The sequence below is a fragment of the Escherichia sp. MOD1-EC6842 genome, from assembly GCF_002965705.1.
Classification (GTDB): domain Bacteria; phylum Pseudomonadota; class Gammaproteobacteria; order Enterobacterales; family Enterobacteriaceae; genus Escherichia; species Escherichia ruysiae.
This window is the reverse complement of sequence record NZ_PTRF01000024.1, coordinates 1-41,404: the sequence shown is the minus strand read 5'-3', so window position 1 is coordinate 41,404 and position 41,404 is coordinate 1. Positions and strand designations below refer to the sequence as shown.

The following is a 41,404-nucleotide window of genomic DNA, read 5'->3' as shown; positions in this document are numbered from 1 at the left end:
GACGGTCTGCGTTTCGCAATCCGTGAAGGCGGCCGTACCGTTGGCGCGGGCGTTGTAGCTAAAGTTCTGAGCTAATTACTCGTTAATTAGTTTTGAATTGAAAAGGGCGCTTCGGCGCCCTTTTTGCATATGAAAGCTGGGACGCGAATATTCGTAATTTTATCTGTGCTAAATATCTAATTCATAAATATTACCAGATACACATATTTTTAATGCGAATATATTAAATTTAATAAAACTTTATTTATTCAGGCTTTTTTCTGATTTTTATTTCTTTGTTTTATTCTATGTTGAAGCGTTCCATTAAAAAGTAAATAATTTCATTGAAGGACTTAATGTCTTGAAGTATTTTTTAATACGTCAAAAGGGATAATAATGAAATTAAATACATTTACCAAATCAATGATTGGTATGGGGTTGATTTGCTCCTCTTTACCAGCATTTGCTTTGGAAGCATGGAATAACCAACAAGGTGGAAGTAAATATCAGGTTATTTTCGATGGTAAGGTTTATGAAAATGCCTGGTGGGTTTCTTCTACAAATTGCCCCGGTAAAGCGAAAGCAAATGATGCAACTAACCCGTGGCGTTTAAAGCGTACGGCAACGGCTGCTGAAATTAGCCAGTTTGGCAATACGCTTTCCTGCGAAAAGAGCAGTAGCTCATCTTCTTCAACTTCAAATACGCCTGCATCCAATACGCCAACTAATGGTGGTTCAACTACACCAGCACAAGGTACTGTTCCATCAAATTCATCTGTAGTTGCCTGGAATAAACAGCAGGGCGGTCAGACCTGGTATGTCGTCTTTAATGGCGCGGTATATAAAAATGCCTGGTGGGTAGCCTCTTCTAACTGTCCGGGAGATGCGAAAGGCAATGATGCCAGCAATCCATGGCGTTATGTCCGTGCCGCTACGGCAACGGAAATCACGCAAACCAGTAATCCACAGTCCTGTACTTCAGCACCACAGCCTGCACCGGATGTGAAACCAGCACCGGACGTTAAACCGGCTCCTGATGTTCAGCCAGCCCCAGCTGATAAGTCAAACGACAACTATGCTGTCGTAGCCTGGAAAGGTCAGGAAGGTTCTTCTACATGGTACGTTATCTACAACGGCGGCATTTATAAGAACGCCTGGTGGGTAGGCGCGGCAAATTGCCCAGGCGATGCGAAAGAAAACGACGCCAGCAATCCATGGCGCTATGTTCGTGCGGCAACGGCAACAGAAATCACTCAGTATGGCAATCCAGGCTCCTGCTCTGTTAAGCCGGACAATGGTGGTGCTGTGACTCCGGTTGATCCGGCGCCGGTAACACCAGATACTCCGGTTACTCCAACTCCGGATAACAACGAGCCATCAACACCAGCGGATAGCAGTAACGATTACTCATTACAGGCATGGAGTGGTCAGGAAGGTAGCGAAATTTACCATGTTATCTTCAATGGTAATGTCTATCAGAATGCCTGGTGGGTTGGTTCTAAAGATTGCCCGCGTGGCACCAGCGCTGAGAACTCCAATAACCCATGGCGTCTAGTGCGTACAGCTACCGCTGCGGAAATGAGTCAGTACGGTAACCCGACTACCTGTGAAATTGATAACGGCGGCGTTATCGTTGCAGATGGCTTCCAGGCCAGTAAAGCGTACAGTGCGAACAGCATTGTAGATTATAACGATGCGCATTATAAAACGTCAGTGGATCAGGACGCGTGGGGCTTTGTTCCTGGCGGCGATAACCCGTGGAAGAAATACGAATCGGCAAAAGCGTGGTCTGCATCGACAGTCTACGTGAAAGGCGATCGTGTGGTGGTTGATGGTCAGGCATATGAAGCCTTGTTCTGGACACAAAATGATAACCCTGCGCTGGTTGCGAACCAGAACGCCACCGGTAGCAATAGCCGCCCGTGGAAGCCATTGGGTAAAGCACAGAGCTATAGCAGCGACGAGCTGAAAAATGCGCCAGAGTTTAATCCAGCGACGCTTTATGCCAGCGATACGCTGATTCGCTTCAATGGCGTGAACTATATTTCTCAAAGTAAAGTGCAGAAGGTTTCACCATCTGACAGCAACCCGTGGCGTGTCTTTGTTGACTGGACCGGAACCAAAGAGCGCGTAGGTACGCCGAAGAAAGCGTGGCCGAAACACGTATATGCACCGTATGTCGACTTTACGCTGAATACAATCCCGGATCTGGCTGCGCTGGCTAAGAATCATAACGTCAACCACTTCACGCTGGCGTTTGTGGTGAGTAAAGATGCGAACACCTGTCTGCCGACATGGGGTACTGCTTACGGTATGCAGAATTACGCTCAGTACAGCAAAATTAAAGCTCTGCGTGAAGCAGGCGGCGATGTGATGCTGTCTATCGGTGGTGCTAATAACGCTCCGCTGGCGGCTTCCTGTAAGAACGTTGACGATCTGATGCAGCATTATTATGACATCGTTGATAACCTGAATCTCAGAGTCCTGGACTTCGATATCGAAGGCACCTGGGTTGCGGATCAGGCATCTATTGAACGTCGTAACCTTGCCGTGAAGAAGGTGCAGGATAAATGGAAGTCAGAAGGCAAAGATATTGCTATCTGGTACACCTTGCCAATTCTGCCGACTGGCTTGACGCCGGAAGGGATGAACGTCCTGAGCGATGCCAAAGCGAAAGGTGTTGAGCTGGCGGGTGTGAACGTGATGACCATGGACTACGGTAACGCAATTTGTCAGTCTGCAAATACCGAAGGCCAGAACATCCACGGTAAGTGTGCAACGTCGGCGATTGCCAACCTGCATTCACAATTGAAAGGCCTCCATCCCAACAAGAGCGATGCAGAAATTGACGCCATGATGGGCACCACGCCGATGGTTGGCGTGAACGACGTTCAGGGTGAAGTTTTCTATCTCTCTGATGCTCGTCTGGTCATGCAGGATGCGCAAACTCGCAACCTCGGCATGGTGGGTATCTGGTCAATCGCGCGTGATCTGCCGGGCGGCACTAACCTGTCTCCGGAATTCCACGGTCTGACTAAAGAACAAGCTCCGAAGTACGCATTCAGTGCGATCTTCGCGCCGTTTACTAAGCAGTAAATTTGCTGGCGATACTTTCTGGTATCGCCGCATTTTTTGTCAATGGGCTACATTTTTGTAGCCCATTATTTTTATTCATATTTCTATTTTTTGATTAAAAAAGAGTCTTTTCGTAATTGAAATAAGAACTATTTTCATTTATTTTTGAGGAAAGTATACGGGAGTCTCTATGTACGTTTGTCTTTGTAATGGTATCAGTGATAAAAAAATTCGTCAGGCTGTGCGCCAGTTTTCTCCCCACTCGTTCCAGCAATTAAAAAAATTTATTCCGGTTGGAAACCAGTGCGGTAAATGTGTCAGAGCCGCACGTGAGGTGATGGAGGATGAATTAATGCAGCTGCCGGAGTTTAAGGAGTCCGCATAAAACGGAGTGTGTTTTTTGACTTACTCGTAAGCCGTTCTACGCTTCAAAGAGTGGAAGCGAAGGAGTCAAAAAATGAAAGGTGATACTAAAGTTATAAATTATCTCAACAAACTGTTGGGAAATGAGCTTGTCGCAATCAATCAGTACTTTCTCCATGCCCGGATGTTTAAAAACTGGGGGCTCAAACGTCTCAATGATGTGGAGTACCATGAATCCATTGATGAGATGAAACACGCCGATCGTTATATAGAGCGCATTCTTTTTCTGGAAGGTCTTCCAAATTTACAGGATCTGGGAAAACTAAACATTGGTGAAGATGTTGAGGAAATGCTGCGTTCTGATCTGGCACTTGAGCTGGATGGCGCGAAGAATTTACGCGAGGCAATTGGTTATGCCGATAGCGTTCATGATTACGTCAGCCGCGATATGATGATAGAAATTCTGCGTGATGAAGAAGGCCATATTGACTGGCTGGAAACGGAACTTGATTTGATTCAGAAAATGGGCCTGCAAAATTATTTGCAAGCACAGATTCGCGAAGAAGGCTAAGCCATGTCGGGAGGGACATTCCTCCCGGTTAATAAGAGATCCAGACCAGATACGTCAGGTTTATCATACTACCGAGCGCAAGCCACGGGCCGAATGCAATTGTGGTGATGGTCTGACGCTGCCACAGTTGTGATGCGATGGCGTAAAAAATGCCTCCCAGCGAGGCAATAAGTAATATCATTGGTAGCGTTTGCCAACCACACCACGCCCCTGCTGCGGCCAGTAGCTTGAAATCACCGTAACCTAATCCCTCTTTGTGACATACAAACCACACCCCCCAGAAAACACACCACAGTACCCCATATCCAGCTACCGCGCCGTAAATTGCATCATGTAAATCAACTAATCCAGACTGCGCATTAAATAACAAGCCAAGCCAGAGCAGTGGCAGGGTGAGTTTGTCGGGCAGGAGCTGGGTACGAAAATCAATAACACTGAGCGTGAGTGCGAAGCAGAAGTAGAGAAAGAGTGCGCCAGTCACGATCGGCATGAAAGGTGCCAGGGCGCAGGCGATTGCCGCAACCACGCAAAGTGCCATAGGCAACGTGTCATGCCAGACATATTTTTTTTGCCTGAAATGAACCAAAACCTGGCGAAAAGTTAACGCCGTTTTATCCTCCAAAGGCGAGAGGTGATAGGCCACGGCATTCACCAGGTAACCAGCAATAAAGCCAGCCAGAATGAAGAGCGGCAGTAGCATTGTCATTATTGTTGCCCTCTGAAGGATAAATGCCTGAGGGTGATCTCTTCGTTTCCGGCAAGGGTAAATTGAAGATCCTCAATAACAATACCGTATGTTATCTGTGCCGTAGTCAGCCAGCGGGAGACGTTTTCGAGGGGGAATGTGGCAGGATGAATTGTCAGCGTATCGTCCGGGCCATTCTCTAGCGTAATAGCTAAATTCTCACGCTTTGCTTCCTCAAGAAGGATATTTTTGACCGGTTGCCTGAGCGTGGGATGGTCAAGTAATCCATGTGCACTCGCCTGGTCTTGCATCCATTTAATATCCTTTTTAATTTTTTGTATGCGGGATTGATGATCCGCAATGTAGTTATCAATAGGTTTTATTACCGCAAGCCAGCAGAAAACGCAGAGCGAGAGAATCGCCAGCCCTATAATAATTTGTTTTTCCGATGGGGATTTTTCAGTCCACCATAATTTAATCATTTCCCTGTGCTCCTTACTGTCCATACACCACTGACCGGATCTTTTTCTGTTTTTTCCATCGGAAGCCAGGACTGTGTTAACTCACAGAAACGATCAATATTGCCTTCGTTTTTCGAACTTATTTTCAAAATCAGTGATTTTTGCTTCTGACTGTAATTGGCTTCCATTAATTGCAGTTCAGGATGTTCCAGTAAGAGTGTTTGCAAATGATGGAGCAATGGCACCGCTTCAGGATATTGCTGGGCGAGTTGCTGCTTGAAGTAAAAACGAAAGTTGTGCGTTCGTTTGATCTGCGGGAAATATTGTTGCCAGATTTCCTGCTGTTGTTGCTGAAGCTGGTCTTCAATCCCAAGCGTCTGCCAGAGAACGATTCCCCGACTACCAGCAAAAGAGAGAATGGCAAAAATGAGACTGCTTACTGCCAGCCTGGCGAGCCATTTTCCCGATCTGCTGACAGTTTTCTGTTTGCGAAAAACACCATGCAGCATGTCGTAGTGCTGGAGAGAATGATTGGCAGAATAAAAACGTAATGCTGGAGATTCTGCATGTTGGATAAGCGAATCGACCGGCACGATATCTGGAGCCGCTGTGCCAAAACAGATGACATTTTCAGGAGAAAACTGGGTGGCAAGATGCTGTAACCAGCGTTCATCAAGCTCGTTGAAGGCATGTGCAGCACTGCGAATCAGCCAGCTCGTTTGCTGGTTAACCAGAGTCCAGGAGCCTTCTTTCCAGGGAAGGTAACAACCATCTGGCAAAACCCGCGTCACGTTTAGTCCGGCAGTGTGTAAACGGTCAAGATAACGACTGAGTTTTTCCGACTGGATACCTATCACTTCCACTCGGTCATTTTGTTTATCAACAACCGTCCAGTGCCAGTTTTGGCTGGCGTCGGGTAACGTCTCCTCCGCCAGCCACTGTAATGTTTGCGCGGTGAGTTTGTATTTGGCGTTGGGCAACGTGAGTGAACGATATAAAAGACCTTCCGGTGGGATCAGAAGATGAACATTTCCTGCACCGGGCTGATCGGCCAGCGACTCCAGCGGAAGATCGTCTGTGAGCGTATGTACTGAAGATACGCTATCTGCGGAGTATGTCATCCACTCCCATTGCTTACGTAGCGTCGAGGAAGAACGTATTACCATCAACGATTCAGGCATCACGATCCTTATGATTAATAGAGTTGCAGCGTACGCCGATAGATTTGGGCGCTCTGCTGTTTACGGTTGAAGAAAATATGGCTCTGCCATCCCTGGGATTGCTCGTCGCTGATACTTTCCGTATTCAGCGTAAAATAGCGGCTATAGGGAAAGAGATGTTCTTTCACCTGAGAAACCAAGGGCTTCACGCCGGAGAAATCCTGCTGTGCCCAGTAGAGAAATGCATCTGTGGTTAACCAGCCTTCCTTTGGTCGCTTTTGTAATAAGACCTGTGCGTCCGCGTCCGTGATATTGTTGAGAAATAATGCTCTTAATAACGGGATATCATTCTCAGTTAACATATTAAGATTAATGTTGAGTTCAGTGGTTGGGAGGACGCAGACATAAGGAATAATTCGCTGGTAGGCGTTCTCGGTTATTCCTTTTATCTGACGGAGTTCACCAGTCAGAAAAAGCATCTGATTGGCGCTATGGCGAGGTGGCATCTGGCTTTGGTAAAAGTTGTCTTCTGCGCCGTGAAAGCGTGGTGAATCATCAGCGTCGATATAGTCGGCGATAGATTGCATGATCTCATCGGTGTTTGCGCGATCGATTCCCGCGTTGATCAGCAAAGCGCCGAAAACCTGCACGGGGAAATCCGGGATTGCCAGTGGATCGTCGGAGACTTTTGCCAGGGCATTGAGATTGAAACAGTGCTGAGCATCGTGTAGCTGCCACTTCACCGTATTGCCATTGTCCAGCTGTATCTGTTGTGGCTGCGCCCAGTACTGCTGCAACGTGGTCTGTCTGTCGTTATCTTTAACATCCTGAGTGAGGCTGGCAAGAGCGAGTTTCTCCGCCAGTTCAATATCATATTGTCGTTGTAGGTGATGGTTTACCTGGCGAGTTCGCTGAAGCTGGTTGTGAAAACTCAGTGTCATATCCGCAGCCAGAGCGGACATGAGCGCCAGTAACATGAGTACGATGAGCAGCGCGACGCCACGTTGTTCAATATTCATGTTATTCGCCCCTGGCCTGGTTTTGCTGCGGAGACTCTTCTCTTGTTAATAGCTCCGGCAAAGCAAAACGACGCTGTAACGCGCCATACTGCGGGGTATTCAGATGAAGAGTGACGGAGAGGGGAAGCTCCTCGCTTTCCCCGCTGTTACTTTCCAGAAGGAAGCCTTCGACATTTTCCAGCATTGCCTGGGCGGGTTGATCCTTCATGCTATCGACAGAGGTACGAACCGCGCGGTAGAGCGTATGATTTCGTAGATACCAGTGAACTGTTTGTAAGGTTTGCGCTTCATTGAGAGGAGCCTGTGGATCGCGACTCTGCGTGGTGAAAATGGCCTCTTCACCCAAAACTATGATTTTGTCCGTTCCCCGATTCCGGCGAATGACAAGTTGCAGGAGATCGTTATCAAGAATGGTGATGGCGCGCTGAAGCTGATTGAACTGCTGGATTTCTTTCTGTGAGCGTTGATGCAACTCGGAAGCTTGCGAAAAAATCATAAACGCCAGCACGCTAAGCATTGAGAAAATCGCCAGCGCCGCCATGACTTCCAGCAATGTGAAACCCTGCTGGCGATTAATCATCTTGCGCCTGCCCGGATTTATTATCGATATTTTGATAACGCGTAAGAGAGGTTGTCTGACCGCTGGGTAATGTAACGGTTATGGTGCGTTCCAGAAGCGTACCATCTTTGCTTGAGTGGATATCGCTGCGCCAGTTCCACTCTTCGCCATTTATTATCTCTTTGCCAGAACTGGACGTGTTTTCCTCGTCGAATGTATCTTGCAACTGAAGTTGGTTATCCGCTATCCACAACGCCAGCGTCTCGTTACGCATCCGCTCGATGGCATTTCTTTGCCCTTGCATACTGCTCATTAAGGTCAAAGCAACTGCGGTGAAAATGCTCATCGCCAGTAAGACTTCAAGTAATGTCATCCCTGATTGTCTGTTCATGGTCGGGTATCTCTGGCAAGCGTTTGATCCAGTGGCCATGCCCCTGAGCATACCAGTGTCAGGAGTGGCTCACCGGTCTCCTGGTTAGCAATCAATATGGAGAATGGGGTGATTTGCCCATCGGCCAGAATCACCACCTGCGGTTGGCTGCTGTCATCCGATTTAAATGGCTGGGTGTGAATCGCAATTTCATCACTCCAGTGATTTTCGCTATCGTCATCCGCATCCTCTTTGAGCGGGCTCCAGAGCCAACTTGACGAATTTCTGGTTGGTGCCATAAGACGCCAGCCTGAATCAGAGAAATGGATACCGACCGGCTGCCCGTGAAGCGTGGCGCGGTCGACGGCCAGTTCAAGCGCAGCGGTAAATTGCGCTGCTGTTTCGCGCGCACGGGTGCTGGCGGTATCTTCCCGACCATATGTGAAGAGCACCACGCTTGCCGTGATAGCGACCAGCGCCAGCACCAGCATCATTTCCAGCAGGGTAAACCCGCGTTGCTGATTCATCGCTGACTTATTTTTTCTTCTTGCTCAAACCCCAGTTGGTAATGTCGTCCTCGGTTCCCATTTCACCATCGGGCCCTGCTGAAAGCAGATCGTATGCACCATGTTCGCCAGGATTAACGAGGACATAATCATTGCCCCAGGGATCGGCAGGCAGACGCTTGATATAACCTTCCTTGTTATAGTTTGCGGCCAGCGGTGGCAGCGTCGGTGCTTCGACTAAGGATTCAAGCCCCTGATTTGTGGTTGGATAGCGATGATTGTCGAGTTTGTACATATCCAATGCATTTTCCAGCGCCACGATATCGCTGACGGCTTTTTGTTTATCCGCCTTTTCTTTATTGCCCATCAGGTTGGGAACCACCAGGCTGGCAAGTACGCCGATAATGACAATCACCACCATAATTTCCAGTAATGTAAACCCGCGTTGCTTATCCGTTGCGCGCATATGCTTTCCTTAATTAATCATTGAGTTAAGTTGAAGAAGAGGTTGGAGTACCGACACGACAATAAACAGGACGATCAGTGCCATCGTAATAATGAGTGCTGGCTCGAAGATGGAGAGCGTTAAGGCGATTCGGTTTTGTTGCAGCGTCTCCTGGTTATCCGCTGCCCTGACCATTAATGTGCCGAGCTGCCCGCTTTTTTCGCCAGAGGCCACCATGTAGAGCATCATTGGCGGAAAGATTGCGGTTTGCTCCAGCGAAAGATGAATGCTGTTACCCTGGCGAACGTTCTCTGCCGCATTTGCCAGACGCTGGCGAATTTCGAGGTTGTTGAGGCTTTCGGTGGACAAATTCATCCCATCCAGCAGAGGGACGCCGCTGGATTGCAAAATACTTAAAGTACGGAGATAGCGTGCGCTGTTAATGGCGCAAATCAGTGGACCAATGAGCGCAACACGCAGCAGCATGGCATGAAAACGATGGCGGTTATTGCCGCGTTTTAACCAGAACCAGAAACCTACAGCGACAATAAACACCGTCGCTAATAATGTCGGGCCGGTACGTTGCAACGTGTCGCTCAGACCTAAAAGAATGCGTGTACTCAGCGGCAGTTGCTGTTTCATATGCACGAACTGTTCGGTAATTTTGGGCACGACAGCAGTGAGGAGAATAATCACGACCACAATCGCCACCGTGGTGAGCATGCAGGGGTAGATCAGCGACTGAATGAGTTTGCTGCGGATTTTCTGCCGGTTTTCATTGTAATCAGCCAGTTTTTCCAACACCGGAGCCAGAAGCCCGCTCTTTTCGCCCGCTTTGACCAGGGTACGGTAGAGCGAATCGAAAAGCGTGGGAAAATGCTGTAATGCATCGGAAAGGGGATGCCCTTCAAGGATGGCGCTGCGTACCTGATTTAACACGTCAGCCAGTCGTTTATTACTGCTTTGCTGACCGATTACGGCAAGGCTCTCTTCCAGGGGTAATGCCGCCGCGCTTAAGGTTGCCAACTGCCGGGTGAAAAGCGTCAGTTCACTATGGCTAATCCTCGGGCGACGCGTTTTTACTCCCGAACTTTTTTGGGGGCGAATATCCAGCAGGAAAAGCCCTTCTTCACGCAGCCGCAGCCGCGCCTGACGTTCATCGTTAGCATCAATGATCCCCTGCAATTTTTGACCATCCTGGGTCATGGCGCGATAGCGATAATTCATGCTTCACTCTCCAGCGTGACGCTGGCGACGCGCATCACTTCATCCCAGGAGGTGTCTCCACTTATCACTTTGTGCAGGCCATTTTTGATTAAGGCATTGTGTTGCTGCCGAACCAGTCGCTCCAGAGCTTGTTCATCCACATTTTCATGAACAGCAGCTCGTAATTCCGGTGTAATAACCATCATTTCGTGGATCGCCATGCGCCCCAGATAGCCGGATTGATGGCAGTGAGGACAGCCAACGGGAGTGCCAATCGTAGTAACAGTTAGCTGGTGATGTGTAAACATCTGCGCTTGTTGGGGGGATACAGGAGTGAATTGTCGGCATTGCGGACAAAGACGACGAACCAGCCGTTGCGCGATAATTCCTGCCAGGGAAGACGAAAGTAGAAATGATTCGACGCCCATGTCGCGGAGCCGGGTCACTGCGCCTGATGCGCTGTTAGTGTGGAGTGTTGAGAGCACCAGATGGCCGGTGAGCGAAGCCTGAACAGCAATCTGCGCGGTTTCTGTATCACGAATTTCCCCAACCATCACAACATCCGGATCCTGGCGAAGAATGGCGCGCAAGCCGCGAGCGAAAGACATATCCACTCGGGTATTCACCTGCGTTTGTCCTATGCCTTCCAGTTCATATTCCACGGGATCTTCTACCGTCAGAATATTGCGGCCAGGGGTATTAAGCGCCGAAAGAATGGCGTAGAGCGTGGTGCTTTTACCGGAACCTGTCGGCCCGGTCACCAGGATAATACCGTGCGGAAGCTGAATGAGATTTTCTAAATCCTGCTTATCCGCAGCCGTCATCCCCAGATTGTTCAATGAAAGCTGGAGGCTGTTTTTATCCAGCAGGCGGAGCACGGCGCGTTCACCATAGATGGACGGCAGTGTGGATACGCGGACATCTATGTTACGTCGCCCGATACGCAAACTGATTCTTCCATCCTGCGGAATACGTTTTTCGGCGATATCAAGCCGAGCCATGACCTTTATTCGGGAGATAAGCAACGCTGCCAGTTTTTTGTTTGGCTGTAAAATTGTCCGCAGAACGCCGTCAATGCGAAAACGGATCGACATTGTTTTTTCATAGGTTTCAATGTGGATGTCGGAGGCGGTTTCTTTAATAGCCTCACTTAAAATGGCGTTGATTAAACGGATAACCGGTGCGGCTGAATCTTCATTCAGTAGATCTTCATTCGCAGGCATTTCTTCTGAGAGGGAGAGGAGATCGACGGATTGATCAATATCCTGCGCAATCTGTTGCGACTCACCAGTGTTCTGATGGAATACCGCTTCCAGCCGTGCTTCAAAATCAGCCTGCGACAAGCGGGTCATGGTATGGCACTGACCAACCTGGCGCTGAATATCGAGTAACTGCTCGAATGGCGTACCGGCGAGATAAATAATCTCCCCCTCTGAATAGAGATAACCGACTCTTTGTGCCATTGCCCAACTGGCAGGGTATGGTGAGTGAATTCTCATGTGAATGCCTCACCGCGACGATGACACAGGGGGGTGGCTGTTGAACGTGTTTTCATCCAGCACCGGTAAATCTTCAGAGCCAACCAATGCTTTTGATTTCGCGTCTATTCGTTGTTGTTGCTCCTGACGGTAGCGGGTGTATTTATCTTTCGACAGTGAGCGATAAACATCATCGTCACGGATAATCGTCGGTCGGATAAATACCATCAGGTTGCGTTTGGCGCGCTCGGTCGAGGTATAGCGGAAGAGTTGCCCCACTAAAGGAATATCGCCAAGTAAAGGAACCTTTGACACTTGCTCTTTAGAAAAATCATCCAGCAATCCGCCCAGGACTACCGTTTCACCGGTTTTAACCAGCACGGCGTTTTGAATAGTTCGGGTGTTAAATGTCGGGCCGAGCGTCGAATTAGACGAAGAGTCAACGCTGGAAACCTCCTGCTCTATTTCGAGCAGTACCGCGTCGCCTTCATTGACCTGCGGAGTGACTTTGAGTTTTGTGCCCACCGTTTTGCGTTCGACGGTATTAAAGACGTTATCCCCAGAAGTGGTCTGGGAGCCGGATAGCACCGGCACATCCTGACCAACGTTGAAGGACGCGAGTTTATTATCCAGCGTTACGATGCTCGGGGTGACGAGGATATCATTTTTATTGTTACTAGCCAGCGCAGTCAGCAATACGCCCCAGTCGCCATTGAAGAAGCCTGCGGCCATGCCATTGTAGGCGCTAAACATATCCCAGGCAGGATTCGCGCTGGTGATCCCGCCATTCTTTTTATAATCAGCCACACCTTGCGCAGCGTTAAATATCGGTAATCCTGTATTGGTAAATTGCTGTGCGCCAACGTTTTTGTTCGCCCATTGCACGCCGAGGTTAAGTCCATTTCCATCCTGAACTTCGACGATGATCGCCTCAACCAGCACCTGTGCACGACGAATATCCAGACGCGCAATTACCGTGGCGAGTTTTTCCTGGACGGACTGGTCAGCGGTAATGACCAACGAGTTGGTCTGTTCATCGGCGGTAATGGCAACATTATCCATCGCAGAAGAAGACGAAGGCTTACGCGCATTTCCTTTTTCATCTTTCAGCTTTTCGGAAACGCCGGTCAATACTTCGACCAGATTTGTGGCTTTAGCATATTTCAGGTAATAGACCCGGGTATTTCCTTCCTCGCTCTCTTCTACATCAAGTGTTTTCAGTAATGAGGTGATGCGCTGACGTGCTTTTTCCGGCCCGCTGATGATAAGAGAGTTGGTTCGCTTATCCGCCACAATCTTCGCGGAAAGGAGGGCAGGCATCTGGCTTTTACCGTGGCTTTCGCTGATTAATTGATTAAGAATCTCGGCGAGATCTTCCGCTGACGCGTATTCCAGATGAATAATTTGCTGCTTCTCTGTGCCGATGACATCAACGCGCTTTATCACTTCAATTAGTTTATTAATGGTGGAGGCACGACCGGTCAGAATGAGAACGTTGGAGGGTTCATAATGCACAACGTTACCGACGCTGCCGCCATCCATCATTTGACGCAGCAGGGGAGCCAGGTCACGAGCAGGAACGTTCTCAAGCGGTACGATTCGGGTGACCAACTCATCACCTATGCCTGGACGATAACTGTCAGCAATCATTCCTGGCGATGTTTTTACATTAGCTGAGCGCACCACTTTCAGAAAACCATTGTCCAGCGTGATGACGGAATAGCCGTAAAGATCAAGAATGCTCAAAAAGAACTGGTAGTACTCTTGCTGACTAAACGTATCATTACTGCGTACGGAAATGGTTCCTTGAACCGAGGGATCAATCAGAATTGTTTTGCCCAGATGCTGGCTTACAATTTCCACGAACTGACGGATATCAGCATTATTGAAATTGGCCCCGTATTGTTCGTTCTCAGTATGCCCGACGGAAGGCATAAGTAGCGCCGCCAACAGGCAACATGTGATTTTATTTAATCCCTTCATCACTCTGTCCATTCATTCCAGTAAGTTCCCTGACGGAAACATTTATCAAGCGGGGTACGCCGTTGCGACGAATTGTAAACTGCGCGCTCTGTTGGGTTAGCAGTAAACTTAATGCCTGGGAAACCTCATCAGGGAGGGTCAGTGAAAGATTGTTGATTCTAAGGGCGACATCGCCAGGTTGCAGTAAGCTGGTAGCAAATGCATCGCGCCCTTTACGCGGATTCAATCGAAGGCCAAATAATTGATCCCCGTCACGAATAGGCGTCGCGATAATAAAATCTGCGAGCACACTTTGAGTATCAGAGTCAGGTTGCTCGATAACGTCCGGTAATCCCGGATGAAGCGTGACTTTTTCGAACTGTCCGTGAGTTTCAAAAACCACGCTGGTTTTATTTATTTTTCGGATGAATGTTGCCGGTGTTGACTCCAGGGCATCGTTCAGGGCATATCGCTTTTGTTCTGCGCCTTCATTAACTAAAACATAAGATGTCTCATCATTAGACGTCAGAATGATACCACTGAGTACGACAGAAAGCTTTGGCGTTTCTTGTTGGGCAGAAATCAGATGTGTGTCTTTTATACCCGCGTTACTGCCATTACGCCATAAACCCGCAAGGTTGAAATCAGATTTAAATGCGCCACCTGGTTGGTTAATGATTTGTGCATTTTTGACCAGGTTTGTGTGGAAATAATTTATATTAAAAATAACCGCCACCACATTTATGGATATCATCAATATATAAATGACTGTGCGTCTATTATGAATTGCCAGATGGAAGGAGAAAGGTAGGGTTGGCACGATATATATTCTAATAAAATAAATTGGGTGGGTTGTATATTGACGTTACTATAAATAGTATTAATGCTGGTTGAATGAATCAAGCGAAATTTATTTATATTCAGTTAACGCATTAATATCAATAAATGCATTCGTTATTTTTATGATTAAGGATAATCGATTATTATTACAGGAAGTATTATGTCTACAAGAAGAGAAGTTATCCTTGCCTGGCTTCGTGAGGAGAATCGATCCTGGCGGATATGCTATCTGTCGGGCGAGGCCGGAAGTGGAAAATCCTGGTTAGCGAAGCAATTGCAAAATGATACCCATCGTCGAGTGATTACTTTAAGCCTTGTCGTGTCCTGGCAAGGTAAAGCTGCATGGGTTGTTATTGACGATAGCGCAAATAAAGAAGGAAGCCGCGATCTCGCCTGGAGGCGAGATGAGATGGGCGTGGAATTACTGCGGACGTTCCAGCAAGTGGAAAGCCGTAATCCTCTTATTATTGTTGAAAATGCTCATCTTAATCACCGCTGTGTTCTCGATGATATCCAACGCGCGAGGAGCCTTATTCCCGATTGTCAGTTTTTGCTCGTTGGCAGATCAAATCGAAAAGTTGAACGTTACGTTGAAGCCAGAGGCATTGAAATAATTACGTCAGGAGCACTGACAGAACACGAACTTCGACAAAGTATCCTTGAAGGACACCACATCGACCAGCCCGATGCCCTGTTAACGAGTAAGGTACTGAAGCGGATCGCTGCACTTTGCAGAGGCGATCGCAGAAGGCTGGCGCAGGCAGGCGAAACAATTTGCTTATTACAACAAAGCGAGCAGACCAGCGCATTCACGGCAAAACAATGGCGAACAATTTACCGGGCATTGGGTGATAAGCGGAGCCGGAAAATGTGTTGGTCTGGGGGGATGAGTGGAACCATAATTGCTCTTGTCGGTGGTTGGCTGATGCTGTCCTCGTTTATATCTCCCTTACCGATTCCTTCGTGGTTGATGCCAGTAGCGCCATCAATAAAAGAAGAGATGACACAGGATATTTTCCGTACAGTGATGCGCGATAGTGATGCGCTAAGCGTGTTATATGGTGTGTGGGGGTACGATGTTCCGGCCGATTCAGCCTGGTGCGACCACGCTGTTAGAGCAGGCCTGACTTGTAAAAGTGGTAAGGCGTCACTTCAGGCGTTAATAGATCAGAACCTGCCCTGGATAGCGTCGCTTAATGTCGCAAATAAAAAATTGCCCGTCGTCGTCATTCGGGTCGGCGATGACTCTATAGATGTACTTATAGGGCAGCAGACCTGGACGCTAACGCGTAAATGGTTTGAGACGGTGTGGGCGGGTGATTATCTCCTGCTATTGAAAATGTCTCCGGAAGGTGAAAGCACAATTACGCGCGACAGTAGTGAGGAAGAGATTCTTTGGCTGGAAACAATGTTGAATCGTGCTCTCCATATTTCGACTGAACCCTCGACAGAATGGCGACCGCTGCTGGTAGAAAAAATTAAGCAATTTCAGAAGATTAATCACTTAAAAGCTGACGGCGTTGTTGGCTCTTCAACATTGGTGCATCTCTGGCAGGTGGCAGGGGAGAGCGCGTATCTATATCGGGATGAAGCCAATATTTCCCCTGACGAAACAGGGAAGGGAAAATAAGATGTTTGAATTCTATTTTGCCGCACATCAGCAGCGAGAAAGTGGTCAGCGAGTGACTGTCCAGCTACAAAAACATGGCAAAACGAAGTATGCCATTTGGGCGCTGGTGACAAGCCTTTGGTTCGCAGGAATGGTGTTGGCTGGGGGGTATGCCCAGCAGTTATGGGCGATATGGATAGTTAAAACGGAAAATTCAGTAGAAGAAGCACCACCTTATAAACAATCAACACAACATTATTTCTTCAAAAAACAGCCATTGCCTATCGTCGTCGAACCTGCCGAGGATGACGCGGACGAAGATGCCACGATAGAAAATGAGGCGTCGTCTTCAGAGGATGAAGGTACAGCTACAGGAGAAAGCGAGGAAAAAGCCGGTTTAAGAGAGCGAGTGAAAAATGCACTCAATGAGTTACAGCAATAATCTGCCCGTTGTTTACTTTACTAGCAATACGCTTGCGTTCGATGGTTAAGTATGTATAATGCGCGGGCTTGTCGTAGTTGACAGCAGGTTCAATCTGAACCTCAGTTAGCCGAATTTGGCTACCTAACAATGCTCCCAATCGGGGAGCTACGTAAGAACGGTTACACTCTCCCATCAATCGTAATGGGTCTGAGGAGTAATCATTTTCGTTTATAAAATAATTGGAGCTCTGGTCTCATGCAGAACCAAAGAATCCGTATCCGCCTGAAAGCGTTTGATCATCGTCTGATCGATCAAGCAACTGCGGAAATCGTCGAGACTGCCAAGCGCACTGGTGCGCAGGTCCGTGGTCCGATCCCGCTGCCGACACGCAAAGAGCGCTTCACTGTTCTGATCTCTCCGCACGTCAACAAAGACGCGCGCGATCAGTACGAAATCCGTACTCACTTGCGTCTGGTTGACATCGTTGAGCCAACCGAGAAAACCGTTGATGCTCTGATGCGTCTGGATCTGGCTGCCGGTGTAGACGTGCAGATCAGCCTGGGTTAATCAGGTCATTGAGCGATTGAGAGGTTGAAACAATGATTGGTTTAGTCGGTAAAAAAGTGGGTATGACCCGTATCTTCACAGAAGACGGCGTTTCTATCCCAGTAACCGTAATCGAAGTTGAAGCAAACCGCGTTACTCAGGTTAAAGACCTGGCTAACGATGGCTACCGTGCTATTCAGGTAACCACCGGTGCTAAAAAAGCTAACCGTGTGACCAAGCCTGAAGCTGGCCACTTCGCTAAAGCTGGCGTAGAAGCTGGCCGTGGTCTGTGGGAATTCCGCCTGGCTGAAGGCGAAGAGTTCACTGTAGGTCAGAGCATTAGCGTTGAACTGTTTGCTGACGTTAAAAAAGTTGACGTAACTGGCACCTCTAAAGGTAAAGGTTTCGCAGGTACCGTTAAGCGCTGGAACTTCCGTACCCAGGATGCTACTCACGGTAACTCCTTGTCTCACCGCGTTCCGGGTTCTATCGGTCAGAACCAGACTCCGGGCAAAGTGTTCAAAGGCAAGAAAATGGCAGGTCAGATGGGTAACGAACGTGTAACCGTTCAGAGCCTTGACGTAGTACGCGTTGACGCTGAGCGCAACCTGCTGCTGGTTAAAGGTGCTGTCCCGGGTGCAACCGGTAGCGACCTGATCGTTAAACCAGCTGTGAAGGCGTAAGGAGATAGCAATGGAATTAGTATTGAAAGACGCGCAGAGCGCGCTGACTGTTTCCGAAACTACCTTCGGTCGTGATTTCAACGAAGCGCTGGTTCACCAGGTTGTTGTTGCTTATGCAGCTGGTGCTCGTCAGGGTACTCGTGCTCAGAAGACTCGTGCTGAAGTAACTGGTTCCGGTAAAAAACCGTGGCGCCAGAAAGGCACCGGCCGTGCGCGTTCTGGTTCTATCAAGAGCCCGATTTGGCGTTCTGGTGGCGTGACCTTCGCTGCTCGTCCGCAGGACCACAGTCAAAAAGTTAACAAGAAGATGTACCGCGGCGCGCTGAAAAGCATCCTGTCCGAACTGGTACGTCAGGATCGTCTGATCGTTGTCGAGAAGTTCTCTGTAGAAGCGCCGAAAACTAAGCTGCTGGCACAGAAACTGAAAGACATGGCTCTGGAAGATGTGCTGATCATCACCGGTGAGCTGGACGAAAACCTGTTCCTGGCTGCGCGCAACCTGCACAAGGTTGACGTACGCGATGCAACTGGTATCGACCCGGTTAGCCTGATCGCCTTCGACAAAGTCGTAATGACTGCTGATGCTGTTAAGCAAGTTGAGGAGATGCTGGCATGATTCGTGAAGAACGTCTGCTGAAGGTGCTGCGTGCACCGCACGTTTCTGAAAAAGCGTCTACTGCGATGGAAAAATCCAACACCATCGTACTCAAAGTTGCTAAAGACGCGACCAAAGCAGAAATCAAAGCTGCTGTGCAGAAACTGTTTGAAGTCGAAGTCGAAGTCGTTAACACCCTGGTAGTTAAAGGGAAAGTTAAACGTCACGGACAGCGTATCGGTCGTCGTAGCGACTGGAAAAAAGCTTACGTCACCCTGAAAGAAGGCCAGAATCTGGACTTCGTTGGCGGCGCTGAGTAAGTCGGAGGAGTAATACAATGGCAGTTGTTAAATGTAAACCGACATCTCCGGGTCGTCGCCACGTTGTTAAAGTGGTTAACCCTGAGCTGCACAAGGGCAAACCTTTTGCTCCGTTGCTGGAAAAAAACAGCAAATCCGGTGGTCGTAACAACAATGGCCGTATCACCACTCGTCATATCGGTGGTGGCCACAAGCAGGCTTACCGTATTGTTGACTTCAAACGCAACAAAGACGGTATCCCGGCAGTTGTTGAACGTCTTGAGTACGATCCGAACCGCTCCGCGAACATCGCGCTGGTTCTGTACAAAGACGGTGAACGCCGTTACATCCTGGCCCCTAAAGGCCTGAAAGCTGGCGACCAGATTCAGTCTGGCGTTGATGCTGCAATCAAACCAGGTAACACCCTGCCGATGCGCAACATCCCGGTTGGTTCTACTGTTCATAACGTAGAAATGAAACCAGGTAAAGGCGGTCAGCTGGCACGTTCCGCTGGTACTTACGTTCAGATCGTTGCTCGTGATGGTGCTTATGTCACCCTGCGTCTGCGTTCTGGTGAAATGCGTAAAGTAGAAGCAGACTGCCGTGCAACTCTGGGCGAAGTTGGCAATGCTGAGCATATGCTGCGCGTTCTGGGTAAAGCAGGTGCTGCACGCTGGCGTGGTGTTCGTCCGACCGTTCGCGGTACCGCGATGAACCCGGTAGACCACCCACATGGTGGTGGTGAAGGTCGTAACTTTGGTAAGCACCCGGTAACTCCGTGGGGCGTTCAGACCAAAGGTAAGAAGACCCGCAGCAACAAGCGTACTGATAAATTTATCGTACGTCGCCGTAGCAAATAATTTTAGAGGATAAGCCATGCCACGTTCTCTCAAGAAAGGTCCTTTTATTGACCTGCACTTGCTGAAGAAGGTAGAGAAAGCGGTGGAAAGCGGAGACAAGAAGCCCCTGCGCACTTGGTCCCGTCGTTCAACGATCTTTCCTAACATGATCGGTTTGACCATCGCTGTCCATAATGGTCGTCAGCACGTTCCGGTATTTGTAACCGACGAAATGGTTGGTCACAAACTGGGTGAATTCGCACCGACTCGTACTTATCGCGGCCATGCTGCTGATAAAAAAGCGAAAAAGAAATAAGGTAGGAGGAAGAGATGGAAACTATCGCTAAACATCGCCATGCTCGTTCTTCTGCTCAGAAGGTTCGCCTTGTTGCTGACCTGATTCGCGGTAAGAAAGTGTCGCAGGCTCTGGATATTCTGACCTACACCAACAAGAAAGCGGCTGTACTGGTTAAGAAAGTTCTGGAATCTGCCATTGCTAACGCTGAACACAACGATGGCGCTGACATTGACGATCTGAAAGTTACGAAAATTTTCGTAGACGAAGGCCCGAGCATGAAGCGCATTATGCCGCGTGCAAAAGGTCGTGCAGATCGCATCCTGAAGCGCACCAGCCACATCACTGTGGTTGTGTCCGATCGCTGAGACTCTGGAGACTAGCAATGGGTCAGAAAGTACATCCTAATGGTATTCGCCTGGGTATTGTAAAACCATGGAACTCTACCTGGTTTGCGAACACCAAAGAATTCGCTGACAACCTGGACAGCGATTTTAAAGTACGTCAGTACCTGACTAAGGAACTGGCTAAAGCGTCCGTATCTCGTATCGTTATCGAGCGTCCGGCTAAGAGCATCCGTGTAACCATTCACACTGCTCGCCCGGGTATCGTTATCGGTAAAAAAGGTGAAGACGTAGAAAAACTGCGTAAGGTCGTAGCGGACATCGCTGGCGTTCCTGCACAGATCAACATCGCCGAAGTTCGTAAGCCTGAACTGGACGCAAAACTGGTTGCTGACAGCATCACTTCTCAGCTGGAACGTCGCGTTATGTTCCGTCGTGCTATGAAGCGTGCTGTACAGAACGCAATGCGTCTGGGCGCTAAAGGTATTAAAGTTGAAGTTAGCGGCCGTCTGGGCGGCGCGGAAATCGCACGTACCGAATGGTACCGCGAAGGTCGCGTACCGCTGCACACTCTGCGTGCTGACATCGACTACAACACCTCTGAAGCGCACACCACTTACGGTGTAATCGGCGTTAAAGTGTGGATCTTCAAAGGCGAGATCCTGGGTGGTATGGCTGCTGTTGAACAACCGGAAAAACCGGCTGCGCAACCTAAAAAGCAGCAGCGTAAAGGCCGTAAATAAGGAGCGTCGCTGATGTTACAACCAAAGCGTACAAAATTCCGTAAAATGCACAAAGGCCGTAACCGCGGTCTGGCGCAGGGTACGGATGTTAGCTTCGGCAGCTTCGGTCTGAAAGCTGTTGGCCGTGGTCGTCTGACTGCCCGTCAGATCGAAGCAGCACGTCGTGCTATGACCCGTGCAGTTAAGCGTCAAGGTAAGATCTGGATCCGTGTGTTCCCGGACAAACCGATCACTGAAAAGCCGCTGGCAGTGCGTATGGGTAAAGGTAAAGGTAACGTGGAGTATTGGGTTGCCTTGATTCAGCCGGGTAAAGTCCTGTATGAAATGGACGGTGTTCCGGAAGAGCTGGCCCGTGAAGCATTCAAGCTGGCAGCAGCGAAACTGCCGATTAAAACCACCTTTGTAACTAAGACGGTGATGTAATGAAAGCAAAAGAGCTGCGTGAGAAGAGCGTTGAAGAGCTGAACACCGAGCTGCTGAACCTGCTGCGTGAGCAGTTCAACCTGCGTATGCAGGCTGCAAGTGGCCAGCTGCAACAGTCTCACCTGTTGAAGCAAGTGCGTCGCGATGTCGCACGCGTTAAGACTTTACTGAACGAGAAGGCGGGTGCGTAATGACCGATAAAATCCGTACTCTGCAAGGTCGCGTTGTTAGCGACAAAATGGAGAAATCCATTGTTGTTGCTATCGAACGTTTTGTGAAACACCCGATCTACGGTAAATTCATCAAGCGTACGACCAAACTGCACGTACATGACGAGAACAACGAATGCGGTATCGGTGACGTGGTTGAAATCCGCGAATGCCGTCCGCTGTCCAAGACTAAATCCTGGACGCTGGTTCGCGTTGTAGAGAAAGCGGTTCTGTAATACAGTACACTCTCTCGATACGAATAAACGGCTCAGAAATGAGCCGTTTATTTTTTCTACCCATATCCTTGAAGCGGTGTTATAATGCCGCGCCCTCGATATGGGGATTTTTAACGACCTGATTTTCGGGTCTCAGTAGTAGTTGACATTAGCGGAGCACTAAAATGATCCAAGAACAGACTATGCTGAACGTCGCCGACAACTCCGGTGCACGTCGCGTAATGTGTATCAAGGTTCTGGGTGGCTCGCACCGTCGCTACGCAGGCGTAGGCGACATCATCAAGATCACCATCAAAGAAGCAATTCCGCGTGGTAAGGTCAAAAAAGGTGATGTGCTGAAGGCGGTAGTGGTGCGCACCAAGAAGGGTGTTCGTCGCCCGGACGGTTCTGTCATTCGCTTCGATGGTAATGCTTGTGTTCTTCTGAACAACAACAGCGAGCAGCCTATCGGTACGCGTATTTTTGGGCCGGTAACTCGTGAGCTTCGTAGTGAGAAGTTCATGAAAATTATCTCTCTGGCACCAGAAGTACTCTAAGGAGCGAATCATGGCAGCGAAAATCCGTCGTGATGACGAAGTTATCGTGTTAACCGGTAAAGATAAAGGTAAACGCGGTAAAGTTAAGAATGTCCTGTCTTCCGGCAAGGTCATTGTTGAAGGTATCAACCTGGTTAAGAAACATCAGAAGCCGGTTCCGGCCCTGAACCAACCGGGTGGCATCGTTGAAAAAGAAGCCGCTATTCAGGTTTCCAACGTAGCAATCTTCAATGCGGCAACCGGCAAGGCTGACCGTGTAGGCTTTAGATTCGAAGACGGTAAAAAAGTCCGTTTCTTCAAGTCTAACAGCGAAACTATCAAGTAATTTGGAGTAGTACGATGGCGAAACTGCATGATTACTACAAAGACGAAGTAGTTAAAAAACTCATGACTGAGTTTAACTACAATTCTGTCATGCAAGTCCCTCGGGTCGAGAAGATCACCCTGAACATGGGTGTTGGTGAAGCGATCGCTGACAAAAAACTGCTGGATAACGCAGCAGCAGACCTGGCAGCAATCTCCGGTCAAAAACCGCTGATCACCAAAGCACGCAAATCTGTTGCAGGCTTCAAAATCCGTCAGGGCTATCCGATCGGCTGTAAAGTAACTCTGCGTGGCGAACGCATGTGGGAGTTCTTTGAGCGCCTGATCACTATTGCTGTACCTCGTATCCGTGACTTCCGTGGCCTGTCCGCTAAGTCTTTCGACGGTCGTGGTAACTACAGCATGGGTGTCCGTGAGCAGATCATCTTCCCAGAAATCGACTACGATAAAGTCGACCGCGTTCGTGGTTTGGATATTACCATTACCACTACTGCGAAATCTGACGAAGAAGGCCGTGCTCTGCTGGCTGCCTTTGACTTCCCGTTCCGCAAGTAAGGTAGGGTTACTAAATGGCTAAGCAATCAATGAAAGCACGCGAAGTAAAACGCGTAGCTTTAGCTGATAAATACTTCGCGAAACGCGCTGAACTGAAAGCGATCATCTCTGATGTGAACGCTTCCGACGAAGATCGTTGGAATGCTGTTCTCAAGCTGCAGACTCTGCCGCGTGATTCCAGCCCGTCTCGTCAGCGTAACCGCTGCCGTCAAACAGGTCGTCCGCATGGTTTCCTGCGGAAGTTCGGGTTGAGCCGTATTAAGGTCCGTGAAGCCGCTATGCGCGGTGAAATCCCGGGTCTGAAAAAGGCTAGCTGGTAATTGTCACCAATTGAATCACGGGAGTAAAGACAGATGAGCATGCAAGATCCGATCGCGGATATGCTGACCCGTATCCGTAACGGTCAGGCCGCGAACAAAGCTGCGGTCACCATGCCTTCCTCCAAGCTGAAAGTGGCAATCGCCAACGTGCTGAAGGAAGAAGGTTTTATTGAAGATTTTAAAGTTGAAGGCGACACCAAGCCTGAACTGGAACTGACTCTTAAGTATTTCCAGGGCAAAGCTGTTGTAGAAAGCATTCAGCGTGTCAGCCGCCCAGGTCTGCGCATCTATAAACGTAAAGATGAGCTGCCGAAAGTTATGGCGGGTCTGGGTATCGCAGTTGTTTCTACCTCTAAAGGTGTTATGACTGATCGTGCAGCGCGCCAGGCTGGTCTTGGTGGCGAAATTATCTGCTACGTAGCCTAATCGGAGGAAAAAATGTCTCGTGTTGCTAAAGCACCGGTCGTTGTTCCTGCCGGCGTTGACGTAAAAATCAACGGTCAGGTTATTACGATCAAAGGTAAAAACGGCGAGCTGACTCGTACTCTCAACGATGCTGTTGAAGTTAAACATGCAGATAATACCCTGACCTTCGGTCCGCGTGATGGTTACGCAGACGGTTGGGCTCAGGCTGGTACCGCGCGTGCCCTGCTGAACTCAATGGTTATCGGTGTTACCGAAGGCTTCACTAAGAAGCTGCAGCTGGTTGGTGTAGGTTACCGTGCAGCGGTTAAAGGCAATGTGATTAACCTGTCTCTGGGTTTCTCTCATCCTGTTGACCATCAGCTGCCTGCGGGTATCACTGCTGAATGTCCGACTCAGACTGAAATCGTGCTGAAAGGCGCTGATAAGCAGGTGATCGGCCAGGTTGCAGCGGATCTGCGCGCCTACCGTCGTCCTGAGCCTTACAAAGGCAAGGGTGTTCGTTACGCCGACGAAGTCGTGCGTACCAAAGAGGCTAAGAAGAAGTAAGGTAACACTATGGATAAGAAATCTGCTCGTATCCGTCGTGCGACCCGCGCACGCCGCAAGCTCCAGGAGCTGGGCGCAACTCGCCTGGTGGTACATCGTACCCCGCGTCACATTTACGCACAGGTAATTGCACCGAACGGTTCTGAAGTTCTGGTAGCTGCTTCTACTGTAGAAAAAGCTATCGCTGAACAACTGAAGTACACCGGTAACAAAGACGCGGCTGCAGCTGTGGGTAAAGCTGTCGCTGAACGCGCTCTGGAAAAAGGCATCAAAGATGTATCCTTTGACCGTTCCGGGTTCCAATATCATGGTCGTGTCCAGGCACTGGCAGATGCTGCCCGTGAAGCTGGCCTTCAGTTCTAAGGTAGAGGTGTAAGATGGCTCACATCGAAAAACAAGCTGGCGAACTGCAGGAAAAGCTGATCGCGGTAAACCGCGTATCTAAAACCGTTAAAGGTGGTCGTATTTTCTCCTTCACAGCTCTGACTGTAGTTGGCGATGGTAACGGTCGCGTTGGTTTTGGTTACGGTAAAGCGCGTGAAGTTCCAGCAGCGATCCAGAAAGCGATGGAAAAAGCCCGTCGCAATATGATTAACGTCGCGCTGAATAACGGCACTCTGCAACACCCTGTTAAAGGTGTTCACACGGGTTCTCGCGTATTCATGCAGCCGGCTTCCGAAGGTACCGGTATCATCGCCGGTGGTGCAATGCGCGCCGTTCTGGAAGTCGCTGGGGTTCATAACGTTCTGGCTAAAGCATATGGTTCCACCAACCCGATCAACGTGGTTCGTGCAACTATTGACGGCCTGGAAAATATGAGTTCTCCAGAAATGGTCGCTGCCAAGCGTGGTAAATCCGTTGAAGAAATTCTGGGGAAATAAACCATGGCAAAGACTATTAAAATTACTCAAACCCGCAGTGCAATCGGTCGTCTGCCGAAACACAAGGCAACGCTGCTTGGCCTGGGTCTGCGTCGTATTGGTCACACCGTAGAGCGCGAGGATACTCCTGCTATTCGCGGTATGATCAACGCGGTTTCCTTCATGGTTAAAGTTGAGGAGTAAGAGATGCGTTTAAATACTCTGTCTCCGGCCGAAGGCTCCAAAAAGGCGGGTAAACGCCTGGGTCGTGGTATCGGTTCTGGCCTCGGTAAAACCGGTGGTCGTGGTCACAAAGGTCAGAAGTCTCGTTCTGGCGGTGGCGTACGTCGCGGTTTCGAAGGTGGTCAGATGCCTCTGTACCGTCGTTTGCCGAAATTCGGCTTCACTTCTCGTAAAGCAGCGATTACAGCCGAAGTTCGTCTGTCTGACCTGGCTAAAGTAGAAGGCGGTGTTGTAGACCTGAACACGCTGAAAGCGGCTAACATTATCGGTATCCAGATCGAGTTCGCGAAAGTGATCCTGGCTGGCGAAGTAACTACTCCGGTAACTGTTCGTGGCCTGCGTGTTACTAAAGGCGCTCGTGCTGCTATCGAAGCTGCTGGCGGTAAAATCGAGGAATAAGTAGCAGATGGCTAAACAACCGGGATTAGATTTTCAAAGTGCCAAAGGTGGCTTAGGCGAGCTGAAACGCAGACTGCTGTTTGTTATCGGTGCGCTGATTGTGTTCCGTATTGGCTCTTTTATTCCGATCCCTGGTATTGATGCCGCTGTACTTGCCAAACTGCTTGAGCAACAGCGAGGCACCATCATTGAAATGTTTAACATGTTCTCTGGTGGTGCTCTCAGCCGTGCTTCTATCTTTGCTCTGGGGATCATGCCGTATATTTCGGCGTCGATCATTATCCAGCTGCTGACGGTGGTTCACCCAACACTGGCAGAAATTAAGAAAGAAGGGGAGTCTGGCCGTCGTAAGATCAGCCAGTACACCCGTTACGGTACTCTGGTGCTGGCAATATTCCAGTCGATCGGTATTGCTACCGGTCTGCCGAATATGCCTGGTATGCAAGGCCTGGTTATTAACCCGGGCTTTGCATTCTACTTCACCGCTGTTGTAAGTCTGGTCACAGGAACAATGTTCCTGATGTGGTTGGGCGAACAGATCACTGAACGAGGTATCGGCAACGGTATTTCAATCATTATCTTCGCCGGTATTGTTGCGGGACTCCCGCCAGCCATTGCCCATACTATCGAGCAAGCGCGTCAAGGCGACCTGCACTTCCTCGTGTTGCTGTTGGTTGCAGTATTAGTATTTGCAGTGACGTTCTTTGTTGTTTTTGTTGAGCGTGGTCAACGCCGCATTGTGGTAAACTACGCAAAACGTCAACAAGGTCGTCGTGTCTATGCTGCACAGAGCACACATTTACCGCTGAAAGTGAATATGGCGGGGGTAATCCCGGCAATCTTCGCTTCCAGTATTATTCTGTTCCCGGCGACCATCGCGTCATGGTTCGGGGGCGGTACTGGTTGGAACTGGCTGACAACAATTTCGCTGTATTTGCAGCCTGGGCAACCGCTTTATGTGTTACTCTATGCGTCTGCAATCATCTTCTTCTGTTTCTTCTACACGGCGTTGGTTTTCAACCCGCGTGAAACAGCAGATAACCTGAAGAAGTCCGGTGCATTTGTACCAGGAATTCGTCCGGGAGAGCAAACGGCGAAGTATATCGATAAAGTAATGACCCGCCTGACCCTGGTTGGTGCGCTGTACATTACCTTTATCTGCCTGATCCCGGAGTTCATGCGTGATGCAATGAAAGTACCGTTCTACTTCGGTGGGACCTCACTGCTTATCGTTGTTGTCGTGATTATGGACTTTATGGCTCAAGTGCAAACTCTGATGATGTCTAGTCAGTATGAGTCTGCATTGAAGAAGGCGAACCTGAAAGGCTACGGCCGATAATTGGTCGCCCGAGAAGTTACGGAGAGTAAAAATGAAAGTTCGTGCTTCCGTCAAGAAATTATGCCGTAACTGCAAAATCGTTAAGCGTGATGGTGTCATCCGTGTGATTTGCAGTGCCGAGCCGAAGCATAAACAGCGCCAAGGCTGATTTATTCGCATATTTTTCTTGCAAAGTTGGGTTGAGCTGGCTAGATTAGCCAGCCAATCTTTTGTATGTCTGTGCGTTTCCATTTGAGTATCCTGAAAACGGGCTTTTCAGCATGGAACGTACATATTAAATAGTAGGAGTGCATAGTGGCCCGTATAGCAGGCATTAACATTCCTGATCATAAGCATGCCGTAATCGCATTAACTTCGATTTATGGCGTCGGCAAGACCCGTTCCAAAGCCATCCTGGCTGCAGCGGGTATCGCTGAAGATGTTAAGATCAGTGAGCTGTCTGAAGGACAAATCGACACGCTGCGTGACGAAGTTGCCAAATTTGTCGTTGAAGGTGATCTGCGCCGTGAAATCAGCATGAGCATCAAGCGCCTGATGGATCTTGGTTGCTATCGCGGTTTGCGTCATCGTCGTGGTCTCCCGGTTCGCGGTCAGCGTACCAAGACCAACGCACGTACCCGTAAGGGTCCGCGCAAACCGATCAAGAAATAATCGGGGTGATTGAATAATGGCAAAGGCACCAATTCGTGCACGTAAACGTGTAAGAAAACAAGTCTCTGACGGCGTGGCTCATATCCATGCTTCTTTCAACAACACCATCGTGACTATCACTGATCGTCAGGGTAACGCGTTGGGTTGGGCAACTGCCGGTGGTTCCGGTTTCCGTGGTTCTCGCAAATCCACTCCGTTTGCAGCTCAGGTTGCAGCAGAGCGTTGCGCTGACGCCGTGAAAGAATACGGCATCAAGAATCTGGAAGTTATGGTTAAAGGTCCGGGTCCAGGCCGCGAATCTACTATTCGTGCTCTGAACGCCGCAGGTTTCCGCATCACTAACATTACTGATGTGACTCCGATCCCTCATAACGGTTGTCGTCCGCCGAAAAAACGTCGCGTATAACGCTTCGTTTTCCAGGTTTGTTGGAGAAAGAAAATGGCAAGATATTTGGGTCCTAAGCTCAAGCTGAGCCGTCGTGAGGGCACCGACTTATTCCTTAAGTCTGGCGTTCGCGCGATCGATACCAAGTGTAAAATTGAACAAGCTCCTGGCCAGCACGGTGCGCGTAAACCGCGTCTGTCTGACTATGGTGTGCAGTTGCGTGAAAAGCAAAAAGTTCGCCGTATCTATGGTGTGCTGGAGCGTCAGTTCCGTAACTACTATAAAGAAGCAGCACGTCTGAAAGGCAACACCGGTGAAAACCTGTTGGCTCTGCTGGAAGGTCGTCTGGACAACGTTGTATACCGTATGGGCTTCGGTGCCACTCGTGCAGAAGCACGTCAGCTGGTTAGCCATAAAGCAATTATGGTAAACGGTCGTGTTGTTAACATCGCTTCTTATCAGGTTAGTCCGAATGACGTTGTAAGCATTCGTGAGAAAGCGAAGAAGCAGTCTCGCGTGAAAGCCGCTCTGGAGCTGGCTGAGCAGCGTGAAAAGCCAACCTGGCTGGAAGTTGATGCTGGCAAGATGGAAGGTACGTTTAAGCGTAAGCCGGAGCGTTCTGATCTGTCTGCGGACATTAACGAACACCTGATCGTCGAGCTTTACTCCAAGTAAAGCTTAGTACCAAAGAGAGGACACAATGCAGGGTTCTGTGACAGAGTTTCTAAAACCGCGCCTGGTTGATATCGAGCAAGTGAGTTCGACGCACGCCAAGGTGACCCTTGAGCCTTTAGAGCGTGGCTTTGGCCATACTCTGGGTAACGCACTGCGCCGTATTCTGCTCTCATCGATGCCGGGTTGCGCGGTGACCGAGGTTGAGATTGATGGTGTACTACATGAGTACAGCACCAAAGAAGGCGTTCAGGAAGATATCCTGGAAATCCTGCTCAACCTGAAAGGGCTGGCGGTGAGAGTTCAGGGCAAAGATGAAGTTATTCTTACCTTGAATAAATCTGGCATTGGCCCTGTGACTGCAGCCGATATCACCCACGACGGTGATGTCGAAATCGTCAAGCCGCAGCACGTGATCTGCCACCTGACCGATGAGAACGCGTCTATTAGCATGCGTATCAAAGTTCAGCGCGGTCGTGGTTATGTGCCGGCTTCTACCCGAATTCATTCGGAAGAAGATGAGCGCCCAATCGGCCGTCTGCTGGTCGACGCATGCTACAGCCCTGTAGAGCGTATTGCCTACAATGTTGAAGCAGCGCGTGTAGAACAGCGTACCGACCTGGACAAGCTGGTCATCGAAATGGAAACCAACGGCACAATCGATCCTGAAGAGGCGATTCGTCGTGCGGCAACCATTCTGGCTGAACAACTGGAAGCTTTCGTTGACTTACGTGATGTACGTCAGCCGGAAGTGAAAGAAGAGAAACCAGAGTTCGATCCGATCCTGCTGCGCCCTGTTGACGATCTGGAATTGACTGTCCGCTCTGCTAACTGCCTTAAAGCAGAAGCTATCCACTATATCGGTGATCTGGTACAGCGTACCGAGGTTGAGCTCCTTAAAACGCCTAACCTTGGTAAAAAATCTCTTACTGAGATTAAAGACGTGCTGGCTTCCCGTGGACTGTCTCTGGGTATGCGCCTGGAAAACTGGCCACCGGCAAGCATCGCTGACGAGTAACCGGATCACAGGTTAAGGTTTTACTGAGAAGGATAAGGTCATGCGCCATCGTAAGAGTGGTCGTCAACTGAACCGCAACAGCAGCCATCGCCAGGCTATGTTCCGCAATATGGCAGGTTCACTGGTTCGTCATGAAATCATCAAGACGACTCTGCCTAAAGCGAAAGAGCTGCGCCGCGTAGTTGAGCCGCTGATTACTCTTGCCAAGACTGATAGCGTTGCTAATCGTCGTCTGGCATTCGCCCGTACTCGTGATAACGAGATCGTGGCAAAACTGTTTAACGAACTGGGCCCGCGTTTCGCGAGCCGTGCCGGTGGTTACACTCGTATTCTGAAGTGTGGTTTCCGTGCAGGCGACAACGCGCCGATGGCTTACATCGAGCTGGTTGATCGTTCAGAGAAAGCAGAAGCTGCTGCAGAGTAATCTGAAGCAACGTAAAAAAACCCGCCCCGGCGGGTTTTTTTATACCCGCAGTATCCCCACTTATCTACAATAGCTGTACTCTTTTTGTTCATCCCCTGGAGTATTTATGTGGTTACTTGACCAGTGGGCAGAGCGCCATATATCAGAAGCGCAAGCGAAAGGTGAGTTTGATAACCTGCCCGGTAGCGGCGAGCCATTGATACTTGATGATGATTCCCTCGTGCCACCGGAATTACGTGCGGGGTATCGCTTGTTGAAGAATGCAGGTTGCTTACCGCCAGAACTTGGGCAACGAAAGGAGGCAATTCAACTTCTGGATATCCTCAAAGGTATTCATCATGACGATCCGCAATATCATGAAGTTAGTCGTCGGTTGTTATTACTGGAGTTAAAGCTGCGACAAGCAGGATTGAGCACCGAGTTTTTACGTGGTGAGTATGCTGAAAAATTGTTGAATAAAATCAATGAGAACTAATGGAGTAAATATGTATCGTATTGGTGAACTGGCAAAAATGGCGGAAGTGACGCCTGACACGATTCGTTATTACGAAAAGCAACAAATGATGGATCATGAAGTGCGTACCGAAGGTGGTTTTCGTCTTTATACTGAAAGCGATCTCCAACGTTTGAAGTTTATTCGTCACGCCAGACAGCTCGGTTTCAGCCTTGAGTCGATCCGAGAATTACTGTCGATCCGTATCGATCCTGAGCACCATACCTGTCAGGAATCAAAAGGCATTGTGCAGGAAAGATTACAGGAAGTGGAAGCGCGGATAGCCGAGTTGCAGAGTATGCAACGTTCACTGCAACGGCTTAATGATGCCTGTTGTGGGACAGCCCATAGCAGCGTTTATTGTTCGATTCTTGAAGCTCTTGAACAAGGAGCGAGTGGCGTTAAGAGTGGCTGTTGATTTATTGCACTGGCGGGATTACACTCGCGCCGTTAAACAACCAACTGGAGTTTTTATGAGCCGATATCAGCATACGAAAGGGCAGATAAAGGATAATGCGATAGAAGCATTACTGCATGACCCCCTGTTCAGACAACGCGTAGAGAAAAATAAAAAAGGGAAAGGCAGCTATATGCGAAAAGGAAAACATGGCAATCGGGGGAACTGGGAGGCCAGTGGCAAGAAAGTGAATCGCTTTTTTACCACTGGCCTTCTGCTTTCTGGCGCTTGTTAAGAGCGGTTATTCTGCTCTTTCAGCAAATCACGAATTTCTGTCAGTAATACTTCTTCTTTAGTTGGTGCTGGAGCCGCCGCCGGTTCTTCTTTTTTCCGATTCAGTTTGTTGATTAGCTTAATCGCCATAAAGATGGCAAAGGCCACAATCAGAAAATCAAATACGTTTTGAATGAAGACGCCGTAATGCATAACAACAGCGGGTACATCCCCCTGCGCATCGCGTAATGTGACAGCAAACTGTTTAAAGTCGATCCCGCCAATTAATAAACCCAGTGGCGGCATGATGATATCAGCAACCAGTGAAGAGACGATCTTACCGAATGCGGCGCCGATAATGACACCTACAGCCAAATCCACTACATTCCCGCGCATCGCAAATTCGCGAAATTCTTTAATAATGCTCATGTTATTCTCCCTATGAAACTGACATTTATAAGTCTAACAAATGTTAAGCCATTTTCCTGCCAGGAATGAATTTAATTAATCCTTGATAATCAAAGGGAAATAATAAGGCGTCATTAGACGCCTTATTAATTACAAAAAGAAAGGGCTTGGCTGGAAGAGTCTTTCGACGTCGGTAATAAACTTTTTATCTGTGAGGAACATAATTACGTGATCGCCTTGCTCAATGCGTAAATTATCATTAGCAATCATCACGTCGTTTCCACGTACCACCGCACCGATAATTGTCCCAGGCGGCAGTTTAATTTCATCAATAACCCGACCAACAACACGAGAAGTGCTCTCATCACCGTGAGCAACGGCTTCAATAGCTTCAGCCACACCACGACGGAGTGAAGAAACACCAACGATATCTGCTTTTCGCACGTGACTAAGCAACGCAGAAATAGTTGCTTGTTGCGGTGAAATCGCAATATCGATCACGCTTCCTTGAACCAGATCCACATAAGCGCGACGTTGGATCAACACCATCACCTTTTTCGCCCCCATACGTTTGGCAAGCATGGCGGACATGATATTGGCTTCGTCATCGTTGGTGACGGCAATAAACAGATCAACTTGATCAATATGTTCTTCAGCCAGCAGTTCCTGATCCGACGCATCGCCAAAAAAGACGATCGTATTCTGTAACTTTTCCGCCAGTTCGGCAGCGCGCTGTTGATTACGTTCGATGAGTTTGACGCTGTAATCTTTTTCCAGACGACGCGCCAGTCCAGCGCCGATATTGCCGCCGCCTACCAGCATAATCCGCTTATACGGTTTTTCCAGACGTTGTAATTCGCTCATCACCGCGCGGATATGCTGTGAAGCGGCAATAAAGAACACTTCATCACCAGCTTCAACGATGGTCGAACCTTGCGGACGAATGGGGCGATCGTGGCGGAAAATTGCTGCCACACGAGTATCGATATGTGGCATATGTTCGCGCATGGTCGAAAGTGCATTACCAATCAGCGGGCCACCATAATAGGCTTTAACCACAGCCAGACTGACTTTACCCTCAGCGAAGTTCACCACCTGCAATGCGCCGGGATACTCAATCAGTCGGTAAATATTATCGATAACCAACTGCTCTGGCGCGATCAGATGATCAATCGGTACGGCATCAGAATGGAATAGCTTATCAGCATCTCGAACGTAGTCCGGCGAGCGGATACGAGCGATGCGATTAGGGGTGTTGAAAAGTGAGTAAGCTACCTGGCAGGCAACCATATTAGTTTCATCTGAACTGGTTACAGCAACCAGCATATCGGCGTCGTCGGCACCTGCCTCTCGCAATACGCGTGGATGAGAGCCATGCCCCTGCACAACACGCAGATCAAATTTATCCTGCAAGGTCCGCAGACGCTCACCATTAGTATCGACAACGGTAATATCGTTGTTCTCGCCAACCAGGTTTTCCGCCAGCGTGCCGCCAACCTGACCGGCACCCAGAATGATAATTTTCATCAGTCGCGACCCGTTATCTCATCACTTTTTGATTAGCTTAGCGTAAAAGAAGCCGTCACCGTCTTCGGCGCCTGGAAGATTTTGCTTACCAGGTTGCTCAGGTGTTCCTGTTTCGCAAAGTACGGCATCATCAGTACGTTGCAAAAAGGCTTTAATCTGCTGGCTATTCTCTTCCGGCAACACCGAACAGGTAGCATAAACCAGGGTTCCACCGGATTTTAAATGTGGCCAGATGGCGTCAAGGATTTCAGACTGCAACTGAGCGAGTTCCGGGATATCGCGATCGCGACGCAACCATTTAATATCCGGATGGCGACGAATCACACCGGTTGCCGAACAAGGCGCATCTAATAAAATGCGATCAAACTGTTGCTCGCCACACCATTGGGAAGGGTAACGACCATCACCTTGTTTCACGATTGCCTTCATACCAAGGCGTTTTAAATTGTCGTAAACGCGAGAGAGCCGTTGCTCATCAATATCGACCGCCAGCACTTGCGCTTCTGGTGCCACTTCAAGGATATGCGTTGTTTTACCGCCGGGGGCGGCACAAAGATCCAGAATGTATTCACCATTTTGTGGAGCAAGCCAGGTCATGCAACCTTGTGCTGATGCATCCTGAACGGTAACCCATCCTTCTTCAAAACCGGGTAGCGCATGAACAGGTGCGGGTGTTTCCAGGCGTACAGCATCCGGGTAATCCGCATGTGGGAAGCCTTGCATACCAGCCTCTTCCAGAAGTGCAATCCAGTTATCGCGGGAATTATGCATACGATTAACGCGCAGCCACATTGGCGGACGCTGGTTATTGGCTTCGACGATGGATTGCCACTGCTCTGGATACGCTTTTTGCAGACGCTTCAGCAACCAGGAAGGATGTAGATAACGTGCATCACTGGCATTAAACTCGGCTAATAACTCTTCTTGCTGACGCTGGAACTGGCGTAACACGCCGTTAATCAGCCCCTTAAGTTGCGGGCGCTTAATTGCGACAGCACCTTCAACCGTTTCAGCCAGCGCAGCATGAGGTGGAATGCGGGTATAAAGCAGTTGATACAAACCAACCATAATCAGGTAATGCACAGTACGCTGTTTGCCAGTCATCGGACGGGCCATTAACTTATTAATCAGCCAGTCTAGCTGTGAGAGCGTACGCAATACGCCAAAGCACAACTCTTGAAGAAGGGCTTTGTCTTTATCGGAAACTTTTTGCTGTAGCGGTGGCAGAATGTTGCTTAATGATTGCCCTTGTTCGACGACTTGTTCAACGGCCTGGGCCGCCATGCTACGTAAATTACGTTGTTTTTTCATAAGTATAAAAATGCCCGGCAAGACCGGGCTTAAAAGAGTGAACTATCAGGCCAGACGGTTGCCCGGAACAAACCATTCCCGACGAGAATTCAGGAGGTCTTGCGCGCTCATCGCTTTCTTACCCGCAGGTTGTAACGAGAGCAGGTTCAGGATGCCATCACCAGTTGCAACCTGGATGCCTTGTTTGTTGGCTTCAAGGATCGTTCCTGGCGCAGCCTTTGTTGGCGTATCAATGACCGACGCTTTCCAGACCTTAACCGGCTGTCCTTCAATTTCCAGCCAGCTCATCGGCCATGGATTGAAAGCGCGAATGCAGCGTTCAAGCTGTGCTGCCGAAAGTGACCAGTCAATACGTGCTTCTTCTTTACTTAGCTTTTCAGCGTAAGTGACAAGAGTTTCGTCCTGAACTTCTGGTTTCGCCGTCCCGTCTGCCAGTTGTTTCAACGTGGTGATAAGCCCTTGTGGGCCAAGCTCTGCCAGCTTGTCGTACAGCGTACCACTGGTATCTTCTGCAGTGATCGGGCAGGAGAGTTTATAAAGCATATCGCCAGTGTCCAAACCGACATCCATTTGCATAATGGTCACGCCGGTTTCTGCATCTCCCGCCCATAACGAACGTTGGATTGGCGCGGCACCGCGCCAGCGAGGCAGCAGTGAACCATGAACATTGATACAGCCGAGACGTGGCATCTCCAGCACAGCTTTAGGCAGAATCAGCCCATAGGCGACGACAACCATAACATCAGCTTGCAGGTCAGCGACCAGTTGCTGGTTTTCTTGTGGACGCAAAGAAACAGGCTGAAAAACGGGTAAGCCTTTTTCTTCAGCCAGCATTTTGACCGGACTTGGCATCAGCTTTTTGCCGCGCCCTGCTGGTCGGTCGGGTTGGGTAAACACGCCAACAACGTTATGTCCAGAAGACAACAGCGCGTCAAGATGACGCGCTGCAAAGTCAGGTGTACCCGCAAAAATAATACGTAGTGATTCTGACACGTTAGTTCTTATCCTTAAGCCCGGGCTTTCAGACGATCCAGTTTTTCAACTTTCTGACGAATACGTTGTTGTTTCAGCGGTGACAGATAATCCATAAACAGTTTGCCAACCAGGTGATCCATCTCATGCTGAATACAGATGGCTAACAGGCCGTCTGCTTCCAGTTCAAATGGTTTACCGTCGCGGTCCAGGGCGCGAATTTTAACTTTCTCAGCGCGTGGCACTAAAGCACGTTGTTCAGGGATCGACAGGCAACCTTCTTCAATGCCTGTTTCGCCGCTTTTTTCTAAAAGCTCCGGATTGATTAGCACCAGCCGTTCGTCACGGTTTTCCGAAACATCAATAACAATGATACGTTGATGGATATCAACCTGGGTTGCAGCCAGGCCAATACCTTCTTCTGCGTACATCGTCTCGAACATATCATCGACGATACGCTGAATTTCTGCATTCACTTCTTCTACCGGTTTAGCAACTTTGCGAAGCCGCTCGTCCGGAATATGTAACACTTGCAAAACTGACATAAATCTCCAGAGATGTGTTCAGGAGTTAGAAAGATTATTTCTTCTATTCTAGACAAATCCCCCTCTGATTGACAGCATCACTGACCAATCGCAAAGATTGCTAAGGCTGCTTATGGCAGGGAGATAAGGATGGTCGATACAGAAATTTGGCTGCGTCTGATGGGCATCAGCAGCTTGTACGGCGATGATATGGTTCGTATCGCTCACTGGCTGGCAAAACAGTCGTATATTGATGCGGTTGTATTGCAGCAAACAGGGCTTACATTGCGGCAGGCACAACGCTTTCTTTCATTTCCGCAAAAGAGTATTGAAAGCTCACTTTGTTGGCTTGAACAACCCAATCATCATTTAATTCCTGCGGATAGCGAATTTTATCCTCCTCAACTTCTCGCAACGGTTGATTATCCCGGTGCTCTGTTTGTTGCCGGGGGGCTTCCCGCATTGCGATCATTTCAGCTTGCCGTCGTGGGAAGTCGTGCTCATTCATGGTATGGCGAGCGATGGGGACGATTATTTTGCGAATCGCTGGCGACACGTGGCGTAACGATTACCAGTGGGCTGGCGCGTGGAATCGACGGTGTGGCACATAAAGCGGCGGTACAGGTAAATGGCGTTAGTATTGCGGTCTTGGGAAATGGACTCAATACCATCCATCCGCGTCGCCATGCTCAACTCGCCGCTAGTCTGCTTGAACAGGGAGGCGCTATCGTTTCCGAATTTCCGCTGGATGTTCCGCCACTGTCTTACAATTTCCCGCGAAGAAATCGCATTATCAGTGGTCTAAGTAAAGGTGTACTGGTGGTAGAAGCTGCTTTACGTAGTGGTTCTTTGGTGACAGCACGTTGTGCGCTTGAACAGGGGCGAGAAGTTTTTGCCTTGCCCTGTCCATTAGGGAGTCCGGGAAGCGAAGGACCTCACTGGTTAATAAAACAAGGTGCGACTCTTGTGACGGAGCCGGAAGAAATCCTGGAAAATTTGCAATACGGATTGCACTGGTTGCCAGATGCCCCTGAAAATTCATTTTATTCACCGGATCAGGAAGACGTGGCATTGCCATTTCCTGAGCTCCTGGCTAACGTAGGAGATGAGGTAACACCTGTTGACGTCGTCGCTGAACGTGCCGGCCAACCTGTGCCAGAGGTAGTTACTCAACTACTAGAACTGGAGTTAGCAGGGTGGATCGCAGCAGTACCCGGCGGCTATGTCCGATTGAGGAGGGCATGCCATGTTCGACGTACTAATGTATTTGTTTGAAACCTATATTCACACAGAAGCTGAGCTGCGTGTGGATCAAGACAAACTTGAACAGGATCTTACCGATGCAGGATTTGATCGAGAAGATATCTACAATGCCCTGCTTTGGCTGGAAAAGCTTGCGGATTATCAGGAAGGACTGGCAGAGCCAATGCAACTGGCCTCGGATCCACTCTCCATGCGTATTTATACCCCGGAAGAGTGTGAAAGACTGGATGCCAGCTGTCGTGGTTTTCTGCTTTTCCTTGAGCAAATTCAGGTGCTTAACCTTGAAACCCGTGAAATGGTGATAGAGCGAGTGCTCGCGCTGGATACCGCAGAGTTCGACCTGGAAGACTTGAAATGGGTAATCCTGATGGTGTTGTTCAATATTCCGGGCTGCGAAAATGCGTACCAGCAAATGGAAGAATTACTCTTTGAAGTGAATGAAGGTATGCTGCATTAATCATTTCTTTAATTCAGCATAAGTTGTTATGGCGAAATCAGCACTGTTCACGGTGCGTAATAATGAGTCCTGCCCAAAGTGCGGGGCTGATCTGGTTATTCGATCCGGGAAACACGGTCCGTTTCTTGGGTGCTCACAGTATCCGGCGTGTGACTACGTCCGTCCTCTGAAATCTTCAGCGGATGGGCATATCGTCAAAGTTCTGGAGGGGCAAGTTTGCCCTGCATGTAGCGCAAATCTGGTATTACGCCAGGGACGCTTTGGTATGTTTATTGGCTGCAGTAACTACCCTGAATGCGAACATACTGAACTTATCGATAAACCGGACGAAACGGCAATTACATGTCCCCAATGTCGGACGGGTCATCTGGTCCAGCGCCGCTCCCGTTATGGCAAAACATTCCACTCCTGTGATCGCTACCCGGAGTGTCAATTTGCTATTAACTTCAAACCCATAGCCGGAGAGTGTCCTGAGTGTCACTATCCGCTACTCATCGAAAAGAAAACCGCGCAGGGTGTTAAACATTTCTGTGCCAGTAAACAATGTGGAAAGCCGGTTTCGGCGGAATAATAACGTGAATAATAACCTGCAAGGAGACGCTATCGCGGCTGCGGTAGATGTCCTCAATGAAGAACGTGTCATCGCCTATCCAACGGAAGCTGTTTTCGGTGTCGGGTGCGATCCTGATAGCGAAACTGCAGTGATGCGACTGTTGGAGTTAAAACAGCGTCCGGTTGATAAGGGGCTGATTTTAATCGCAGCAAATTACGAGCAGCTCAAACCTTATATCGATGACAGCATGCTGACGGACGCGCAGCGTGAAACCATTTTTTCCCGCTGGCCAGGTCCTGTCACCTTTGTCTTTCCCGCGCCTGCGACAACACCGCGCTGGTTGACGGGGCGCTTTGATTCGCTTGCTGTACGAGTCACCGACCATCCATTGGTGATTGCTTTGTGCCAGGCTTATGGTAAACCGCTGGTTTCTACTAGTGCCAACTTGAGTGGATTGCCACCTTGCCGGACAGTAGACGAAGTTCGCGCACAATTTGGCGCGGCGTTCCCGGTTGTGCCTGGTGAAACGGGGGGGCGTTTAAATCCTTCAGAAATCCGCGATGCCCTGACGGGTGAACTGTTTCGACAGGGGTAACATAATGGAAATCTATGCTGTTTTTGGTAATCCGATAGCCCACAGCAAATCGCCATTCATTCATCAGCAATTTGCTCAGCAACTGAATATTGAACATCCCTATGGGCGCGTGTTGGCACCCATCAATGATTTCATCAACACACTGAACGCTTTCTTTAGTGCTGGTGGTAAAGGTGCGAATGTGACGGTGCCTTTTAAAGAAGAGGCTTTTGCCAGAGCGGATGAACTCACTGAACGGGCAGCGTTGGCTGGTGCTGTTAATACCCTCAAGCAGTTAGAAGATGGGCGCCTGCTGGGTGACAATACCGATGGCGTAGGTTTGTTAAGCGATCTGGAACGTCTCTCTTTTATCCGCCCCGGGTTACGTATCCTGCTCATTGGCGCTGGCGGGGCATCTCGCGGTGTACTACTGCCACTTCTTTCCCTGGACTGTGCGGTGACAATCACTAATCGGACGGTTTCCCGCGCGGAAGAGTTGGCTAAATTGTTTGCGCATACTGGCAGTATTCAGGCGTTGGGTATGGACGAACTGGAAAGTCATGAGTTCGATCTCATTATTAATGCAACATCCAGTGGCATCAGTGGTGATATTCCCGCGATCCCAGCATCGCTCATCCATCCAGGTATTTGTTGTTATGACATGTTCTATCAGAAAGGAAAAACACCTTTTCTGGCATGGTGTGAGCAGCGAGGCTCAAAGCATAATGCTGATGGTTTAGGGATGCTGGTGGCACAGGCGGCTCATGCCTTCCTTCTTTGGCATGGCGTTCTGCCTGATGTAGAACCGGTCATCAAACAATTGCAACAGGAGCTGTCGGTGTGAATCAGGCCATCCAGTTTCCAGACAGGGAAGAGTGGGACGAGAATAAAAAATGTGTATGTTTTCCCGCTCTGGTGAATGGTATGCAACTGACATGTGCGATCTCTGGCGAGAGCCTGGCGTATCGCTTTACTGGAGATACGCCAGAACAGTGGTTAGCGAGTTTTCGTCAGCATCGCTGGGACCTGGAAGAAGAAGCGGAAAACTTAATTCAGGAACAAAGTGAAGATGATCAAGGCTGGGTCTGGTTACCCTGATCCAGATATTCGTCTTTCCATTTGACGTAATTATTCGCGGAATAGCGTAACCCAGCCTTCTCTTCATCACTTAACGGGCGGATCTGTTTGACGGGGCTACCGAGATACAGATATCCGCTCTCCAGCCGTTTATTTTGTGGGACCAGGCTACCCGCCCCAATCATCACATCATCTTCTACTACTGCGCCATCAAGTAAAATTGAGCCCATCCCAACCAACACTCGATTGCCAATGGTGCAGCCGTGGAGCATCACTTTATGTCCAACCGTAACGTCTTCGCCGACGATTAACGGATTGCCTTGTGGATTAGCCGTTGATTTATGGGTCACGTGTAAGACGCTGCCATCCTGGATATTGGTTCGGGCGCCGATCTGAACATAATTAACATCACCACGAATTACAACAAGTGGCCAGATCCCCACATCATCGGCCAACCGAACATCACCAATAATCACACTGCTACTGTCAATCATGACTCGCTGACCGATTTTTGGAAAAAGATCCCGGTATGGGCGTAGAGTGTCTGACATACTTACCTCAACGAAAAATGATTTATCTATGACTTTGGGTGCTTTATTAGCCTTGCGCAAGTGTTTTGCTATGTAAAAATGCGCCATTTTGCATGTGAATGCAGCAAAGAGGCTGAAAAAAGAACAAACAGAAAAAAAGATCAAAAAAGTACTTGTGCAAAAAATTGGGATCCCTATAATGCGCCTCCGTTGAGACGACAACGTGAAACACTTCACAAGATGGTCGTAACAACGAAGAGAAAAATCCTGAAATTCAGGGTTGACTCTGAAAGAGGAAAGCGTAATATACGCCACCTCGCGACAGTGAGCTGAAAGCCGCGTCGCAACTGCTCTTTAACAATTTATCAGACAATCTGTGTGGGCACTCGAAGATACGGATTCTTAACGTCGCAAGACGATAAA

Annotated in this window: 61 protein-coding genes; 43 read left to right on the top strand and 18 right to left on the bottom strand. The window is 49.1% G+C overall.

The window, feature by feature from the left end; genetic code table 11:
* The 4 genes from A7Z29_RS20835 to bfr form a co-directional block, all read left to right on the top strand.
* Positions 1 to 75, top strand: a 75-nt coding sequence (locus A7Z29_RS20835) for an EF-Tu C-terminal domain-related protein (protein ID WP_072164356.1), incomplete at its 5' end; no start/stop codon positions are given.
* Between the two features lie 300 nt (positions 76 to 375).
* Entirely contained in the window at positions 376 to 3,075 is a 2,700-nt protein-coding gene (gene chiA, locus A7Z29_RS20830) for a bifunctional chitinase/lysozyme (protein ID WP_105290757.1), read from the top strand.
* Positions 3,076 to 3,244: 169 nt separating this feature from the next.
* Positions 3,245 to 3,439: a bacterioferritin-associated ferredoxin gene (gene bfd / locus A7Z29_RS20825; protein ID WP_000289085.1), complete on the top strand. Its 195-nt coding sequence runs from the start codon at positions 3,245 to 3,247 to the stop codon at positions 3,437 to 3,439.
* Between the two features lie 72 nt (positions 3,440 to 3,511).
* Positions 3,512 to 3,988, top strand: a complete 477-nt coding sequence (gene bfr / locus A7Z29_RS20820; RefSeq protein WP_000675504.1) for a bacterioferritin — start codon at positions 3,512 to 3,514, stop codon at positions 3,986 to 3,988.
* A gap of 28 nt (positions 3,989 to 4,016) precedes the next feature.
* On the opposite strand, the gene A7Z29_RS20815 is transcribed toward bfr, so the two are convergent.
* Genes A7Z29_RS20815 through gspC form a run of 12 tightly spaced genes read right to left on the bottom strand, consistent with a single transcriptional unit; the run spans position 4,017 to position 14,659 of the window.
* The gene (locus tag A7Z29_RS20815) at positions 4,017 to 4,694 is read right to left on the bottom strand and encodes a prepilin peptidase (RefSeq protein WP_000178153.1); all 678 of its coding nucleotides are present in this window, start codon (positions 4,692 to 4,694) and stop codon (positions 4,017 to 4,019) included.
* A complete protein-coding gene (locus tag A7Z29_RS20810) occupies positions 4,694 to 5,155 on the bottom strand; it encodes a type II secretion system protein M (RefSeq protein ID WP_105290756.1) in 462 nt (153 codons plus the stop codon). Before A7Z29_RS20810 ends, A7Z29_RS20815 begins: the two co-directional genes overlap by 1 nt.
* A complete protein-coding gene (gene gspL, locus A7Z29_RS20805; protein WP_105279567.1) occupies positions 5,152 to 6,315 on the bottom strand; it encodes a type II secretion system protein GspL in 1,164 nt (387 codons plus the stop codon). The genes A7Z29_RS20810 and gspL overlap by 4 nt, the downstream gene beginning before the upstream one ends.
* A gap of 14 nt (positions 6,316 to 6,329) precedes the next feature.
* Positions 6,330 to 7,313: a type II secretion system minor pseudopilin GspK gene (gene gspK, locus A7Z29_RS20800; RefSeq protein ID WP_105290755.1), complete on the bottom strand. Its 984-nt coding sequence runs from the start codon at positions 7,311 to 7,313 to the stop codon at positions 6,330 to 6,332.
* A 1-nt stretch (position 7,314) separates the two neighbouring features.
* Positions 7,315 to 7,893 carry a PulJ/GspJ family protein gene (locus tag A7Z29_RS20795; protein ID WP_000610630.1) on the bottom strand — a complete coding sequence of 193 codons (579 nt, stop codon included), beginning with the start codon at positions 7,891 to 7,893 and terminating at the stop codon, positions 7,315 to 7,317.
* Entirely contained in the window at positions 7,886 to 8,263 is a 378-nt protein-coding gene (gene gspI / locus A7Z29_RS20790) for a type II secretion system minor pseudopilin GspI (RefSeq protein ID WP_032226611.1), read from the bottom strand. The genes A7Z29_RS20795 and gspI overlap by 8 nt, the downstream gene beginning before the upstream one ends.
* Entirely contained in the window at positions 8,260 to 8,769 is a 510-nt protein-coding gene (gene gspH / locus A7Z29_RS20785) for a type II secretion system minor pseudopilin GspH (RefSeq protein WP_105290754.1), read from the bottom strand. The genes gspI and gspH overlap by 4 nt, the downstream gene beginning before the upstream one ends.
* Before the next feature lie 7 nt (positions 8,770 to 8,776).
* The gene (gene gspG / locus A7Z29_RS20780; protein ID WP_001202877.1) at positions 8,777 to 9,214 is read right to left on the bottom strand and encodes a type II secretion system major pseudopilin GspG; all 438 of its coding nucleotides are present in this window, start codon (positions 9,212 to 9,214) and stop codon (positions 8,777 to 8,779) included.
* 9 nt (positions 9,215 to 9,223) lie between these two features.
* Positions 9,224 to 10,420, bottom strand: a complete 1,197-nt coding sequence (gene gspF / locus A7Z29_RS20775) for a type II secretion system inner membrane protein GspF (protein WP_105290753.1) — start codon at positions 10,418 to 10,420, stop codon at positions 9,224 to 9,226.
* On the bottom strand, positions 10,417 to 11,898 hold the full coding sequence (gene gspE / locus A7Z29_RS20770) for a type II secretion system ATPase GspE (RefSeq protein ID WP_001219909.1): 1,482 nt from the start codon (positions 11,896 to 11,898) through the stop codon (positions 10,417 to 10,419). The genes gspF and gspE overlap by 4 nt, the downstream gene beginning before the upstream one ends.
* A 9-nt stretch (positions 11,899 to 11,907) precedes the next feature.
* The gene (gene gspD, locus A7Z29_RS20765; protein ID WP_105290752.1) at positions 11,908 to 13,860 is read right to left on the bottom strand and encodes a type II secretion system secretin GspD; all 1,953 of its coding nucleotides are present in this window, start codon (positions 13,858 to 13,860) and stop codon (positions 11,908 to 11,910) included.
* Complete coding sequence (gene gspC, locus A7Z29_RS20760) at positions 13,844 to 14,659, bottom strand: type II secretion system protein GspC (protein ID WP_105290751.1); 816 nt, start codon at positions 14,657 to 14,659, stop codon at positions 13,844 to 13,846. The genes gspD and gspC overlap by 17 nt, the downstream gene beginning before the upstream one ends.
* Before the next feature lie 180 nt (positions 14,660 to 14,839).
* On the opposite strand from gspC, the gene A7Z29_RS20755 reads away from it, so the two are divergent.
* The 33 genes from A7Z29_RS20755 to arfA all read left to right on the top strand — a co-directional run bounded on the left by A7Z29_RS20755 (position 14,840) and on the right by arfA (position 31,807).
* Complete coding sequence (locus A7Z29_RS20755) at positions 14,840 to 16,309, top strand: ExeA family protein (RefSeq protein ID WP_105290750.1); 1,470 nt, start codon at positions 14,840 to 14,842, stop codon at positions 16,307 to 16,309.
* Position 16,310: 1 nt separating this feature from the next.
* Positions 16,311 to 16,730 carry a general secretion pathway protein GspB gene (locus A7Z29_RS20750; RefSeq protein WP_105290749.1) on the top strand — a complete coding sequence of 140 codons (420 nt, stop codon included), beginning with the start codon at positions 16,311 to 16,313 and terminating at the stop codon, positions 16,728 to 16,730.
* A 237-nt stretch (positions 16,731 to 16,967) separates the two neighbouring features.
* Positions 16,968 to 17,279 carry a 30S ribosomal protein S10 gene (gene rpsJ / locus A7Z29_RS20745; protein WP_001181004.1) on the top strand — a complete coding sequence of 104 codons (312 nt, stop codon included), beginning with the start codon at positions 16,968 to 16,970 and terminating at the stop codon, positions 17,277 to 17,279.
* A gap of 32 nt (positions 17,280 to 17,311) precedes the next feature.
* Positions 17,312 to 17,941 (top strand): 50S ribosomal protein L3, encoded by a 630-nt coding sequence (gene rplC, locus A7Z29_RS20740; protein ID WP_000579833.1) that lies wholly within the window; start codon positions 17,312 to 17,314, stop codon positions 17,939 to 17,941.
* A 10-nt stretch (positions 17,942 to 17,951) separates the two neighbouring features.
* Positions 17,952 to 18,557: a 50S ribosomal protein L4 gene (gene rplD, locus A7Z29_RS20735; protein WP_000424395.1), complete on the top strand. Its 606-nt coding sequence runs from the start codon at positions 17,952 to 17,954 to the stop codon at positions 18,555 to 18,557.
* Positions 18,554 to 18,856 carry a 50S ribosomal protein L23 gene (rplW, locus tag A7Z29_RS20730; RefSeq protein ID WP_000617544.1) on the top strand — a complete coding sequence of 101 codons (303 nt, stop codon included), beginning with the start codon at positions 18,554 to 18,556 and terminating at the stop codon, positions 18,854 to 18,856. Before rplD ends, rplW begins: the two co-directional genes overlap by 4 nt.
* Positions 18,857 to 18,873: 17 nt before the next feature.
* Complete coding sequence (rplB, locus tag A7Z29_RS20725; RefSeq protein WP_000301864.1) at positions 18,874 to 19,695, top strand: 50S ribosomal protein L2; 822 nt, start codon at positions 18,874 to 18,876, stop codon at positions 19,693 to 19,695.
* 16 nt (positions 19,696 to 19,711) lie between these two features.
* On the top strand, positions 19,712 to 19,990 hold the full coding sequence (rpsS, locus tag A7Z29_RS20720; RefSeq protein WP_001138117.1) for a 30S ribosomal protein S19: 279 nt from the start codon (positions 19,712 to 19,714) through the stop codon (positions 19,988 to 19,990).
* 14 nt (positions 19,991 to 20,004) lie between these two features.
* Complete coding sequence (rplV, locus tag A7Z29_RS20715; protein WP_000447529.1) at positions 20,005 to 20,337, top strand: 50S ribosomal protein L22; 333 nt, start codon at positions 20,005 to 20,007, stop codon at positions 20,335 to 20,337.
* Positions 20,338 to 20,354: 17 nt separating this feature from the next.
* Complete coding sequence (gene rpsC / locus A7Z29_RS20710; protein WP_000529945.1) at positions 20,355 to 21,056, top strand: 30S ribosomal protein S3; 702 nt, start codon at positions 20,355 to 20,357, stop codon at positions 21,054 to 21,056.
* A 12-nt stretch (positions 21,057 to 21,068) separates the two neighbouring features.
* On the top strand, positions 21,069 to 21,479 hold the full coding sequence (rplP, locus tag A7Z29_RS20705) for a 50S ribosomal protein L16 (protein ID WP_000941212.1): 411 nt from the start codon (positions 21,069 to 21,071) through the stop codon (positions 21,477 to 21,479).
* A complete protein-coding gene (rpmC, locus tag A7Z29_RS20700) occupies positions 21,479 to 21,670 on the top strand; it encodes a 50S ribosomal protein L29 (protein WP_000644741.1) in 192 nt (63 codons plus the stop codon). The genes rplP and rpmC overlap by 1 nt, the downstream gene beginning before the upstream one ends.
* Positions 21,670 to 21,924: a 30S ribosomal protein S17 gene (rpsQ, locus tag A7Z29_RS20695; protein WP_000130100.1), complete on the top strand. Its 255-nt coding sequence runs from the start codon at positions 21,670 to 21,672 to the stop codon at positions 21,922 to 21,924. Before rpmC ends, rpsQ begins: the two co-directional genes overlap by 1 nt.
* 164 nt (positions 21,925 to 22,088) lie before the next feature.
* Positions 22,089 to 22,460 (top strand): 50S ribosomal protein L14, encoded by a 372-nt coding sequence (gene rplN / locus A7Z29_RS20690; RefSeq protein ID WP_000613955.1) that lies wholly within the window; start codon positions 22,089 to 22,091, stop codon positions 22,458 to 22,460.
* A gap of 10 nt (positions 22,461 to 22,470) precedes the next feature.
* Positions 22,471 to 22,785: a 50S ribosomal protein L24 gene (gene rplX, locus A7Z29_RS20685; protein WP_000729185.1), complete on the top strand. Its 315-nt coding sequence runs from the start codon at positions 22,471 to 22,473 to the stop codon at positions 22,783 to 22,785.
* Between the two features lie 14 nt (positions 22,786 to 22,799).
* Positions 22,800 to 23,339 (top strand): 50S ribosomal protein L5, encoded by a 540-nt coding sequence (gene rplE / locus A7Z29_RS20680; protein ID WP_001096200.1) that lies wholly within the window; start codon positions 22,800 to 22,802, stop codon positions 23,337 to 23,339.
* Between the two features lie 14 nt (positions 23,340 to 23,353).
* Positions 23,354 to 23,659: a 30S ribosomal protein S14 gene (rpsN, locus tag A7Z29_RS20675; protein WP_001118930.1), complete on the top strand. Its 306-nt coding sequence runs from the start codon at positions 23,354 to 23,356 to the stop codon at positions 23,657 to 23,659.
* A 33-nt stretch (positions 23,660 to 23,692) separates the two neighbouring features.
* Positions 23,693 to 24,085 carry a 30S ribosomal protein S8 gene (rpsH, locus tag A7Z29_RS20670; protein ID WP_000062611.1) on the top strand — a complete coding sequence of 131 codons (393 nt, stop codon included), beginning with the start codon at positions 23,693 to 23,695 and terminating at the stop codon, positions 24,083 to 24,085.
* 12 nt (positions 24,086 to 24,097) lie between these two features.
* Positions 24,098 to 24,631 carry a 50S ribosomal protein L6 gene (gene rplF / locus A7Z29_RS20665; protein WP_000091945.1) on the top strand — a complete coding sequence of 178 codons (534 nt, stop codon included), beginning with the start codon at positions 24,098 to 24,100 and terminating at the stop codon, positions 24,629 to 24,631.
* 9 nt (positions 24,632 to 24,640) lie between these two features.
* Entirely contained in the window at positions 24,641 to 24,994 is a 354-nt protein-coding gene (rplR, locus tag A7Z29_RS20660) for a 50S ribosomal protein L18 (RefSeq protein WP_000358960.1), read from the top strand.
* A 14-nt stretch (positions 24,995 to 25,008) separates the two neighbouring features.
* Positions 25,009 to 25,512 carry a 30S ribosomal protein S5 gene (rpsE, locus tag A7Z29_RS20655; RefSeq protein ID WP_000940122.1) on the top strand — a complete coding sequence of 168 codons (504 nt, stop codon included), beginning with the start codon at positions 25,009 to 25,011 and terminating at the stop codon, positions 25,510 to 25,512.
* A 3-nt stretch (positions 25,513 to 25,515) separates the two neighbouring features.
* A complete protein-coding gene (rpmD, locus tag A7Z29_RS20650; RefSeq protein WP_001140433.1) occupies positions 25,516 to 25,695 on the top strand; it encodes a 50S ribosomal protein L30 in 180 nt (59 codons plus the stop codon).
* A 3-nt stretch (positions 25,696 to 25,698) separates the two neighbouring features.
* A complete protein-coding gene (gene rplO, locus A7Z29_RS20645) occupies positions 25,699 to 26,133 on the top strand; it encodes a 50S ribosomal protein L15 (protein WP_001238917.1) in 435 nt (144 codons plus the stop codon).
* Positions 26,134 to 26,140: 7 nt separating this feature from the next.
* On the top strand, positions 26,141 to 27,472 hold the full coding sequence (secY, locus tag A7Z29_RS20640) for a preprotein translocase subunit SecY (protein ID WP_001118861.1): 1,332 nt from the start codon (positions 26,141 to 26,143) through the stop codon (positions 27,470 to 27,472).
* Between the two features lie 31 nt (positions 27,473 to 27,503).
* Positions 27,504 to 27,620, top strand: a complete 117-nt coding sequence (gene rpmJ, locus A7Z29_RS20635; RefSeq protein ID WP_000868187.1) for a 50S ribosomal protein L36 — start codon at positions 27,504 to 27,506, stop codon at positions 27,618 to 27,620.
* A gap of 146 nt (positions 27,621 to 27,766) precedes the next feature.
* Positions 27,767 to 28,123 carry a 30S ribosomal protein S13 gene (rpsM, locus tag A7Z29_RS20630; protein WP_000090775.1) on the top strand — a complete coding sequence of 119 codons (357 nt, stop codon included), beginning with the start codon at positions 27,767 to 27,769 and terminating at the stop codon, positions 28,121 to 28,123.
* 16 nt (positions 28,124 to 28,139) lie between these two features.
* Positions 28,140 to 28,529, top strand: a complete 390-nt coding sequence (rpsK, locus tag A7Z29_RS20625; RefSeq protein WP_001029684.1) for a 30S ribosomal protein S11 — start codon at positions 28,140 to 28,142, stop codon at positions 28,527 to 28,529.
* A gap of 33 nt (positions 28,530 to 28,562) precedes the next feature.
* On the top strand, positions 28,563 to 29,183 hold the full coding sequence (gene rpsD / locus A7Z29_RS20620) for a 30S ribosomal protein S4 (RefSeq protein WP_000135224.1): 621 nt from the start codon (positions 28,563 to 28,565) through the stop codon (positions 29,181 to 29,183).
* A gap of 25 nt (positions 29,184 to 29,208) precedes the next feature.
* Entirely contained in the window at positions 29,209 to 30,198 is a 990-nt protein-coding gene (locus A7Z29_RS20615) for a DNA-directed RNA polymerase subunit alpha (protein WP_001162094.1), read from the top strand.
* 40 nt (positions 30,199 to 30,238) lie between these two features.
* Positions 30,239 to 30,622, top strand: coding sequence for a 50S ribosomal protein L17 (gene rplQ, locus A7Z29_RS20610; protein WP_001216368.1), 384 nt, complete (start codon positions 30,239 to 30,241; stop codon positions 30,620 to 30,622).
* Positions 30,623 to 30,728: 106 nt separating this feature from the next.
* Positions 30,729 to 31,097: a DnaJ family domain-containing protein gene (locus A7Z29_RS20605; RefSeq protein WP_105290748.1), complete on the top strand. Its 369-nt coding sequence runs from the start codon at positions 30,729 to 30,731 to the stop codon at positions 31,095 to 31,097.
* A 10-nt stretch (positions 31,098 to 31,107) separates the two neighbouring features.
* The gene (gene zntR, locus A7Z29_RS20600) at positions 31,108 to 31,533 is read left to right on the top strand and encodes a Zn(2+)-responsive transcriptional regulator (protein ID WP_000285598.1); all 426 of its coding nucleotides are present in this window, start codon (positions 31,108 to 31,110) and stop codon (positions 31,531 to 31,533) included.
* 55 nt (positions 31,534 to 31,588) lie between these two features.
* On the top strand, positions 31,589 to 31,807 hold the full coding sequence (arfA, locus tag A7Z29_RS20595) for an alternative ribosome-rescue factor ArfA (RefSeq protein WP_000092701.1): 219 nt from the start codon (positions 31,589 to 31,591) through the stop codon (positions 31,805 to 31,807).
* Here the strand turns inward: arfA and mscL are convergent.
* The 5 genes from mscL to def all read right to left on the bottom strand — a co-directional run bounded on the left by mscL (position 31,804) and on the right by def (position 36,548).
* Positions 31,804 to 32,214, bottom strand: coding sequence for a large-conductance mechanosensitive channel protein MscL (gene mscL / locus A7Z29_RS20590; protein ID WP_000022446.1), 411 nt, complete (start codon positions 32,212 to 32,214; stop codon positions 31,804 to 31,806). The genes arfA and mscL overlap by 4 nt on opposite strands.
* Positions 32,215 to 32,343: 129 nt before the next feature.
* On the bottom strand, positions 32,344 to 33,720 hold the full coding sequence (gene trkA, locus A7Z29_RS20585) for a Trk system potassium transporter TrkA (protein WP_000691382.1): 1,377 nt from the start codon (positions 33,718 to 33,720) through the stop codon (positions 32,344 to 32,346).
* A gap of 21 nt (positions 33,721 to 33,741) precedes the next feature.
* On the bottom strand, positions 33,742 to 35,031 hold the full coding sequence (gene rsmB / locus A7Z29_RS20580; RefSeq protein WP_085461313.1) for a 16S rRNA (cytosine(967)-C(5))-methyltransferase RsmB: 1,290 nt from the start codon (positions 35,029 to 35,031) through the stop codon (positions 33,742 to 33,744).
* A 45-nt stretch (positions 35,032 to 35,076) separates the two neighbouring features.
* Positions 35,077 to 36,024 (bottom strand): methionyl-tRNA formyltransferase, encoded by a 948-nt coding sequence (gene fmt / locus A7Z29_RS20575; protein WP_000004442.1) that lies wholly within the window; start codon positions 36,022 to 36,024, stop codon positions 35,077 to 35,079.
* A 14-nt stretch (positions 36,025 to 36,038) separates the two neighbouring features.
* Complete coding sequence (gene def / locus A7Z29_RS20570; RefSeq protein WP_000114984.1) at positions 36,039 to 36,548, bottom strand: peptide deformylase; 510 nt, start codon at positions 36,546 to 36,548, stop codon at positions 36,039 to 36,041.
* Positions 36,549 to 36,677: 129 nt separating this feature from the next.
* On the opposite strand from def, the gene dprA reads away from it, so the two are divergent.
* The 6 genes from dprA to A7Z29_RS20540 are packed head-to-tail and all read left to right on the top strand — an operon-like array spanning position 36,678 to position 40,472.
* Positions 36,678 to 37,802: a DNA-protecting protein DprA gene (dprA, locus tag A7Z29_RS20565; RefSeq protein ID WP_105290747.1), complete on the top strand. Its 1,125-nt coding sequence runs from the start codon at positions 36,678 to 36,680 to the stop codon at positions 37,800 to 37,802.
* A complete protein-coding gene (gene smg, locus A7Z29_RS20560; RefSeq protein ID WP_000460672.1) occupies positions 37,774 to 38,247 on the top strand; it encodes a DUF494 family protein Smg in 474 nt (157 codons plus the stop codon). The genes dprA and smg overlap by 29 nt, the downstream gene beginning before the upstream one ends.
* A 28-nt stretch (positions 38,248 to 38,275) precedes the next feature.
* On the top strand, positions 38,276 to 38,818 hold the full coding sequence (locus A7Z29_RS20555) for a DNA topoisomerase family protein (RefSeq protein WP_010346159.1): 543 nt from the start codon (positions 38,276 to 38,278) through the stop codon (positions 38,816 to 38,818).
* A gap of 4 nt (positions 38,819 to 38,822) precedes the next feature.
* Positions 38,823 to 39,395 (top strand): L-threonylcarbamoyladenylate synthase type 1 TsaC, encoded by a 573-nt coding sequence (tsaC, locus tag A7Z29_RS20550; protein WP_010346162.1) that lies wholly within the window; start codon positions 38,823 to 38,825, stop codon positions 39,393 to 39,395.
* A 4-nt stretch (positions 39,396 to 39,399) separates the two neighbouring features.
* Positions 39,400 to 40,218: a shikimate dehydrogenase gene (gene aroE / locus A7Z29_RS20545; RefSeq protein ID WP_000409177.1), complete on the top strand. Its 819-nt coding sequence runs from the start codon at positions 39,400 to 39,402 to the stop codon at positions 40,216 to 40,218.
* Positions 40,215 to 40,472 (top strand): DUF1488 family protein, encoded by a 258-nt coding sequence (locus tag A7Z29_RS20540; protein WP_001070563.1) that lies wholly within the window; start codon positions 40,215 to 40,217, stop codon positions 40,470 to 40,472. Before aroE ends, A7Z29_RS20540 begins: the two co-directional genes overlap by 4 nt.
* On the opposite strand, the gene A7Z29_RS20535 is transcribed toward A7Z29_RS20540, so the two are convergent.
* A complete protein-coding gene (locus A7Z29_RS20535) occupies positions 40,448 to 41,002 on the bottom strand; it encodes a gamma carbonic anhydrase family protein (RefSeq protein ID WP_123058432.1) in 555 nt (184 codons plus the stop codon). The two genes, A7Z29_RS20540 and A7Z29_RS20535, sit on opposite strands and share 25 nt — an antisense overlap.
* Between the last annotated feature and the right edge of the window lie 402 nt (positions 41,003 to 41,404).

What these genes read in the sequence shown, in the direction of transcription:
- chiA (WP_105290757.1), top strand. Translation starts at nt 376, where the DNA reads ATGAAATTAAATACATTTACCAAATCAATGATTGGTATGGGGTTGATT.
- bfd (WP_000289085.1), top strand. Translation starts at nt 3,245, where the DNA reads ATGTACGTTTGTCTTTGTAATGGTATCAGTGATAAAAAAATTCGTCAG.
- bfr (WP_000675504.1), top strand. Translation starts at nt 3,512, where the DNA reads ATGAAAGGTGATACTAAAGTTATAAATTATCTCAACAAACTGTTGGGA.
- A7Z29_RS20815 (WP_000178153.1), bottom strand. Translation starts at nt 4,694, where the DNA reads ATGACAATGCTACTGCCGCTCTTCATTCTGGCTGGCTTTATTGCTGGT.
- A7Z29_RS20810 (WP_105290756.1), bottom strand. Translation starts at nt 5,155, where the DNA reads ATGATTAAATTATGGTGGACTGAAAAATCCCCATCGGAAAAACAAATT.
- gspL (WP_105279567.1), bottom strand. Translation starts at nt 6,315, where the DNA reads ATGCCTGAATCGTTGATGGTAATACGTTCTTCCTCGACGCTACGTAAG.
- gspK (WP_105290755.1), bottom strand. Translation starts at nt 7,313, where the DNA reads ATGAATATTGAACAACGTGGCGTCGCGCTGCTCATCGTACTCATGTTA.
- A7Z29_RS20795 (WP_000610630.1), bottom strand. Translation starts at nt 7,893, where the DNA reads ATGATTAATCGCCAGCAGGGTTTCACATTGCTGGAAGTCATGGCGGCG.
- gspI (WP_032226611.1), bottom strand. Translation starts at nt 8,263, where the DNA reads ATGAACAGACAATCAGGGATGACATTACTTGAAGTCTTACTGGCGATG.
- gspH (WP_105290754.1), bottom strand. Translation starts at nt 8,769, where the DNA reads ATGAATCAGCAACGCGGGTTTACCCTGCTGGAAATGATGCTGGTGCTG.
- gspG (WP_001202877.1), bottom strand. Translation starts at nt 9,214, where the DNA reads ATGCGCGCAACGGATAAGCAACGCGGGTTTACATTACTGGAAATTATG.
- gspF (WP_105290753.1), bottom strand. Translation starts at nt 10,420, where the DNA reads ATGAATTATCGCTATCGCGCCATGACCCAGGATGGTCAAAAATTGCAG.
- gspE (WP_001219909.1), bottom strand. Translation starts at nt 11,898, where the DNA reads ATGAGAATTCACTCACCATACCCTGCCAGTTGGGCAATGGCACAAAGA.
- gspD (WP_105290752.1), bottom strand. Translation starts at nt 13,860, where the DNA reads ATGAAGGGATTAAATAAAATCACATGTTGCCTGTTGGCGGCGCTACTT.
- A7Z29_RS20755 (WP_105290750.1), top strand. Translation starts at nt 14,840, where the DNA reads ATGTCTACAAGAAGAGAAGTTATCCTTGCCTGGCTTCGTGAGGAGAAT.
- A7Z29_RS20750 (WP_105290749.1), top strand. Translation starts at nt 16,311, where the DNA reads ATGTTTGAATTCTATTTTGCCGCACATCAGCAGCGAGAAAGTGGTCAG.
- rpsJ (WP_001181004.1), top strand. Translation starts at nt 16,968, where the DNA reads ATGCAGAACCAAAGAATCCGTATCCGCCTGAAAGCGTTTGATCATCGT.
- rplC (WP_000579833.1), top strand. Translation starts at nt 17,312, where the DNA reads ATGATTGGTTTAGTCGGTAAAAAAGTGGGTATGACCCGTATCTTCACA.
- rplD (WP_000424395.1), top strand. Translation starts at nt 17,952, where the DNA reads ATGGAATTAGTATTGAAAGACGCGCAGAGCGCGCTGACTGTTTCCGAA.
- rplW (WP_000617544.1), top strand. Translation starts at nt 18,554, where the DNA reads ATGATTCGTGAAGAACGTCTGCTGAAGGTGCTGCGTGCACCGCACGTT.
- rplB (WP_000301864.1), top strand. Translation starts at nt 18,874, where the DNA reads ATGGCAGTTGTTAAATGTAAACCGACATCTCCGGGTCGTCGCCACGTT.
- rpsS (WP_001138117.1), top strand. Translation starts at nt 19,712, where the DNA reads ATGCCACGTTCTCTCAAGAAAGGTCCTTTTATTGACCTGCACTTGCTG.
- rplV (WP_000447529.1), top strand. Translation starts at nt 20,005, where the DNA reads ATGGAAACTATCGCTAAACATCGCCATGCTCGTTCTTCTGCTCAGAAG.
- rpsC (WP_000529945.1), top strand. Translation starts at nt 20,355, where the DNA reads ATGGGTCAGAAAGTACATCCTAATGGTATTCGCCTGGGTATTGTAAAA.
- rplP (WP_000941212.1), top strand. Translation starts at nt 21,069, where the DNA reads ATGTTACAACCAAAGCGTACAAAATTCCGTAAAATGCACAAAGGCCGT.
- rpmC (WP_000644741.1), top strand. Translation starts at nt 21,479, where the DNA reads ATGAAAGCAAAAGAGCTGCGTGAGAAGAGCGTTGAAGAGCTGAACACC.
- rpsQ (WP_000130100.1), top strand. Translation starts at nt 21,670, where the DNA reads ATGACCGATAAAATCCGTACTCTGCAAGGTCGCGTTGTTAGCGACAAA.
- rplN (WP_000613955.1), top strand. Translation starts at nt 22,089, where the DNA reads ATGATCCAAGAACAGACTATGCTGAACGTCGCCGACAACTCCGGTGCA.
- rplX (WP_000729185.1), top strand. Translation starts at nt 22,471, where the DNA reads ATGGCAGCGAAAATCCGTCGTGATGACGAAGTTATCGTGTTAACCGGT.
- rplE (WP_001096200.1), top strand. Translation starts at nt 22,800, where the DNA reads ATGGCGAAACTGCATGATTACTACAAAGACGAAGTAGTTAAAAAACTC.
- rpsN (WP_001118930.1), top strand. Translation starts at nt 23,354, where the DNA reads ATGGCTAAGCAATCAATGAAAGCACGCGAAGTAAAACGCGTAGCTTTA.
- rpsH (WP_000062611.1), top strand. Translation starts at nt 23,693, where the DNA reads ATGAGCATGCAAGATCCGATCGCGGATATGCTGACCCGTATCCGTAAC.
- rplF (WP_000091945.1), top strand. Translation starts at nt 24,098, where the DNA reads ATGTCTCGTGTTGCTAAAGCACCGGTCGTTGTTCCTGCCGGCGTTGAC.
- rplR (WP_000358960.1), top strand. Translation starts at nt 24,641, where the DNA reads ATGGATAAGAAATCTGCTCGTATCCGTCGTGCGACCCGCGCACGCCGC.
- rpsE (WP_000940122.1), top strand. Translation starts at nt 25,009, where the DNA reads ATGGCTCACATCGAAAAACAAGCTGGCGAACTGCAGGAAAAGCTGATC.
- rpmD (WP_001140433.1), top strand. Translation starts at nt 25,516, where the DNA reads ATGGCAAAGACTATTAAAATTACTCAAACCCGCAGTGCAATCGGTCGT.
- rplO (WP_001238917.1), top strand. Translation starts at nt 25,699, where the DNA reads ATGCGTTTAAATACTCTGTCTCCGGCCGAAGGCTCCAAAAAGGCGGGT.
- secY (WP_001118861.1), top strand. Translation starts at nt 26,141, where the DNA reads ATGGCTAAACAACCGGGATTAGATTTTCAAAGTGCCAAAGGTGGCTTA.
- rpmJ (WP_000868187.1), top strand. Translation starts at nt 27,504, where the DNA reads ATGAAAGTTCGTGCTTCCGTCAAGAAATTATGCCGTAACTGCAAAATC.
- rpsK (WP_001029684.1), top strand. Translation starts at nt 28,140, where the DNA reads ATGGCAAAGGCACCAATTCGTGCACGTAAACGTGTAAGAAAACAAGTC.
- rpsD (WP_000135224.1), top strand. Translation starts at nt 28,563, where the DNA reads ATGGCAAGATATTTGGGTCCTAAGCTCAAGCTGAGCCGTCGTGAGGGC.
- A7Z29_RS20615 (WP_001162094.1), top strand. Translation starts at nt 29,209, where the DNA reads ATGCAGGGTTCTGTGACAGAGTTTCTAAAACCGCGCCTGGTTGATATC.
- rplQ (WP_001216368.1), top strand. Translation starts at nt 30,239, where the DNA reads ATGCGCCATCGTAAGAGTGGTCGTCAACTGAACCGCAACAGCAGCCAT.
- A7Z29_RS20605 (WP_105290748.1), top strand. Translation starts at nt 30,729, where the DNA reads ATGTGGTTACTTGACCAGTGGGCAGAGCGCCATATATCAGAAGCGCAA.
- zntR (WP_000285598.1), top strand. Translation starts at nt 31,108, where the DNA reads ATGTATCGTATTGGTGAACTGGCAAAAATGGCGGAAGTGACGCCTGAC.
- arfA (WP_000092701.1), top strand. Translation starts at nt 31,589, where the DNA reads ATGAGCCGATATCAGCATACGAAAGGGCAGATAAAGGATAATGCGATA.
- mscL (WP_000022446.1), bottom strand. Translation starts at nt 32,214, where the DNA reads ATGAGCATTATTAAAGAATTTCGCGAATTTGCGATGCGCGGGAATGTA.
- trkA (WP_000691382.1), bottom strand. Translation starts at nt 33,720, where the DNA reads ATGAAAATTATCATTCTGGGTGCCGGTCAGGTTGGCGGCACGCTGGCG.
- rsmB (WP_085461313.1), bottom strand. Translation starts at nt 35,031, where the DNA reads ATGAAAAAACAACGTAATTTACGTAGCATGGCGGCCCAGGCCGTTGAA.
- def (WP_000114984.1), bottom strand. Translation starts at nt 36,548, where the DNA reads ATGTCAGTTTTGCAAGTGTTACATATTCCGGACGAGCGGCTTCGCAAA.
- dprA (WP_105290747.1), top strand. Translation starts at nt 36,678, where the DNA reads ATGGTCGATACAGAAATTTGGCTGCGTCTGATGGGCATCAGCAGCTTG.
- smg (WP_000460672.1), top strand. Translation starts at nt 37,774, where the DNA reads ATGTTCGACGTACTAATGTATTTGTTTGAAACCTATATTCACACAGAA.
- A7Z29_RS20555 (WP_010346159.1), top strand. Translation starts at nt 38,276, where the DNA reads ATGGCGAAATCAGCACTGTTCACGGTGCGTAATAATGAGTCCTGCCCA.
- aroE (WP_000409177.1), top strand. Translation starts at nt 39,400, where the DNA reads ATGGAAATCTATGCTGTTTTTGGTAATCCGATAGCCCACAGCAAATCG.
- A7Z29_RS20535 (WP_123058432.1), bottom strand. Translation starts at nt 41,002, where the DNA reads ATGTCAGACACTCTACGCCCATACCGGGATCTTTTTCCAAAAATCGGT.